This window comes from Streptomyces sp. H51, from assembly GCF_035656535.1.
GTDB lineage: Bacteria > Actinomycetota > Actinomycetes > Streptomycetales > Streptomycetaceae > Streptomyces.
The window spans coordinates 1-55,532 of sequence record NZ_JAYMHD010000065.1 but is presented as its reverse complement, the minus strand read 5'-3'; the positions used below and the strand labels follow the sequence as shown (position 1 = coordinate 55,532).

Below are 55,532 nucleotides of genomic sequence, written 5' to 3'. Positions count from 1 at the left end.
CGCCGAGGTCAACGGCATCGGCGGCGGCTACCAGGGACCCGGCAGCAAGACGGTCATCCCCTCCTCCGCGATGGTGAAGCTGTCCTTTCGCATCGTCGCGGGCCAGGAACCCGACCACATCGAGAAGGCCGTCCGCGTCTGGGCCGCCGAGCAGGTCCCCGACGGGATCCGGCACGAGATCACGTTCGGCGCCGCCACCCGCCCGTGCCTGACGCCGCTGGACCACCCCGTCCTGCAGTCCCTCGTCCGCGCGATGGCCCGCGCCTTCGAAACGCCCGTCCGCTTCACCCGCGAGGGCGGCTCCGGACCGGCCGCCGACCTCCAGGAGACGCTCGGCGCGCCGGTGCTTTTCCTGGGCATCTCCGTCCCCTCCGACGGCTGGCACGCGCCGAACGAGAAGGTCGAGCTCGACCTCCTCCTCAAGGGAGTCGAGACAGCCGCGTACCTGTGGGACGACCTCGCCGACAGCAGGCGCCGTGTGCCCTGAGCGTCCCGCGCCACCCGGAGCGGCACCCCCCGCGAGGCACACTGGAAGAGCCGCTCCGCACCGCCCGGTCCCCCGGGACCAGGGCGCCCCCTGCCCCACATCCCGCCGAACCGCCCGCCGAAACAATCCGTTCCATCGGGGGAGTTGCTAGCACCCGTGACCACCTGGACCGACCACACCGCCGACCGACCCATCTCGCTCACCGCCCCCAGCGGCATCGACCGGGCCGCCCACCACCGGCTCGACGAGGCCTGGCTGGCCGCGGCGTGGAGCCACCCCTCGACGCGCTGCTTCGTCGTCTCCGGCGGCCAGGTCCTGATCGACGAGACGCCGGACGGCCGGACCGAACTCGTCATGACCCCCTCTTTCGAGGCCCCCCTCACCGAGGCGCACCGCTACTTCCTGGGCACCGACACCGAAGGCGTCAGCTACTTCGCCCTCCAGAAGGACTCGCTGCCCGGACGCATCGACCAGTCAGCCCGGCCGGCGGGCCTGCGTGAGGCCGGGCTGCTGCTGTCGCCACGGGACGCCGGGCTGATGGTGCACGCGGTCGGCCTCGAGAACTGGCAGCGCACGCACCGCTTCTGCTCCCGCTGCGGCGAGCGCACGGTCATCGCCGCGGCCGGTCACATCCGCCGCTGCCCGGCCTGCGGCGGCGAGCACTACCCGCGCACCGACCCGGCGGTGATCATGGCCGTCACCGACGAAGAGGACCGCATCCTCCTCGGCCGTCAGGTCCACTGGCCCGAGGGACGCTTCTCGACACTCGCCGGCTTCGTCGAACCCGGGGAGTCCATCGAGCAGGCGGTGCGCCGCGAGGTGTTCGAGGAGGCCGGCATCGCCGTCGGCCCGGTCGAATACGTGGCCAGCCAGCCCTGGCCCTTCCCCTCCAGCCTGATGCTCGGCTTCATGGCCCGCGCGACCTCGACCGAGGTCGACGTCGACGGCGACGAGATCCACGAGGCCCGCTGGTTCTCCCGCGAGGAACTCCACGCGGCGTTCGAGTCCGGCGAGGTCCTCCCGCCGTACGGCATCTCCATCGCGGCCCGCCTGATCGAGCTCTGGTACGGCAAGCCGCTGCCGACACGGGGCTTCATCTGACGACGTCCGACACCGGCGTCGAGATCGGCTTCCGCTTCGGCGTCGATGGCGGCTTCGGTTTCGGTCTCGGCTTCGCCTTCGGCCGAGAGGACCCGCGTCCGCCGCAGCCCATGCCGACGAGAAGGCGGCTCCCGAGACACCTCGGGAGCCGCCTTCCACGCAGGGCACGAAACCCTTACGCGCCGATCTTCTGCTTCACCTGCGCCAGCGACGGGTTCGTCAGCGTCGAACCGTCCGGGAAGAGTACGGTCGGAACCGTCTGGTTCCCGCCGTTCGCCTTCTCCACGAACGCGGCGGACTCCGGGTCGTGCTCGATGTTGATCTCGTTGTACGTGATGCCCTCGCGGTCCATCTGGCTCTTCAGCCGGCGGCAGTAGCCGCACCACGTGGTGCTGTACATCGTCACAGTGCCCGGCATGTCTCTCGTGCTCCTCAGCTGCAGGGGATGAATGCTCGCAGGGGTGGAACGTAGGTGAAACGGCGACCATTCCCGCCCATGGCGCCTCACCGGACGTGATGCCTGCCGCATTCGTACGACTGTCGGACCGTGCCTGTGGACAACAGGCTCACCCGTCTCCGGCGACCTGGCAGCATGGCGGTGTGACAGCAGCAACGCACTCCACCCTCTTCCCGCAGGTACCGGACTCGGCCGACGCGGTGCTCGACGGGCTCGACCCCGAGCAGCGCGAGGTGGCCACCGCCCTGCACGGTCCGGTGTGCGTGCTGGCCGGCGCCGGCACGGGCAAGACACGGGCGATCACCCACCGCATCGCCTACGGAGTGCGCGCCGGCATCCTGCAGCCCTCCAGCGTGCTGGCCGTCACCTTCACCAACCGCGCCGCGGGCGAGATGCGAGGCCGGCTGCGCCAGCTCGGCGCGCACGGTGTCCAGGCCCGCACCTTCCACTCCGCCGCCCTGCGCCAGCTGCAGTACTTCTGGCCGAAAGCGATCGGCGGTTCCATGCCCCGGCTCGTCGACCGCAAGATCCAGCTCGTCGCCGACGCGGCCGCCGCCTGCCGTGTCCGCCTCGACCGCGGTGAGCTGCGGGACGTCACCGCGGAGATCGAGTGGTCCAAGGTCACCCAGACCGTCCCCGCCGACTACGCGCTCGCCGCCGCCAAGGCCGCCCGTGAGGTACCGCGCGACCCGGCGGAGGTCGCCCAGCTCTACTCCGCCTACGAGGACCTCAAACGGGAGCGGGCCGTCATCGACTTCGAGGACGTCCTGCTGCTGACCGTGGCCATCCTCCAGGACCGGCAAGACGTCGCCGAGCAGGTCCGCTCCCAGTACCAGCACTTCGTCGTCGACGAGTACCAGGACGTCAGCCCCCTCCAGCAGCGCCTGCTGGAACTGTGGCTCGGCGACCGGAACGACCTGTGCGTGGTGGGCGACGCCAGCCAGACCATCTACTCGTTCACCGGGGCGACCCCCGACCATCTCCTCGACTTCCGCACCCGCCACCCCGGCGCCACCGTCGTCAAGCTGATCCGCGACTACCGGTCCACGCCCCAGGTGGTCCACCTCGCCAACGGCCTGCTCGCCCAGGCCCGCGGCCGCGCGGCCGACCACCGCCTGGAGCTGGTCTCCCAGCGCGGGCCGGGCCCCGACCCGGTCTACGCCGAGTACACCGACGAACCCGCCGAGGCGGAGGGGGCCGCCCGCCGCATCCGCGACCTCCTCGACGCGGGCGTTCCCGCCAGCGAGATCGCTGTCCTGTTCCGCACGAACGCCCAGTCGGAGACCTACGAGCAGGCCCTCGCCGACGCCGGGATCCCCTACCAGCTGCGCGGTGCCGAGCGGTTCTTCGAGCGGCCCGAGGTCCGCAAGGCGAGCATCGCCCTGCGGGGCGCGGCCCGCTTCGGCGGCAACGACTCCCTCCTCGACGACACCGTGGACCTGCCCTCCCAGGTGCGTGCCGTGCTGTCCGGGGAGGGGTGGACGCCGCAGCCACCGGCCGGGTCCGGCGCCGTCAGGGAGCGCTGGGAATCCCTGGCCGCCCTCGTCAACCTCGCGCATGACTTCGCCGCCGCCCGACCTGGCGTCACCCTCGGCGACCTCGTCGCGGAGCTCGACGAGCGGATGAGCGCCCAGCACGCCCCGACCGTGCAGGGTGTCACCCTTGCCTCCCTGCACTCGGCCAAGGGCCTGGAGTGGGACGCCGTCTTCCTGGTCGGCGTCGCCGAGGGCATGATGCCGATCACCTACGCCAGGACCGACGAGCAGATCGAGGAGGAACGCCGCCTCCTCTACGTCGGCGTCACCCGCGCCCGGGAGCGCCTGTACGTCTCCTGGGCGCTCTCCCGCTCGCCCGGCGGCCGGCCGAACCGCCGCCCCAGCCGCTTCCTCGACGGACTGCGCCCCGGGTCCACGGCCGCCGTCGGCCGCTCGGCGGCAGGCGTCGCCGCGGGCGTCGAGCGTTCCACGACGCGCAGGGCCGACGCCGTGCCGCGGCGCACTCAGCGCACCCCGGCCCGCTGCCGGGTGTGCGGACGCACGCTCACCGACGCCGGTGAGATGAAGCTGATGCGCTGCGAGGACTGCCCCTCCGACATGGACGAGGGGCTCTACGAGCGGCTGCGCGGCTGGCGTGCCGTCCAGGCGCGGCGCAGCGGACAGCCCGCATTCTGCGTCTTCACCGACAAGACGCTGATGGCGATCGCCGAGACGGTGCCCGACGACGCGTACGAGCTGGCGCGGATTCCCGGGGTCGGCCGACGCAAGCTGGACCGTTACGGGGCCGAAGTTCTGGCCATCTGCGCCGGTCAAGACCTCGCGGAGGACGACGACGAGGACTGATTCGAACTCGTCGGAAAAATAGTTTGCGCATGCCCCAGCGATCCCCATAGGTTCTTAGCCACGGGGACGGAGGCCTTCTCGTAGGCCCTGATTCCGTGATGTACTTGCATATCCGTAGGACTGGATCACCCCCAGTCCCCCGAGACGCCGAGAGGAGGCGAGTCCAGTGATCAACATCAACGCCGGTTCCATCAGCACCGTCAAATTGACCGATCGCTCGGTCGTCGCCTCCCTGTGCATGCTCGGCGCCTCGGACCAGGGCACCGGTCTGTCCGGCATTCCTGCCGTGCGTCCGGCGTCCTCCGTGTCTCTCGCGGGTCTTCCCGTTCGTGAGCGCGATGAGCGACCGACCAAGGCACTGGAAGCAGTAGCGGCACAGGCACACGCCTATGCCTTTACGGCAGCCGGTGCCGGAAGCCGGAAGCAGACGCAGCACCACCTGATGTGGGCCTTCCGTGGGCCAGAACCCTGGAGTGATCCAGCCTGATCGCCGATCAGGCCGGCGCCTTCAGGGCCGCGGAACCCCACCCGGGATCCGCGGCCCTTCTGTTTTCCCTCAAGCGGGACGACGGAGCCGAAGGGGCCTCGGGACAAGAAAAGAACCCGGTACCAGCCGCCACCCGGCCCAACAGGGCCGGAACGACCAGACGAGGAAGACGAACCGTGCAACTCGAAGCGCACGCCCCGTCCGTACCGCCTTCCGAAACGATCCCCCCGCCCGGCCTCACGGAGGACTCCGCCTTGACCCCGCTCACCGCGCTCACCGCGCTCGACGACGCCATCGAGAACCTCGGCGTACCCGTCCCCTGCCGTTCCTACGACCCGGAGGTCTTCTTCGCCGAGTCGCCGGCGGACGTCGAGTACGCCAAGTCCCTCTGCCGCACCTGCCCGCTGATCGAGGCCTGCCTCGCCGGCGCCAAAGAGCGGCGTGAGCCCTGGGGCGTCTGGGGTGGCGAGCTGTTCGTGCAGGGTGTCGTCGTCGCCCGGAAGCGGCCGCGTGGCCGCCCGCGCAAGAACCCGGTCACGGCATGAACACCACAGGAACGATCGACCATCCCCTCACGCACGACCCCAAGAAGCAGGCCCCGATGAAGCCGTCCACCACCGAGCCCGCAGGCTCCGCGATCGAAGATTTCACCACCACCGGCGCGACCGACTCGCGTCAGAACAGGACCCGAGAGATGCAACTCATCCAAGAAGCCCTGGCTCGTGCGCATATGCACGACCGGCTGGACGAGGCGGAGCGGGAACGCCGGGCCGTGCGCCTGGCGGCCGCCCGCCGGATGCAGCGCCGGGCCGAGCGCGCCTCGCTGCGCGCCCGCCGGGCGCTCGCCATGGCGGTCATGCAGTGACCCGCCTCGTCTGAAGCTTGCCTCCGCGCCCGGAGATGCGGGAGTTCCCCGCGGGGGCCGGTCCGTTCGGACGGACCGGCCCCCGCGGTGCTGTGTCCGCGGTATCCGGTACGCCGACGGCGGCGTTATCGTCGCCGGGTGACGAGTCCTTCCGGAGGCAGTGACGACGACGGCTCCCCTGGCGCGGACTCCCCTGAGGAGCCGGGTGACCTGGTGTGCGCCCGCTGTGGCACTCGGGCCGACGCCCCGCAGCTCACCTGGACGTGCTCGCTGGAGAACGGCGTCCGCCAGTACATCTGCGACGCCTGCTCCCGGGAGAACCTCAGAGCCATCGAAGGCAGGCTGGACTCCGCCTGGTGGTGAGCCGGGAACACCAGAACCGGGGAGACCAGGACCGTGCAGGCCAGGACCGTGCAGGCCAGGACCGTGCAGGCCAGGGCCGGGGAGGCCGGAACCGGGCTGCCGGGATCAGGACTCCTGGCGTTCCGGGCCGTGGCTTCACGCCTCCGCAGCCGCCTCCTCCTCGTCCAGGTCGTCGTCGGGCAGGAATCCCGGCAGCCATTCCTCCAGCTCGTCCCGCAGCCGCACGGTCGACCCCAGCTGACACAGGACGCCGATCGTGCTGAGCGTCACCCGGTGGATCAGGAGATAGGCCGGGGGCAGGTTGAGCTGCTTGCCGAGCTGGTGGGCGGGGGAGCGGGGGTCCGCGATGCGGGCCGCCTGGCTGCGCATCCAGCCGCGGGTGAAGGTGAACTCGTCGACCCGGGCGGGTTCGATGATCGGCAGGAGGTAGTCGAGGACGGCCGCGGGGTCCAGCTCTATCGAGTCCTTGACGAAACCCTCCGCGCAGAGCAGTTCGTAGACGGCCTCCGCCTCGCCGTCGAGGGTCATACGCAGGGAGTCCCCGATCGGCGTCGGCAGGCCGCCCGGGAGACGGTCGACCGTGCCGAAGTCCAGGACGCCCAGTCGCCAGTCGCCCTCGCCGGAGGGATCGCCGGGCAGCAGGCGGAAGTTGCCCGGATGCGGGTCGGCGTGCAGAAGACCGGTGCGCGCCGGACCCGAGAACAGGAAGCGGGCCAGGAGCTGGCCGGCGCGGTCGCGTTGTTCCTGGGTGCCCTCCGAGATGATCTCCGACAGCGGGATGCCGTCGATCCATTCGGTGATCAGTACCTGTTCGGACTGGTGGACCACGCCGGGGACCACGACGTCCGGGTCGTCCGCGAACTCGACGGCGTGGACCTGCTGCGCCTGGGACTCCAGGCCGTAGTCCAGCTCCTCCGAGACACGGTCCCTGAGTTCCGTGATCAGCGGCTTGATGTCCATACCGGGGACGAGGGGGCCCAGGAGACGGGCGAAACGGCTCAGCTGGTTCAGGTCGGACAGCAGGGCCTCTCCCGCGCCCGGGTACTGCACCTTGACCGCCACCTCGCGGCCGTCGTGCCACACCGCCCGGTGCACCTGCCCGATCGAGGCGGCGGCGGAGGGCTTGTCCTCGAACTCCTGGAACAGGTCGCGCCAGTTCTCACCGAGACGTTCGTCGAGCACCGTGTGCACGGTGCGGGTCGGCATCGGGGGCGCGGCCTCCTGCAGCTTCGTCAGCGCCGCCCGGTAGGGGCCGGCGACCTCCTCGGGCAGCGCGGACTCGAACACGGACAGCGCCTGGCCGAACTTCATCGCGCCGCCCTTCAGCTCGCCGAGCACCTTGAACAGCTGCTCGGCGGTGCGCTGCTGCAGCTCGCGGCCGACCAGCTCGGCGGACTCGCCGACTATCCGCTTACCGAGTCCCCAGGTCGCCCGCCCGGCGAAGCCGAGCGGGAGCGCGGCGAGCTTGGCGGTCCGGGTGACCGCCTTGCGGGGAAGATCAGACATGCGCCCTCCAAGTCCCAGCCGGCCGCGCCGCGTCCGCCTCACGGCGTGACTCCTCCGACGACCGTTGCCCCGCCATTGTCTCGTGAGACTCCTCGTCCTTGGAGATGTGTTCTCCCTTACCTTTCTGCGCGGCCCCGCACCGGCATGCCGGGTGCGCCCGGATCCGCCGTCCGTGCCAGCTCAGGTCGGTCAGGGAGACCTCCCAGCGTACGTCGGCGCTGGACGGGACCCGGCCGGTGAGGAAGGCGAGGGCGTGCGCGGCCGCGAGGCCGGCGACCGATGACGCCAGTGTCAGGTCACAGGGCCGCACCTGCCGGGAGCGCCCCGGTCCCGAGCGCCACTGCGCGACCAGCCGGGGCCAGACCGGGTCCCGGTCCGCGCGCCGCTGGTCCAGGCAGCCGGCGCAGGCGGTCTCACCGGGAAGCACGAGGGGCCCCACGACACCGGTCCCTTCCACCACACCGGCGTACAGGTGCGGTGTGCCCGAGGAGACGAGAGGGTCGGCGGTGGCCGGGTCGGGCGCGTGGACGGCGACGTCGTCCCGCGGCGCCAGGATCACCAGGGAGAAGCCGGGCTCGCCGGAGCCGGTGGGGGAGGGGCGGCCGCGGCGCGGGCGGCCGGGCGCGCACCGGCGTACCGCCTGCCGCGCCGCCTCGTCCCTTCGGTCGCCGATGGAGTCGGCGGGCAGCCCGCCCGGAGCGACGTCCCACGGTTCGACCCGGCCGGTGTCCCGCACGTCGACCTCGCCGATGCCCGCGCCCGCCAGCAGGCAGGCGATGAGCGCACCGACCCGGCCGGCGCCCCGGACCTGCACCCGCAGTGAGCCGCGGGCGGCCACGCGTCCGATCGCGTCGCCGGGAGCGGAGGTGACCAGGGACATCGACGCCAGGTCCGGGCGCAGCCGGTCGAGGACCGGCTTACTGGCGCGCAGGACGTCGGCGGCGGGGCCGCCTCCCTTGGCGTCGTCCAGGAGGCCGGCTCGTGACAGCCGGTCCACCAGGGCGTCGACGTGGCCGTCGGGCAGGTCCATGCGGCGGCCCTCCTCGCGCAGGAGCGGCATGCCGCGGGTGCCGTCGAGGAGGTCGAGGAAGCTGCCCGTCGCCGTGTCCATCGGGCCCAGCGTCATCGCGTGTGCCGGGGTCATCCCGAACTGCACGGTGTTCAGATCGCGCCAGCCGCGCCTGAGCGCGGGTTTCACGAGAGGTACCAGGGAAGCCGGCTCAGGGGGAGAGCCGAGCGCCTCCGTCGCGTCCACCGCGTCCATCTCGTCCATCTCGTCCACCGCAGCCGTCGCCCCGACCGCCCCCACCGCCCCCACCGCCTCCACCGAGGTCATCGCGGTCATCGGCGTCCTCCGCCGCGTCGGATCCCTTCCGTCGGTCAGCTGCATGACAGGCCCCCGTAGCCCTCGAAGAACATCCAGAACATTCCCGTCCGCCGGTGGAGCCCGGTCGGTGGTGGCCGACCGGGCTCCACCGGCGAGAGCCAGCATGCCCGGCCTGGCCGGCGGGTGCCGAAAGTTGTCCACAGGCGGTGGGTATTCGTCGTACGAATCAGACGCTCGGTGGGTGTCGGCAGCGAACCGTCGCGGAGTCAGGACTTCCCCCGCGCGCAGCGGGTACCGTCAGGGCGTGCCCGCCGACCCACTGCACCGCGCCGGAACACCACAGCGCAGCACGACGAGCCAGCCGCCGAACGGCTCGGGGGCGAGCGCGATCGAGGTCCGCAGGAGCGACCGTCGCCGCAGAACGGTCTCCGCGTACCGCGAGGGCGATCGCACCGTCGTGCTCATCCCCGCCCGGATGTCCGAGGCGGAGGAGCAGCGCTGGGTGAGCGTCATGCTCGACAAACTGGCCGCGCAGGAGAGCAAGCGGGTCCTCGGCGACGACGCGCTGGCCGAGCGCGCCGCACGACTGTCGGAGCAGTACCTCGGCGGGCGGGCACGGCCCGCGTCGGTGCGCTGGGTGACCAACCAGAACACCCGCTGGGGCTCGTGCACCCCGGCCGAGGGCAGTATCCGCCTCTCCCACCGGCTGCAGGGCATGCCCGAGTACGTCCTCGACTACGTCCTCGTCCACGAGCTGGCTCATCTGCTGGTGCCGGGGCACGGGCCGCGCTTCTGGCGGCTGCTGGAGGCGTATCCGCGCACCGAGCGGGCCCGCGGCTACCTCGAAGGGGTGGCCGCCGCCGGCCGGCTGCCGCACCCGCCGGGCGATCACGGGGAGTGACGGCCGTCACGGGTACCTCGGCGGGGGTGCTGCGGTTGTGTACCGGGTGTGTACCGACCTCCTCCGATGTCCGAGTTTGCCGTTAGCCTGGCGCGACGCACTCGCATTCGGGATGGGGGACGGTCGTTACGCATGGCCAGGGAATTCCAACGCGGCCACAAGGCCAGGATCAGTGACCTCACCGCGGGCACCGATCTGTACGTAGGCGTGCAGATCGCCGCCCCGGGGCTGGTCTTCGACATCAGCTGCTTCGGTCTCGACGCCGGCGAACGGCTCTCCGACGACCGTTACTTCATCTTCTTCAACCAGCCCAAGTCCCCCGAGGAGTCCATCCAGCTCCTGGGCGCCCAAGCGGGCGACACGGAGTCCTTCCGGGTCACCCTCGACAGGATCCCGCAGCAGATCCAGAAGCTGTCCTTCACCGCGACGATCGACGGCGCCGGGCAGATGTCGCAGATCGGCCCCGGATACATCCGCATCGTCGCGGGCGGCGAGGAGGTGGCCCGGTACTCCTTCAACGGCTCCGAGTTCTCCACCGAACGCGCCGTGATGCTGGGCGACCTCTACCTGAAGGACGTGTGGCGGTTCGCCGCCGTCGGGCAGGGCTTCGACGGCGGCCTGGAGGCGCTGCTGAAGAACTTCGGCGGCGAGGTGCTGGAGGAGGAGGCCCCCGCGGCTCCCGCGGCTCCCGCCGCTCCCGCGGCCCCGCAGCAGCCGCAGGCCGCCGCCGCCCCGAGCTTCGCACCGCCCGCATTCGCCGCCCCGTCGGCCCCGGCGCCCGCCCCGGCCCCGGCGCCCGCGCCCGCCGCCCAGGGCTTCGCGCCGCCGCCCCCGGGTTCCACTCCGCCCCCGGCCCCGGCCCCGGCGCCGATGCCGTCGGTGCACGCGGCGCCCACCATCGTCGGGCCCCTCACCCCGCCGGGCGGCTCCCCGGTCCCGCCCCCGGCGCCCGCTCCCTACGGCCAGCCGCCGCACCAGCAGCCGTACGGCCAGCCCCCGGCTCCCGGACCGGCCGCACCACCGCCGCCGCCCGGCTACGGCCAGCCCCCGATGCCCCAGGCACCGCACGCTCCGCAGGCGCCCACCCCGCCGCCCGGCTACGGCCAGCCGCCGCAGCCTCCGGGCTACGGCCAGCAGCCCCCGTTCGGCCAGGCGCCGGGCCCGCAGGCGCCCTACGGTGCTCCGCAGGGCGTGCCGCAGGCCCCAGGTGTGACCGCCGCCCTGTCGCAGTACAAGGAGACGCCGACCGGGCAGCGCTGGACGCAGCAGAACCAGAAGCTCATCCGCGTCGACCTCGGCATCGGCGGGCAGCCGGTGCTGGCCCGGCAGGGCAGCATGGTGCTCTACCAGGGCAAGGTCGACTTCAGTTACAAGGGCGCGGGCTTCGCCGGCCGGCTCGTCGGCAACGCGACCGGCCAGGAGATGCAGCTGATGCGCTGCACCGGCCAGGGCCAGGTCTTCCTCGCCGAGGACTCCACCCACCTGCACCCGGTCGAGCTCCAGGGCGACGCCATCTGCGTCTCCGCCGAGAACGTCCTCGCCTTCGACGAGAGCCTCCAGTACGAGGTACGCCGCATCGAGGGCCACGGCATCCCCGGCGGCGCGCTGTTCACGATGCAGTTCCAGGGCACCGGCACGATCGTCGTCAAGACGCACGGCACGCCGGTCGTGCTCCCCGTCACGCCCACCACCTTCGCCGACGCCAACGCCGTCGTCGCGTGGTCGGCGGCCGCCCAGGTGATCGTCTCCAGCCAGGTCCGGATGCGCCGCAACGCCTACCCCGGGGCCACCGGAGAGAGCGTCAACCTCCAGTTCCGGGCCGCGCCCGGCAACTTCGTCGTCGTCCAGCCGTACGAGATCTGAGGGAGAGCCCGTCATGAACCAGCCGCTCGCGGGCTACGCTCCCGCACCCGTCACGGCCCGCATGGAGAACCACGGCAACCACATGCTGAAGGTCGCCATGCAGACCGGGAACGACCTCCTCGCGCGCGTGGGGTCGATGGTCGCCTACGAAGGCTTCATCCAGTACGAGCCCAACCCGCCGGCCGTGCGGCAGATCGCCCGCGACTGGGTCACCGGCGAGGGCGCGCCGCTGATGAAGTGCTCCGGCGACGGCCTGCTCTACCTCGCCGACTACGGCGCCGACGTCGTCGTCATCAACCTCAACGGCGACGGGATCTCCGTCAACGCCACGAACCTGCTCGCCTTCGACGCGCACCTGCAGTGGGGCGTGGAGCGGGTCAAGGGCCTGGCGAAGTTCGCCGGTCAGGGCCTGTGGAACACCAAGATCTCGGGGCAGGGCTGGGTGGCGCTGACCTCCCGGGGCAAGCCGATCGTCGTCGACTGCGGCGGTGGCGAGGACGAGACGTACGTCGACCCCGACGCGCTCGTCGCCTGGTCCCCGAACCTCAAGGTGAAGGGCAAGCGCAGCTTCAAGGCGCAGTCGCTGATCGGCCGCGGCAGCGGCGAGGCCTACCAGATGGCCTTCTCCGGTCAGGGCATCGTCGTCGTCCAGCCCAGCGAGGACAGCACCGACCGTCTCCGGTTCCGGGGCTGAGGGGGAGCCAGAACAACCATGCAGAGCTCGCTTTTCGCCTACAACGACTCGCAGACCCAGGACCGCTGGAGCCTGCAGAACAACCAGATGCTGCGCGTCACCCTGGAAGGCCAGGACGACGTCCTCGCCCGCAAGGGCACGATGGTCGCCTACCAGGGCCTCGTCGAGTTCGACGCGGAGTACCGGAGCAACCAGCAGGCACGCGCGCGTGCGCGCACCGGCGAGGGTCTGGACCTGATGCGCTGCCACGGTCAGGGCACGGTCTACCTCGCCAACCTCGCCCAGTACGTCCACCTGATGGAGGTGGAGCAGGACGGGCTGACCGTCGACAGCAGCTATGTGCTGGCGATGGACTCCTCGTTGCACCACGAGGTCATCGCCGTCGACAGCCAGTACGGCATCTCCGGTTCCGGCAAGTACCAGCTCAACATCACCGGCCGCGGCAAGGTCGCCCTGATGACTTCGGGCGCGCCCCTGCTGATGCAGGTCACGCCGGACAAGTACGTCAACTGCGACGCCGACGCCATCGTCGCCTGGTCGACGAGCCTGCGGGTGCAGATGCAGGCGCAGACGCACTCCTCCGGGGTGTTCCGCCGCCGGGGCAACACCGGTGAGGGCTGGGAGCTCAGCTTCATGGGCTCCGGCTTCGCGCTCGTCCAGCCCAGCGAACTGCTGCCGCCGCAGAACGCCCAGATCGGCCAGGGCATCGCCGCCCAGTACGGCATGGGACAGCACGGCGTGCGCAACCAGAACCAGGGCAACGCCTGGAGCTGACCGTGGTCAGGGCGGGTGAGGGGGTGACCGCCACCGGCGGCCACCCCCTCACCTCGTCAGCCCCCCGCACCCGTCACAGCCTCGCGAGCGTGGCCTCCAGCAGGCGCAGGACCGAGGCGTCGGCCACGCCCGCCACGTCGTCGTAGGCGAACCAGCGCACGTCCAGCGACTCTTCGCTGACGGTGTGCCGCGCGTCCGCGGGCGCCAGCACCGCGTACTGGACGTCGTAGTGGCAGTGGCACGGTGGCGGGATCGGGTGCCGGTCCAGGCGCACCGGGCCGCCCGGCAGCGGCGTCAGCCCCGCGATGCCCGACTCCTCCGTGGCCTCGCGCAGCGCCGCCGCCTCCAGCGAGGTGTCCGCCGGCTCGCAGTGACCGCCCGTCTGCAGCCACATCCGCAGCTTCCTGTGCAGCGTCAGCAGCACCCGGCCGCGTGACGGGTCGACCACCAGGGCGCTCGCCGTGACGTGCCCCGCCGTGCAGGCCTTCCACACGCCGTCGGAATGCGCCGCGAGGTGGTCGAGGTAGGCCTGGCGCAGCTCTCCCTGGCCCTCGTACCCCTTCAGGACGAGGACCGCGTCGTCGTACAGGCTCACTCGGTGCCGTCGTCCTCCGTGTCGCCCGCGTCGCCCTTCTTGTGCAGGTCGGGCTTGTGCAGGTCGGGCTTCTCCGCCGCCTCGCCGAGCATCTTGTCGAGCTCGGAGAAGTCGATCTGCTCCCGGTGCACGAAGCCGTCCGGGTCGTCCAGGTCGGAGGCCGTCGGCAGCATGTCGGGATGGGCCCACAGTCCGTCGCGGCCGTCCACGCCGCGCGCGTCCGTGAGCGAGGCCCACAGGCGGGAGGCGTCACGCAGACGGCGGGGGCGCAGTTCCAGACCGATCAGCGTGGCGAACGTCTGCTCGGCGGGACCGCCGGAGGCACGGCGGCGGCGCAGGGTCTCGCGCAGCGCGTCCGCGGACGCCAGACGCGGCTTCGCGGCCGCGTGGACCACCGCGTCGACCCAGCCCTCGACGAGGGCCAGCGCCGTCTCCAGACGGGCCAGGGCGGCCTTCTGCTCCGGCGTGTCCTCCGGCTGGAACATGCCCTGCTGCAGCGCGTCCTGCAACTGCTCGGGGTTCTGCGGGTCGAACTGACCGACCACGTCCTCCAGCTTCGCGGTGTCGACCTTGATCCCGCGCGCGTACCCGTCGACGGCGCCGAAGAGGTGCGAACGCAGCCACGGCACATGGGCGAAGAGACGCTGGTGGGCGGCCTCGCGCAGGGCCAGGTACAGGCGCACCTCCTCCTTCGGCACGCCCAGGTCCTTGCCGAACGCCTCGATGTTCACCGGCAGCAGCGCGGCCTTGCCGACCGGGCCGAGCGGGAGACCGATGTCGGTGGAGCCGACGACCTCGCCCGCGAGCACCCCGACGGCCTGCCCGATCTGGGTGCCGAACATCGCGCCGCCCATGGAGCGCATCATGCCGATCAGCGGGCCGGCCATGGCCTGCATCTCCTCCGGCAGGACGTCGCCCATCGCCGCGCCGACGCGCTCGGCGACCGGGTCGACGAGCTCCTGCCAGGCGGGCAGCGTGGCCTCCACCCACTCCGCGCGGGACCAGGCCACCGCGGAGCCGGCGCCCGAGGGCAGCGAGGTGACGTCGTCGAGCCACAGGTCGGCCAGCCGGACGGCCTCCTGGACCGCGGTGCGCTCGGCGGGACCGATGCTGGAGTCCTTCGAACCGTCCGCCGCGCCCTGGGAGACGGTCTGGCGGGCGATCTGCTTGGCCATGTCCCAGTTCACCGGGCCGCCCTCGTAGGAGAGCATCTGGCCCAGCTGCTGGAAGGCGGCGCCCAGGTCGGTGGGGTTCAGCGAACCGAACATGGCAGCGAGCGGATTGTCCGCACCGGGGCCACCGGGGCCACCGGGGCCGCCGAAGCCCCCGGCGCCGGGCAGCCCGAAACCGAACGGGTTGGCCGGGCCCTGACCACCGCCGCTCTCCTGGTCCTTCTTCTTGCCCTCGTCGCCGTCTTCCGGCTCCTCCGGCGGAAGGCCGAATCCGAATGGGGTGTCACTCACGGGATTCCTCGGCTGGTAAGGCCGCCGGTTGTCCCGACGGCGCGACTGCCCGATAACACCACCCAGCGTAGACACCCCGAGCCGTTCGGGCCTCGGTGCTTCGCCGACTGTCAGCCTGCGGCAGGATGGATGCCACCTGGTACGGACGCGTCACTCGCACCCGTACTGAAGACAACCGCTGGAGACGCCCGGTGAGTTCCCCAGATCCGCAGGTTCGCGCAGCGCGAAACCGGTCAACCAGTCCCGCGACACGCGGGCCCGTCGTCGCGGTCACCGGCGCCGCGTCGGGGGTGGGCGCGCTGCTCACCGAGAGGCTCGCCGCGTCCGGTGAGATCAGGCAGGTCATCGCCATCGACGAACGGCGCGGCGAGTGCGCGGCGGCGCAGTGGCACATCCTCGACGTGCGGGACCCGGCCATCGCCGAGAAGCTGCGCGGGGCCGACGTGGTGGTGCACCTGGCCCTGGACCTGAATCTGGAGACCGACTCGGCGGCCCGTTCGGCCTACAACGTCCGCGGGACGCAGACCGTCCTGACGGCCGCCGCGGCCGCCGGGGTCCACCGCGTCGTGCTGTGCACCTCGGCGATGGTCTACGGGGCGCTGCCGGACAACGAACTGCCGCTGTCGGAGGACGCGGAGCTGCGGGCGACGGCGGAGGCCACCGGGGTGGGGGACCTGCTGGAGATCGAGCGGCTGGCACGCCGCGCCCCCCGGGCCCACCCGGGGCTCAACGTCACCGTGGTACGCCCCGCCGTGCTGGTGGGCGGCACGGACACCGCGCTGACCAGGTACTTCGAGTCGCCCCGACTGCTCGTCGTCGCCGGGTCGCGGCCCGCGTGGCAGTTCTGCCACGTCGAGGACCTCTGCGGGGCGCTGGAGTACGCCGTTCTGGAGAAGGTGGAGGGGGAGCTCGCCGTCGGCTGCGAGGGCTGGCTGGAGCAGGAGGAGGTCGAGGAACTCAGTGGCATCCGGCGCATGGAACTGCCGTCCGCGGTCGCGCTGGGGGCGGCGGCCCGGCTGCACCGCATCGGCCTGACGCCGTCCCCGGCCGGAGACCTCGCGTACACGATGTACCCCTGGGTGGTGAGCGGCAGCAGGCTCCACGACGCGGGGTGGCGGCCGCGGTGGACCAACGAGGAGGTGCTCGCGCAGCTCCTGGAGGAGGTCTCCGGGAGGCACACCGTCGCCGGCCGGCGGCTGGGGCGCAAGGACGCCACGGCGGCCGGGGCCGCGGGCGCGACGGTGGCGCTGCTCGGCGCGGCGGCGGTGGTGCGGCGGGCGCGCAAGGCGCGACGGCGCATCTGAGCGACCGGTGCCGGCGTCCGCGTCGGCCGGTGCCGCGTCCGCCTCGGCCGGTGCCGGCGTCCGCCGTGGCGGGTGTCCGCCGGAGTCGTGAGGTCGTTCCGCGCTGTCCGGGCGGTGAGGCACGATGGGGCCATGGAACCCACGCACCAGCACCCCGGTGAGCAGGCCGCGGACGACCCCGTCAAGCTCATCGGCGTCCGCGAGACGCCCCTGTCCGTGGACGAGATCTTCCGCGCCGTAGGGGACGACGCGGCCGGCGGGACCGCGCTGTTCGTCGGGACCGTGCGCAACCACGACGGGGGAGCCGACGTCGACCGGTTGGGCTATTCGTGTCACCCCAGCGCCGAGGCCGAGATGCGACGGATCGCCGAGAAGGTGGCGGCGGAGTACCCGGTACGCGCCCTCGCCGCGGTGCACCGGGTCGGGGACCTCGCGGTCGGGGACCTGGCGGTCGTCGTGGCCGTGTCGTGTCCGCATCGGAGCGAGGCCTTCGACGCCTGCCGGAAGCTGATCGACGACCTCAAGCACGAGGTGCCGATCTGGAAACACCAGACGTTCTCCGACGGGACAGAGGAATGGGTCGGCGCGTAGCGCCGTCGTGACTCCGTTTGCATGCCCTCCGGTTGCGTGCCCCCACCCCCGCCATGAGCGTTGTCAGTGCGCATGGTTAATCTGCTGATCAGTCAGTTCTTGCGGTCGCTCAGCGGGGTCGGAGGTCGGCATGGGCGAGCTCGTCTGGTTGTTGATTCCTCTGGTGGCTGCGATCGCCGCCAGTCTGTGGGGCAGTTGGGCCAACCGCACCAGAAAGGTCCGCAGCGACGGTCCCGAGCTGGACGGGTACGCCCGGTTCCGGGAGGCCATGGAGAAGTCCCACTCGGGTACATGACTCTCCGGTACATGACAGGGGTGGGGCTGACGGTGCGCTGACACAGGCGTCCCGTACTGTCGTGACATGCCACGCCGCACCGCGACGATGCTCGCCTCCACCCTGATGCTGATCGCGCTCCTGTGCGCGGGAGTCTTCATCCCCGTGCCGTACTCGGAGATGTCGCCGGGACCGACGGTGAACACGCTCGGGGAGCACGGCGGCGAGCCGGTGCTGCAGATCTCCGGTCGCAAGACGTACGCGACCAGCGGTCACCTGAACATGACGACCGTGCGCGTCACCAGCGCCGACTACAAGATGAACCTGGTCGAGGCCGTGTACGGCTGGCTCGCGCACGACAACAAGGTCGTGCCGCACGACACGCTCTACCCGGACGGCAAGACCGAGGAGCAGTCCAACCAGGAGAACGCCGAGGAGTTCAGCCAGTCGCAGGAGAGCGCCAAGGTCGCGGCCCTGAAGGAACTCGGCGTTCCGGTGGAGTCCTGGGTGATCGTCTCGACCGTGGTCAAGGACTCCCCGGCCGAGGGCAGGCTGCACGCCGGTGACGTCATCAAGGCCGTCGACGGCACGGCCGTCAAGGCGCCCGCCGACGTGGCGAAGCTGGTGACCAAGCACAAGCCGGGCCAGAACGTCGTCTTCACGATCGTGCCCGCCAAGGAGCAGGCCGCCGCCGAGAAGCAGCACAGGACGGCGACCCGGACGAAGAACGTGACCATCACGACCGCGGCCTCCGACGACAGCGGGGAGAAGCGCGCCATCGTCGGGATCTCCGCGGGGACCGACCACACGTTCCCGTTCACCGTCGACATCAAGCTCGCCGACGTCGGCGGGCCGAGCGCGGGCCTGATGTTCGCGCTCGGCATCTACGACAAGCTCACTCCGGGCAGCCTCACCGGCGGCGCGTTCGTGGCCGGCACCGGCACCATCGACGACGCCGGCAAGGTGGGCCCCATCGGCGGCATCGAGATGAAGACGGTGGGGGCGCGCGACAAGGGCGCCCGGTACTTCCTCACCCCGGCCGACAACTGCTCGGCCGCCGCGAAGGACACCCCCGGCGGGCTCACGCTGGTCAAGGTGAACACCATCGGCGACGCCCTCGCCGCGCTGAAGGACATCCGCACCGGCAAGACCTCCGACCTGCCGAAGTGCACGGCCAAGGGCTGACGGCCGGCGGACGCCGACACTGACCTGCCGGAGCCGGCGCACACGTGCGGCAAGGGGCCGGGGCCGGGAGCGCCCCGCCCCGGCCCCTTGCCGCGTACCGCGTACCGCGAAGACCGTGCCGGAGGCGGGCGGTCAGTCCTCGAACGTGGCGGCCAGCGCCTGCGCGAGCCCCGGCACCAGGTCGGAGCCCGTGAGGACCTCCGTGGCGGAGTCCTTCTCGCGCAGCCGCAGTGCCGACTCGCGGGCGCCGTCGCGCAGCACCGCGACCGTCATGCGGACCTCCTGGCGCTCCGGGTGCTCGGCCACCCACCGGGCGAGCCGCTTCTCGTCCAGGTCCTGGGGGACGGACGCCTCCGCCGACGGCGGCAGCATCAGGCGCTCCACGGTGAGCGCGCAGCCGGCCACCGCGTCCGGCCAGGCGATCGTGCCGAGGAACTCGTCCAGCGGCCGGCCCGCGGGGATCTCGTCCTGCTCGATCGGGGTGAGACCGGTGGTCTCGGGCTCGTCCTCCAGGCCGAGCTGGGCCGCGAGGGCAGGTTCCTCAGCCCGCAGCCGAGCGGTGTCTACGAGGGCGAAGAGGCGGGCGGGCTGGTCCCAGCCGAGGCCGGAGGCGTACTCGTCGATCTCGAGCACGGCCCGGGTCAGCGGGCTCGCCGCCATGGGTGTGTTGGACATGGTCACAATCCTGCCTCGTTCCCGGCCGGAATCGGGAACCGAGTAAACGGTGAGTAAGTTGCATAGGTGTGGGCCCCCGGAGCACGGGGGCCCCGTACGGTCCACGAACACGCGGGCCTGAATTGACGACAGCGACTTCGAGGTGCGCACCTTGGCTTTCCAGATGCCGGACCGCGGCGGAGGCCCGACGGGGCCGCGGATGAGAGTGGGCCGCCCGTCCCGGCGCGTCCGGACCCTGCTCATGACACTGGGCGTGCTTGCCGTTCTCGGCATGACGTTCACCATGTTCGCGGGCTTCTGGACGGACTGGCTGTGGTACCGGTCGGTGAGATACTCGTCGGTCTTCACGACCACCCTGTCGACCAAGATCGGCCTGTTCTTCTTCTTCGGCCTGCTGATGGCGCTGGCGGTCGGCGTGAACATCTGGCTCGCCCACCGCCTGCGCCCCCCGCTGAGCGCCATGTCGATGGAGCAGCAGAACCTCGACCGCTACCGGATGGGCATCGCGCCCTACAAGAAGTGGCTGCTGCTCGGGATCACCGCCCTGGTCGGCCTGATCGCGGGCGCGTCCGCCTCCAGCCAGTGGCGGACCTGGCTGATGTGGGTCAACGGCGTGCCCTTCCACCAGAAGGACCCGCAGTTCCACCTCGACGTCTCCTTCTACGCCTTCGACCTGCCCTGGTACCGCTTCCTGCTCGGTTTCGGCTTCGCCGCCGCGATCCTGTCCGTCATCGCCGCCGCGCTCACCCACTACCTGTACGGCGGCCTGCGGATCACCTCCCCGGGCACGCGTGCCACCTCCGCGGCGACCGGCCACCTGTCGGTGCTGCTCGGCATCTTCGTCGCGCTGAAGGCGGTCGCCTACTGGCTCGACCGCTACGGCCTGGCGGTGAAGTCCAGCGACTTCAAGGCCACCGACAACTGGACGGGCCTGCGGTACGTCGACGCCAACGCCTACCTGCCGGCCAAAACGATCCTGTTCTGCATCGCCGTCATCTGCGCCGTGCTGTTCTTCGCGACGCTGTGGCGGCGCACCTGGCAGCTGCCGGTGATCGGCTTCGGCCTGATGGTCCTGTCGGCGATCCTGATCGGCGGGCTGTACCCGGCGATCGTGCAGAAGTTCCAGGTCCAGCCCAACGAGCAGGCCAAGGAAGCCCCGTACGTCCAGAAGAACCTCAAGGCGACCCGCGACGCGTACGACATCGACGACGCGAAGGTCACCGAGTACTCGGGGACCAGCACCACCACGAGCAAGACCAAGCTGCGCGACGACGTGGACTCCACGGCGAGCATCCGGATCATGGACCCGAACATCGTCTCGCCGACCTTCCAGCAGCTCCAGCAGATCAGGAACTACTACGCGTTCCCGACCAATCTGGATGTCGACCGCTACAGCAAGGACGGCAAGGACCAGGACACCGTCCTCGGTCTGCGCGAGCTGAACCTGAACGGCATCCCGAAGAACAACTGGATCAACGACCACTTCCGGTACACCCACGGCTACGGCGTGGTCGCCGCCAAGGGCACCGAGGCCGACGGTGAGGGCCGGCCCGTCTTCACCGAGTCCGACCTGCCGTCCAAGGGCGACCTCGGCACGTACCAGCAGCGCGTCTACTACGGCGAGAAGACCACCACGTACTCGATCGTCGGCGGTCCCCAGAAGGAGATCGACTACTCCGACGACAGCGGCGAGAAGACGACCAGCTACACCGGCAAGAGCGGCGTCAACCTCGCCAACCCGATCAACCGGGCCGCGTACGCGGTGGCGTTCAGCGAGCCGCAGATCCTCTACTCGGGGGCGATCGGCGAGGGTTCGCGGATCCTGTACAACCGCACGCCCAAGGAGCGCGTCGAGGCGGTCGCCCCGTGGCTGACCATCGACGGCGACGCCTACCCGGCGGTGGTGGACGGCCGCATCCAGTGGATCGTCGACGCCTACACGACGACGAACGGCTACCCCTACGCCTCGCGCACGACCCTGGGCGACACCACGGCCGACTCGCTGACCGCGACGAACAACTCCCGCGCGGTGGTGGCCCAGCAGAACCAGGTCAACTACATCCGCAACTCGGTGAAGGCGACCGTCGACGCCTACAGCGGCGAGGTCAAGCTCTACCAGTGGGACACCCAGGACCCCGTCCTGAAGACGTGGATGAAGGCCTTCCCGGGCACCGTGAAGTCCAAGCAGGACATCTCGGGCGACCTGCTGGCCCATCTGCGCTACCCGCAGGACCTGTTCAAGGTCCAGCGTGAGCTGCTGACCCGCTACCACGTCAGGGACGCGCAGACCTTCCTCAGCGGCTCCGAGGTGTGGCAGGTGCCGGACGACCCGACCAACAAGTCGGGCGACGCGGTGCCGCCGTACTACCTCAGCATGAAGATGCCCGACCAGTCCTCCCAGGCGTTCTCGCTGACGACGACGTTCACGCCCAACGGGCGGGACAACCTCAGCGGGTTCATGGCGGTGGACGCCGAGGCGGGCACGCCCGACTACGGCAAGATCAGGATCCTGAAGCTGCCGACCAACACGACGGTCAACGGGCCCAAACAGGTGCAGAGCCAGTTCAACTCCGAGCAGAACATCGCCGAGACCATCAGCCTGCTCAGCCGCGGCGACTCCGAGGTCGAGTACGGCAACCTGCTGACGGTGCCGCTCGACGGAGGACTGCTGTACGTGGAGCCGGTCTACGTGCGCGGCGGTGGGCTCAAGTACCCGCTGCTGCGGAAGGTGCTGGTCACCTACGGAGGCAACACCGCCTTCGAGGACACCCTCGACCAGGCCCTCGACAAGGTCTTCGGAGCGGAAGGCGCGACCACCAGGCCACCGGACGAGTCCACGACCAAGCCGCCGACGTCCGGCAACCCGACGGTCCAGAAGGCGCTGGCCGACGCCCAGAAGGCATTCGACGCCGGCCAGGCGGCCCTGAAGAAGGGCGACTGGAAGGCGTACGGCCAGGCGCAGAAGGACCTCGAGGACGCCCTGCGGCAGGCCGAGGCGGCACAGGCCAAGGCCGACAAGACCGGCGGCGGCTCCAAGAGCAGCGCCACACCCAGCCCCGGCGGCAGTCCGAGCAGCAGCCCCAGCGGCAGTCCGGGCAGCGGCTGATCGAATGCCCCTCCCGCGCCGTGGTACGGTTGCAACACAACGGCGCGGGGTGGAGCAGCTCGGTAGCTCGCTGGGCTCATAACCCAGAGGTCGCAGGTTCAAATCCTGTCCCCGCTACTGAAGACGAAGGCCCGGATCCTGAAAAGGATCCGGGCCTTCGTCGTGTGCGAACACGTGTGCCGGGGGCAGACGAAGGTCGCGCCGCCGTGGGGAGTTGGGTGATCTGTGTTTGACTTGTCTCTCTGTGGGCATGTCGACAAAACGCTGAAGTGACCTCACTGGCTGCGGTATACCGGGTGTACTCAGCGGCAGGTGGTGCAACGATGGACGTTATGGGGGAGAAGGCAACTCTGTTCGAGTCAGGGCGATTTGTGCAGCCTTCCGACGGTGGGGGGGCCGGTGAGGCAGCCGAGGAGGCCGCCGAGGAAGTGCGTCAGAGGCTCGCGGCCGAGGCCGGCGACGTCGAGGCGATGAGCGTCCTCGGGGCCATGCTGCTGCGCCGCGGCGACCTCGACGGCGCCGAGCCGCACCTGCGTGCCGCCACCGCCGCCGGTGACCGCGCCGCCGCCAACAACCTGGGAGTCCTCCTCCACCAGCGCGGATACCCCGAGGAGGCGGCCGGGTGGTGGCGCATCGCCGCCGTCGCCGGGTCGGCCGCGGCCGCGCACGCGCTGGGGCGCCACCACCGCGAGCGCGGCGACGAGCCGGCCGCCGAGTACTGGCTGCGGCAGTCCGCCGAGCAGGGACACGTGCTCGGCGCCTACGCGCTCGCCGACCTGCTGGAACACCGTCAGGACTCCGCCGCCGAACGGTGGATGCGGGCCGCGGCCGAGCGCGGTCACCGCGAGGCGGCGTACCGGCTGGCCCGCGCGCTCGACCGGAAGGCCGCACTCGCGGAGGAGACCCGCAGCGGCGCCGGAGCCGCGCTGATGGCGCAGGCCGAGCAGTTCTACCGGCAGTCCGCCGCGCGCGGGCACCGGCGGGCCGCACTGCACCTGGGGGCGATCCTGGAGAAGCGGGGCGAGCTGAAGGAGGCCGGGCGCTGGTACCTGACCTCGGCCAAGGACGGCGAGGTGCGGGCCGCCTGCGCCTTGGGATTCCTGCTGCGTGACGCCGGGGACACCGAGAGCGCGGCCGTGTGGTGGCTGCGCGCCGCCCAGGAGGGGGACGGCAACGCGGCCAACGCGCTGGGGGCGCTGCACGCGGAGCGCGGCGAGACCCAGACCGCCGAGCGGTGGTACCGGGCGGCGATGGACGCCGGGGACGACAACGGCGCCTACAACCTCGGGCTGCTGTGCGCCGAGCAGGGGCGGACCGCGCAGGCCGAGCAGTGGTACCGGCGTGCGGCCTACGCGGGGCACCGGGAGGCGGCGAACGCTCTGGCGATCCTGCTGCTGCAGGGCGGTGACGCGACCGGCGCCGAGCCGTGGTTCTCCAAGGCCGCGGAAGCCGGGAGCGTCGACGCCGCGTTCAACCTGGGCATCCTGCACGCGGGCCGGGGCGAGGACGAGGCGGCGCTGCGCTGGTACGAGCGCGCCGCGGCCGCCGGGCACACGGAGGCGGCGCTGCAGGTCGGGATCGCGCGTCTGCGGCAGAGGGACGACCTCGCCGCGGAGCGGTACCTCAGATGCGCGGCCGGCGGCGGCAGCGCGGAGGGCGCCTACCGGCTGGCGACCGTGCTGGACGCGCGCCGGCCGCCGGCGCACGCGCCCGAACTCGGGGAACCGGTGCACATCAAGACCGAGTGCGAGGAGTGGTACGAGCGCGCCGCCACCCAGGGGCACCGGCGGGCGCAGGTGCGGGTGGGGATGCTGGCCGCGGCCCGCGGGGACGTCGTGGAGGCGGCCCGGTGGTACCGGGAGGCGGCCGAGGCCGGGTCCCGCAACGGCGCCTTCAATCTGGGGCTGCTGCTGGCCCGGGAGGGCAGCGAGCCGGAGGCGGCGGTCTGGTGGACGCGGGCCGCCGACGCCGGGCACGGCCGGGCCGCGCTGCGGCTGGCCCTCGTGTACGCGCGTCGGGGCGAGCTGGCGGAGGGGCAGCGGTGGGCCGATCGCGCGGTGTCCCTGGGGCCCGGTGAGGTCGCCGAGCGGGCGGCCCGGTTGCGGGACGCGCTGCGTGAGGAGCTGTCGGCGTAGCGGCCGCGCGGGCCGTCACGGAGCGCGCCCCGCCCGCCGGAGGCGCGGCCCTTGGCCCGCGCCGAAAGCGATTTGCCTCTGTGTACATCCTTGACGTAGTGTTTCATCCATCGCCGCGGGGTGGAGCAGCTCGGTAGCTCGCTGGGCTCATAACCCAGAGGTCGCAGGTTCAAATCCTGTCCCCGCTACTGAAGGCCGAGGGCCGGAATCCAGATCTTGGATTCCGGCCCTCGGTGTGTCCGGAGGATGCACGGGGCCCGGACGCCGCTCGTGGGCAGTCAAAAGCCCCGGCGGCCCTGGGCGGACCCAGGGGCCGGGGCTTCGGAAAGGACTCAGGCCGCCGCGCAGCTCGGGCACAGGCCGCGGTAGGTCACCTCGACGTCCGAGACCGTGAAGCCGAAGCGCTCCGAGTCGGGCAGGTCGGCGAGCGGGTTGCCGCTCGGGTGGACGTCCCGGATCGCGCCGCAGCCGGCGCAGACCAGGTGCTGGTGCGGCCGGTGCGCGTTGGGGTCGTAGCGCTTGGCGCGCTTGTCGGTGGCGACCTCGAGCACCTCGCCGAGGGAGACCAGCTCGCCCAGCGTGTTGTAGACGGTCGCCCGGGAGATCTCGGGCAGCTTGGCGACGGCCCGGGCGTGGACCTCGTCCGCTGTCAGGTGGACGTGCTCGCCGTCGAGAACCTCGGCCACGACCCGCCGCTGTGCGGTCATGCGCCATCCGCGTCCGCGCAGCCGTTCCAAAAGGTCACTCATGCGGGCCAGTTTAACAGCAAGATGCCCAGATCCTGAACAGATGTGACTTTAGAATCTTACTTGACTTGGATTTAGTCCAATGTAGGATCGAGCCTGGCTTTGGCCGAGGGACAGAAACAGCAGCAAGTCATGCAGGAGGCGCACGTGACGCAGGGACCGCTCACTACGGAAGCCGGTGCACCGGTGGCCGACAACCAGAACAGCGAGACCGCGGGTGCCGGCGGCCCGGTTCTCGTCCAGGACCAACTGCTCCTGGAGAAGCTGGCCCGCTTCAACCGCGAGCGCATCCCGGAGCGCGTGGTGCACGCCCGTGGCGCGGGGGCCTACGGCACCTTCACGGTGACCGCCGACGTCACGCCGTACACGCGTGCCGCCTTCCTCTCCGAGGTCGGCAAGCGGACCGAGGTCTTCCTGCGCTTCTCGACCGTGGCCGGCAACCTCGGCGCCGCCGACGCCGTCCGCGACCCGCGCGGCTTCGCGGTGAAGTTCTACACCGAGGAGGGCAACTACGACCTCGTCGGCAACAACACCCCGGTGTTCTTCATCAAGGACGCCGTCAAGTTCCCCGACTTCATCCACACCCAGAAGCGCGACCCGTACACCGGCAGCCAGGAGGCCGACAGCGTCTGGGACTTCTGGGGACTCTCCCCGGAGTCGACCCACCAGGTGACCTGGCTGTTCGGCGACCGGGGCATCCCGGCGTCCTACCGTCACATGGACGGCTTCGGCTCGCACACCTTCCAGTGGAACAACGAGGCCGGCGAGGTCTTCTGGGTCAAATACCACTTCAAGACCGACCAGGGCATCAAGAACCTCACCGCAGAGGAGGCCGAGGTCCTCGCGGGCAGGGACCCCGACTCCCACCAGCGCGACCTGCGCGAGGCCATCGAGCGGGGCGAGTACCCGACGTGGACCGTGGGCGTGCAGATCATGCCGGCGGCCGACGCGGCGGCCTACCGCTTCAATCCGTTCGACCTGACCAAGGTCTGGCCGCACGCCGACCATCCGGTCGTCGAGATCGGCAAGCTGGAACTCGACCGCAACCCGGAGAACATCTTCGCCGAGGTCGAGCAGAGCATCTTCAGCCCCGCGCATTTCGTGCCGGGCATCGGCCCGTCGCCCGACAAGATGCTCCAGGGCCGCCTCTTCGCGTACGGCGACGCCCACCGCTACCGCGTCGGCGTCAACGCCGACCACCTGCCGGTGAACCGCCCGCACGCCACCGAGGCGCGCACCCACTCCCGTGACGGCCACCTGTACGACGGCCGCCACAAGGGCGCGAAGAACTACGAGCCGAACAGCTTCGGCGGCCCGTTCCAGACGGACCGGCCGCTGTGGCAGCCGATCCCGGTCGGCGGCGTGACCGGCGACCACCGGGCCCCGGTGCACGCCGAGGACGACGACTTCGTGCAGGCGGGCAACCTTTACCGCCTGATGTCCGAGGACGAGAAGGAACGGCTGATCGGCAACCTGGCCGGCTCCCTCGCCAAGGTCTCGCGCGCCGACATCGCCGAGCGCGCGATCGGCAACTTCCGCCGGGCGGACGAGGACTTCGGCAAGCGGCTGGAGGCCGCGGTCCAGGCCCTGCGCGGCTGACGGCGCCGGACCGCTCGCCGAGGCGGACGGGCCGGCCTCCCTGTGGGGGAGGCCGGCCCGTTCGTCATGGAATGTCATGAAGTGTTGGAGCGCAGTGGAACCTCAGGGAGCGCCGTGGAGCCTCCGATGAGTGTCCTGGCGCTCGGAACCGTTTCAGGCCGGCACCTCCTGCCGCACCGGAGCCCAGCAGCGGATGATGTCGCGGACCGAGACGATACCGACGGGCTCGCCCCGGTCGCAGACGATGAGGTGCCGGAAACCGCCGTGGGACATGGCGCGGGCCGCCTCCTCCAGGGTCCAGGACGGGGCGGCGAACACCACGTCGGTGGTGGTGTGGTCGTGGGCGCGCTCCGTGTCGGGGTCCTCGCCGAGGCCGACGGAGTTGAGGATGTCGCGTTCGGTGAGGATGCCGATACCGCCGGCGTCGGGGTCGAGTACCACGGCCGCGCCGACGCGGCGGGCGGACATGAGGGCCGCGGCCTGACGCAGGGTGTGCGCGGGGCCGATGGTGAGGACGACTGTGCTCATGGCGTCACGGACGAGCATGGAATGAGCCACCTCCTGAGGGTGCCCCGCAGTTTGTTCATGGATTCACAAATGCACAAGCGGGGGGACTTTCAGAGTGACAGGCAAAGGGCGGGTCAACAAGAGGGCGCGGGGCAGTCATCCCCGAACGGGTGATGGGCGGCCGACGGGCGGTCAGTGCACGGAGAAGCCGCCGTCGACGAAGATCGACTGGCCGGTGACGTACGCGGAGGCACGGCTCGCCAGGAAGACCGCCGCGCCCGCGAAGTCCTCGGCCAGGCCGTTGCGCCCCACCATGGTCCGCGCGGCCAGCGCCGCCACCTTCTCCGGGTCCGACGACAGCCGTGCGTTCAGCGGCGTCATGACGAACCCCGGCACCAGCGTGTTGCAGGTGACCCCGTACGGCGACCACGCCTCCGCCTGGGAGCGGGCCAGCGACTCAAGGGCCCCCTTGGACACCCCGTAGGCGCCGCTCTGCACGAACGCCCGGTGCGCCTGCTGGGAGGAGATGTGGATGATCCGGCCGAAGCCCCGCTCGGCCATGCCCGGCCCGAACCGCCGGCCCAGCAGGTGCGGCGCCTCCAGGTTCACGGCCATCGTGGTGTCCCACACGTCGTCGCCCAACTCGCCCAGCGGAGGCCGCAGGTTGACCCCGGCGGAGTTGACCAGGATGTCCGGCTCCCCGAACACCCCGGCCGCCTGCTCGGCCGCCGCGCGCACGCCCTCACGGCTGCTCAGGTCGGCGCTCACCCAGGCCGCCCGGCATCCTTCGGCCGTCAACTCCTCGACCGTCGCAGCGAGTTCCGCCTCCCTGCGGGCCACCACCACCACGCTCGCCCCCGCCCGCGCCAGGGCCCCGGTGATGGCCCGGCCGATGCCGGAACTGCCGCCGGTCACCACGGCGACCCGGTCGTCCAGCGAGAACAGTTCGGAGAGGTACGTCCGCGAGCTCATGCCCGCACCCTAGGACGAACGCCCGCGCCGACCGCGTCCGGGGTCCCGGCCGCGCCGACGGGAGCCCCGGCCGTACCCGGCGGTGTCCGGTCCCGGCCGTACCCGGCGGCATCCGGGTCCCGGCCGTGCCCGGCGTCAGTAGCGCTGGTTGAGGTAGCCCAGCAGTTCGTCGTGGAGCAGGCCGTTCGAGGCGGCCGCGTTGCCGCTGTGCGGGCCCGGGCGGCCGTCCAGGCCGGTGAAGGTGCCGCCGGCCTCGGTGACGACGATCGCGTTGGCGGCCATGTCCCACAGGGACAACTCGGGTTCCGCACAGATGTCCACCGAGCCCTCGGCGACCATCATGTACGGCCAGAAGTCGCCGTACGCGCGCGTGCGCCACACCTCGCGGGTGAGGTCGAGGAAGCCGTCCAGGCGGCCCTGGTCCTCCCAGCCGGACAGCGAGGAGTACGCGAACGAGGCGTCCGCCAGCCGGGACACGCGCGAGACGTGCAGCCGGGTCGCCGAGGACAGGCTGCGCCCGCTGAACGCGCCGTGCCCCTTCGCCGCCCACCAGCGGCGGCCCAGGGCGGGGGCGGAGACCACACCGACGACGGGTTCGAAGCCGGTCTCGCCGGCCTCCATCAGGGAGATGAGCGTGGCCCACACCGGCACCCCGCGCACGTAGTTCTTGGTGCCGTCGATCGGGTCGATCACCCAGCGACGGGGCCCCGTGCCCTCGACGCCGTACTCCTCGCCGAGGATCGCGTCCCGGGGCCGGGCGCGCTGGAGCTGGCCGCGGATCAGCTCCTCCGCGGCCTTGTCGGCCTCGCTCACCGGGGTCATGTCCGGCTTCGTCTCGACCTTGAGGTCGAGTGCCTTGAAGCGGTTCATGGTGGCCGCGTCGGCGGCGTCCGCGAGGACGTGGGCGAAGCGCAGGTCGTCAAGGTAGTCCGGCATGGAACGAACGCTATCCGGCCAGGCCGGGAAGGGGCCACCGGGCCCTGCCGCGGGCGGGGCTGCACCTGGTGTCCGAAGAGTGCCTCCAGGGGCCTCCGCGCACCCTTGACAGTGTCTCCGAGCGCGTCAAACCTGGGCGCAGAGCCGCTCGCCCCAGGGAGGCGATGATGCCTGCAGCGCGGGAATCCCTACTGGACGCCGCGTATTCGGCGCTGGCGCGCCGACCGTGGTCCACCGTGCGGATGGTGGACGTGGCCGCGGCGGCCGGAGTGTCCCGGCAGACGCTGTACAACGAGTTCGGCAGCAAGGAGGGGCTGGCCCGCGCGCTCGTCAGACGCGAGGCGGACGGCTTTCTCGCCGGGGCCGAGCGGGCGCTGACCGCGCACTCCGACGCACGCGACAGGCTGGTCGCGGTCGCCGAGTGGACGGCGTCGGCGGCCCGCGGGAACGCGCTGGTGCGGGCCGTGCTCACCGGCTGCTGGAGCCCGTGGCTGCCCTCTCCGACGCTGTCGGCGGTGCCCTCGACCTCGGCCGTGCCGGCGCAGCGCCGGGCGGACGGCCCGCTGCCCTCGCCCGGCGACCTCGTGGCGGCGGTCCGCGACCGGGCCGTCGACGTCCTGTCCGGTCCCGCAGCGCCCGCGCCGGACACCGCCGGCCTCGCCCGCTCCTGCGAGCTGGTGATACGCGTCGCCCTGTCCTGCGTGACGGCCCCGCCGGGCGAGGGCGGCGTCGCGGACCTCGTACGGATCACGATGCGCAGCCAGTTGACGGCGTGACGGCTTGACGGCCCGTTGCCTCAGTGCGCCGAGCCCGACAGCTGCAGGCCGATGACGCCGATGATGACCAGGCTGATCGAGACAATCTTCAGGGTGGACACCAGGTCGCCGAGGAAGATCATTCCGTAGATCGCGGTGCCCGCCGCGCCGATGCCGGTCCACACGGCGTAGGCGGGTCCGACGTCCAGCTTCCGCAGCGAGAGGGTGAGCAGGCCGAAGCTGCCGAGCGCGAAGACGCAGAAGGCGATCGTGGGCCACAGCCGGGTGAAGCCGTGGGACAGCTTGAGGCACACCGCGAAACCGGTCTCGAGCATCCCGGCCACGATGACCAGCAGCCACGCCATGTGCTGTCCTCCCGTTGGTCCGGCTCGGTGCGATTATGCACTTGCCGGACTCGTGTCCACCCAAACAACGCGGTGGTCAGTCGCCTTCGGTGCGCTCCCGGGTGGCCAGCAGCCGGCGCAGGGAGTACAGGCGGGCCGGATCCGCGTGGCCCTCGGCGACCCACTGGTCCAGCGCGCAGTCCGGCTCGTCGTGACTGCAGGCGCGCGGGCAGTTCTCCGTGCCGGATTCGAGGTCGGGGAAGGCGTGGATGACCCGGGACGGGTCGATGTGGGCCAGCCCGAAGGACCGCACGCCCGGGGTGTCGACCACCCAGCCGTCCGCCCCGGCGAGCGGCAGGGCGAGCGCCGAGGTCGTGGTGTGCCGGCCGCGGCCCGTGACCGCGTTGACGTGTCCCGTCAGCCGCCGCCGGTCCTCCGGGACCAGCGCGTTGACCAGCGTCGTCTTGCCGACGCCGGAATGGCCGACGAACGCGGTGATCTTGCCGGCGAGGTGCTCGCGCACCCGGTCCGCCGCGGTGCCGCTCTCCAGCTCCTCGCGGCTGGTGACGACGTAGGGGATGTCCAGGTCGCCGTACAGCTCCAGCAGCTTGTCCGGCGGGGCGAGGTCCGACTTGGTCAGCACCAGCAGCGGGTCGAGCCCGCCGTCGTACGCCGCCACCAGGCACCGGTCGACCAAGCGCGGGCGGGGCTCGGGGTCGGCCAGGGCGGTGACGATCGCCAGCTGGTCGGCGTTGGCCACGACCACGCGCTCGTAGGGATCGTCGTCGTCGGCCGTGCGGCGCAGCAGCGACGTGCGCCCCTCGATGCGGACGATGCGCGCGAGGGTGTCCTTCTGGCCCGACAGGTCACCGACGATGGCCACCCGGTCGCCGACCACCGCCGCCTTGCGGCCCAGCTCGCGCGCCTTCATCGCCAGTACGGTCCGGCCGTCCACCAGGCAGGTCAGCCGGCCGCGGTCGACGGTGAGGACCATGCCCTCGGCCGCGTCCTCGTGCTTGGGGCGGATGTTCGTGCGCGGCCGGTTGCCCTTGCGGTTCGGGCGGCTGCGGATGTCGTCCTCGTCGGTGTGCTTGCCGTAGCGGCGCATGCGGTTATCCCCGGCTCTCCACGCCGCCCAGCATCCCGGTCCACAGCTCGGGGAACTCCGGCAGCGTCTTGGCCGTCGTCGCCACGTCCTCGACCTGCACGCCCTCGACCGCCAGGCCGATGACCGCGCCGGCCGTCGCCATGCGGTGGTCCTCGTAGGTGTGGAAGATCCCGCCGTGCAGGCGGCGCGGGCGGATGTGCAGGCCGTCGGCGGTCTCGGTCACGTCGCCGCCGAGTTCGTTGATCTCCTTGGTCAGCGCGGCCAGCCGGTCCGTCTCGTGCAGGCGCAGGTGGGCCACCCCGCGCAGGGTCGACGGGGAGTCGGCGAGCGCGGCGACCGCCGCGATGCCCGGGGTCAGCTCGCCGACCTCGCTCAGGTCCACGTCGATACCGTGAACAGCACCCGAACCGGTGAACACGAGCCCGTAATCGGTGAGTTCGCAGGAACCACCCATTTCGGTGAAGATCTCGCGCAGCTTGTCGCCGGGCTGGGTGGTGCGCTCCGGCCAGTCGGGCACGACGACCTTGCCGCCGGTGACCAGCGCCGCCGCCAGGAACGGCTGCGCGTTGGACAGGTCCGGCTCGATCGTCAGGTCCCGCCCGAGCAGGGCGCCCGGCGTCACCCGCCAGACGTTCGGCTCGCCGCCCGACTCCGGGGTGTCCACCTGGGCGCCGACCGCGCGCAGCATGTCGACGGTCATCCGGATGTGCGGCAGGGAGGGCAGCGAGGCGCCGACGTGCCGGACCTCCACGCCCTGGTTGAAGCGCGGACCGGACAGCAGCAGGGCGCTGACGAACTGGGACGAGGAGGAGGCGTCGACCTCCACCGTGCCGCCGTCCAGGGCACCGCCGCCGTGCACCGTCAGCGGCAGCGCGCCGCGGCCGTCGTCGTCGATCCGGGCGCCGAGGAGGCGCAGCGCGTCGATGACGCCGTTCAGGGGACGCTCGTACGCCCTCGGGTCGCCGTCGAAGCGGACGGCGCCGTCGGCCAGCGCGGCGACCGGCGGCAGGAAGCGCATCACCGTGCCGGCGTTGCCGACGTCCACCGTGGCCGGGCCGCGCAGGCCCGTCGGGAGCACGCGCCAGGCCTCTCCGGAGCCGTCGGGGCCGACCCCTTCCTCGATCTCCACGCCCATGGCGCGCAGTCCGCCCGCCATCAGCAGCGTGTCACGGGAGCGCAGCGGGCGGCGCAGCCAGCCGGGCTCGGAGGCGAGCGCCGCGAGCACCAGGGCGCGGTTGGTGACCGACTTGGACCCGGGCACGTGGACCGTCGCGTCGACGGCCCCGCTCGCGTGCGGGGCGGGCCAGAGGGCGGTATGTGCGGGGTTCTGGGCCATGGGCCCACTCTATAAGGCACCCGTGGTTCTGGTGCGGCGCCGTTGTGGCTGGTCGGACCCGCGCGGTGGAGCCGCGCAGCGGCCCGGCCCCGCACCCGGACGCCCGCCGCGGGGTGCGGTCGCCCGGGCCCACGGGGCACCGTCGCGCAGCCCCGGGAAGCACCCCGGCGCCCGGGGCCGCGGTCAGACCCCCAGCAGCCAGCGCCCGCCCCCGATCAGGGAGCACAGGGACACCGCGTGGAACAGGAACAGCCACAGTCCGGCCGGCACGTTCGTCAGCCGGGACAGCTGGTCCGCGTCCGAGTCCCCGGCGCCCGACCGCCTGCGCTTGGCCTGCAGCTCGAACGCCGGGCGCACGCCGCCCGCCAGCAGGAACCACACCACCGCGTACGCGAACGCCGCCTGCACCTGTGCCCCCGCCAGCCACGAGACCAGCAGGAACGCGCCCCCGGTCAGCACCACCGTCAGCACGCCGTAGGCGTTGCGGATCATCACCAGCATCGCCAGCAGCAGCGCCGTCGCCAGCCACAGCAGCAGCGTGATGCGGCCGGCGGCCAGCAGCGCGGCGCCGCCCAGGCCCAGCAGCGGGGGAGCGGTGTAGCCGGCCGCCGCCGTCAGGATCATGCCGAGGCCGTCCGGCTTGCCGCGGCTGACGGTCAGGCCGCTGGTGTCCGAGTGCAGACGTATGGCGGTCAGGGTGCGGCCGGTGAGCAGCGCGACCAGCCCGTGCCCGCCCTCGTGGGCGATGGTGATCGCGTTGCGCGACACCCGCCACAGGCCCGGCGGGACGGTCACCGCGAGCGCGGCGACGAGGGTCGCGATCACCACCCACAGGTCGGGGTCCGGCTGGGTGCCGAAGACCTCGTCCCACAGGGACGCGAGCGAGGCGGGTGCGGTGCTGGCGGCGCTGTCCATGGTGGCTCGGTGGCTCCCTCTCCCGGTGTGGAATCTGGCAGTGTGGCACGCATGTGCGGACGGTATGCAGCGAGTCGTGGGGCCGAGGATCTCGCAGGAGTCTTCGGGATCGAGATGGGGGTCCCCCCTGCTCGAGCGGAGCCGAGAGCTTGGGGGAGGGAGCCCGCGGAGGCTCTCGCGCCGGACTACAACGTGGCCCCGACCAAGGAGGTCCACGTCGTCCTCGACCGCCCGCTGAAGGACACCGGCGACCCGCGCCCCGTCCGCCAGCTGCGCAGGCTGAAGTGGGGCCTGGTGCCGTCCTGGTCGAAGACCCCCGAGGGCGCCGCGCGCATGATCAACGCCCGTGCCGAGACCGTCCACGAGAAGCCGTCGTACCGGCGGGCCTTCACCGCGCGCCGGTGCGTCGTCCCGGCCGACGGCTACTACGAGTGGGTCACCGGCCGGCAGGAGCGGGAGCTGGAGGTCGAGGGGAAGCGGAAGCGGCCGCGCAAGCAGCCGTACTTCGTGCTGCCCGCCGACGGGTCGGTGTTCGCTATGGCCGGGCTGTACGAGTTCTGGCGGGACAGGACACTGCCGGACGACCACCCGCAGGCGTGGTGGGCGACCTGCACGGTGATCACGACCGAGGCGGAGACCACCCCCCTCGCCGTGGCCCCCGCCGAGGGACCGCGCACGCTCGCCGAGATCCACCCCCGGATGCCGCTCATGCTCACCCCGGACCGCTGGGACGCCTGGCTGGACCCGTCCCGCACCGACCCCGACGAGCTGCGCGCGCTGCTCCAGCCGCCCCCGCCCGGACTGATGCGCGCCTACCCCGTCTCCACCGCCGTCAGCAACGTCCGCAACAACGGACCGGAGCTGTTGAAGGAGCTCGACGGACCCGAGGCGGGCACACTCTTCTGATGTGACGACCGAGATCATTGGCACGGAGGCGGGGGACGCCCGCATCACCTGGCACCAGGCCGGCACCGCGCGGCTGGTGCTGGCCCTGGGGCACGGCGCCGGCGGCGGTGTCGAGGCGCGGGACCTGCGGGCCCTCGCCGAGGTGCTGCCGGGGCACGGGGTGAGCGTCGCCCTCGTGGAGCAGCCCTGGCGGGTGGCCGGAAAGAAGGTGGCGCCGGCGCCGAAGACGCTCGACGCCGGCTGGCGGGGCGTGTGGCCCGCGCTCGCCGGCCGCGGGCTGCCGGTGGTCGCGGGCGGCCGCAGCGCCGGTGCCCGCGTCGCCTGCCGCACCGCCGCCGAGCTGGGAGCGCGCGCCGTCCTCGCCCTGAGCTTCCCGCTGCACCCGCCGGGCAGGCCGGAGAAGTCCCGGGCCGGCGAACTGCTCGGCGCGGGGGTGCCCGCGCTCGTCGTGCAGGGCGGCAACGACCCGTTCGGCAGGCCGGAGGAGTTTCCCGAGGGCGACTACGAGCTGATCGAGGTGCCGTACGGGGACCACGGCTTCGCCGTGCCGAAGCGGGCGGCCACCGGACAGGAGCAGGCCCTGGGGATCATCACCGACGGCGTGGCACGGTGGACGGCCGCCTTGGCGTGAGGGCGGGGAATGCGGGGCGCGCGGCCGCTGTTGTGCGGACAGACGTGCTGGACCACCAGCACCGACGTCGTACGGAGAGGGAGTCCGCCGCATGGGTTCGACCTACTGCCCGAGCCGCAGCAGCCGTGCTGACCTGGACTGGACGGTGCTGCACGCGGCGAAGGCCGCTCCGATTCGAGGGGCGGCGGAGTCGGGTAGTCGTCTATCCTCCGATTCTGGTGGCATCGGTTTCGGTGCTACCCGGAATCTTGAGGAGGTGGGTCCGGTCACTGGGATCGACGCAGGGACCGACAACGGCCAGGCGGAGCTGCCCGAGGGCCAGGGCATCAGCGCGGAATCGACCTCGCAGCGCAGCGCGCGCTTCGAGCGGGACGCGCTCGAATTCCTCGACCAGATGTACTCGGCCGCCCTGCGCATGACGCGCAACCCGGCCGACGCCGAGGACCTGGTGCAGGAGACGTACGCCAAGGCGTACGCGTCCTTCCACCAGTTCCGCGAAGGCACCAATCTGAAGGCGTGGCTGTACCGGATCCTCACCAACACGTTCATCAACTCCTACCGCAAGAAGCAGCGGGAACCGCAGCGCTCCGCGGCCGAGGAGATCGAGGACTGGCAGCTCGCGCGCGCCGAGTCGCACATGTCGACGGGTCTGCGCTCGGCGGAGTCACAGGCGCTGGACCACCTTCCGGACTCGGACGTCAAGGAAGCCCTCCAGGCGATCCCCGAGGAGTTCCGCATCGCCGTCTATCTCGCGGACGTCGAGGGCTTTGCGTACAAGGAGATCGCCGACATCATGGGGACACCCATCGGTACGGTGATGTCCCGCCTGCACCGGGGCCGCCGTCAGCTGCGCGGCATGCTCGAGGACTACGCCCGCGAGCGAGGCCTGGTCCCGGCCGGCGCCGGAGAGTCGAACGAAGCGAAAGGCTCGGGCTCATGAGCTGCGGAGAGCCGCACGAGACGGACTGCGGTGAGGTCCTCGACCACCTCTACGAGTTCCTCGACCGCGAGATGCCCGACGTGGACCGCGACAAGTTCGAGCAGCACTTCAAGGAGTGCTCCCCGTGCCTGGAGAAGTACGGTCTGGAGCAGGCCGTGAAGAAGCTGGTCAAGCGGTGCTGCGGACATGACGACGTGCCGACGGACCTGCGCTCCAAGGTGATGGGGCGGATCGACCTGATCCGCTCCGGCCAGGCCGTGCCCGAGCACGACGTGACCGCTTCCCCGGTCACCCCCCAGGAGTCCTGACCCCGCGCGAAGGCGGGCCGTCGTCACCCGAACGTGCTAATCCGCGGACCAACAGCCCGCGGGCTCACCCCTCTCCGTCCTAGGCTCCTCAGCCTCAGCAGGCTCGGCCGTGGGGAGAGGCGTGATGGAGGCGGTGCCGGCACGCGCACGCGTGTACGTCGCCTGCGTGGTCCTCGGCGCGGCGTGCTGTCTGTTCCCGCTGTGCGGCCCGCGCACCCCCTGGTGGGCGGTCGCGCTGCCGGCCGCGCTGTACGCCGCCGGTGAGCAGGCCGCCGCCCGATGGCGGTTCGCCGGGACGTTCTACCCCGTGCTCCTCGCCGGGGCCTTCCTGCTCCCGCCGGCCGCCGCCGCCCTGGTGCCGCTGCCCGGCGCGCTGCTCTCGCCGGTCGGCCGGCGCTCGCCGTGGCTGCGCCGGACCTGGCGGGCCGCCCAGCTGGCCCTCGCGGTGTGCGCCGCGGCCCGCGTGCACCGGGCGCTGGGCGGACCGCACGCCGTCGCGGCCTCCGACTTCCCCTACGCCCTGCTCCCGGCCGGGACCGCGGTCCTCACCTTCTGCCTGGCGCTGACCGCGCTGGACGGGGGGATCCTCGCGCTGGCCGAGCGGGTGCCGGTCCGGCGGGCCTGGCGGGGACTGTTCGTACGCTCCCTCGCGCCGGTCGCCGTGCACGGCCTCGCCGGGCTGATGATGGCCGTGCTGTGGCACAGCCCGTACGGGCCGGTGGCCGCGCTGCTGGTGCTGCTGCCGATGTGCGTGTCGGGCTGGGCGTTCGCGCAGTACCACCGGGAGCGGGCCGCCCACCAGGCGACGATCCGGGCGCTGGTGCAGGCCGTCGACATCAAGGACGGCTACACGCGCGGGCACAGCGAGCGGGTCGGGCAGGCGTCCATGATGATCGCGCGCGAACTCGGCATGGAGGAGGCGCGCGTCGAGGTGCTGCGGTTCGCCGGGATCCTGCACGACGTGGGCAAGCTCGGCGTCCCCACCCGGCTGCTGCGCAAGGACGGCCCGCTCACCCCGCAGGAGCGGCGGGTGATCGAACTGCATCCGGAGTACGGGCACGAGATGGTGCGCGGAATCGGTTTCCTCGGTGAGGCGCGGGCGGCGGTGCTGCACCACCACGAACGGCTGGACGGCAGCGGGTACCCGTACGGGCTGGCCGGCGGGCAGATCCCGGAGTCGGCGCGGGTGGTCGCGGTCGCCGACGCGTTCGACGCGATGACGTCCACGCGCTCCTACAGCAGGGCGCGGCCCGTCTCCGCGGCCCTGGAGGAACTCCAGCGGTGCGCCGGGGCCCAGTTCGACCCCCGCATGGTCGGCGCCCTGGTCCGGGCCCTCGCCCGGCACGGCTGGCGCCCGGCGGTCACCGCCGAGGAGGACCGCGCGGCCCCGCCCGCGCCGCGCGTCGGCGGCAGGCCCCGGGCGCGCCGGTGAGTCCCCGCCCGCCGCTGACGCTCCTCATCCACACGGCGGCCGCGCTGGTGGCCGTCGGCTCCCTCCTCGCCACCTGCTGGACCGGCCTGGTCGAACGCCCCACCGCCCTCGCCTTCGGCCTGCTCGTCGCCGTCGGCGAGCTCGCCCGGTGGACCGGCGCCCGGGTGCGGGAGGCCGCGCCGCTCGGGGCCGCCGCGGCGCTGTCGTACGCGCTGCTCGGGGACGACGCGGGCCGGCCCACGACCCACGGCGCGGTGCAGGTCGTCACCGTCGTCCTCGCCGCCGCCCTGGCCGGGAACGTGCCGCACATCGCGCGCGGACAGCGGGCGGTGACCGACCACCTCGCCCGGCGGGTGCTGGCCGTCGCCTTCGCCGCCGTGTGCTTCCAGCCCCTGTACGACCGCGGGCTGTTCGACACCTGGGTCGGCCCCGCGTACGCGCTGCTGCTGCCGGCGCTGCTCGCCCTGACCGCGCTGTGCGACGCCGTCCTGGCCGCCGCCCTCGCGCACTCCCGCACCGGCTGGCCCTTCGGCCCGCTGCTGCGGGACGAACTGCGCGCCCTGCTCGGCATCGGCTCGGCGGTGTGCGCCACGGGCGCGGTGACGTCGCTCGCGGTCGCCGTCGCGGGGCTGTGGGCGCTGCCGGTGTTCTCGCTGCCGCTGCTGCTCACCCAGATGTCCTTCCGCCGGTACGCGGCCGTGCGGACCACCAACCGGCAGACCATCGCCTCCCTCGCCCGCGCCACCGAGATCGCCGGGTACACCCCGGCCGGGCACGCCCGGCGGGTGGCCGCGCTCAGCCGGGCCGTCGGCCGGGACCTGGGCCTGACCAGGCCGGAACTCGCCGTGCTGGAGTGCGCCGCCCTCATGCACGACATCGGCCAGCTCAGCCTGGTGGACCCGGTCCCGGCGGGTGCCACGGCCGGCCTGCCGGTGGCCGAGCAGCGCCGGATCGCGCTGCTCGGCGGGGCCGTGGTCCGCCAGACCGGCGTCGACCGGGCGGTCGCCGTGGTCGTCGAGCGGCAGGCCGACCCCTACCGGGAACAGCCGGTCGCCGCCCGGATCGTGCGGGCCGTCAACGCCTACGAGGAGAAGGCGCGGGACGCCGGGCCCGGCGGGCCCCTGACGGCGCTGGAGGACCTGCGGCTGGCGACCGCGGCGGACTACGCGCCCGAGGTGGTGGAATCCCTGGCCCGCGTCCTGGCCCGGGACTGTCTGACCGCGTTCCCGGCTGGGTAACCCATGGGTAATGAGCGTGCTTCCAGCCACACGTGGTTGGATGCGAAGAGAGAGAGTGTCCAGGGGCACTGGCCAGCCCCCTGAACGGAACCGGCGGGCGGGAATCGTGAGGATCTTCGGCAAGGGACGGCACCGGCCCTCCGCCTCCTGGCGGCAGGCCACCGACCGTGCGTTCACGCTGATCGGCGACGGCCGCTACGAGGACGCGGGCGCGCTGCTCACGCGGGCCGCCGATCTGGAGCCCTGGTTGTCGGAGTCCTGGTTCAACCTCGCCCTGCTGCACAAGTTCCGGCACGACTGGGAGCAGGCCCGGGCGGCCGGTCTGCGGGCCGTGGCGCTGCTGGACCGGGAGACCGGGGCACCCGATTGGTGGAACGTCGGCATCGCGGCCACCGCCCTGCAGGACTGGCCGCTGGCCCGGCGGGCCTGGCAGGCGTACGGGCTGCGGGTGCCGGGCACGGCCACCGCGTCCGGGGAGCCGGTCGGCATGGACCTCGGCAGCGCGGCCGTGCGGCTGTCCCCGGAGGGGGAGGCCGAGGTGGTGTGGGGCCGCCGGCTGGACCCGGCCCGCATGGAGGTGCTGTCGATCCCGCTGCCGTCCTCGGGGCGGCGCTGGGGCGAGGTCGTGCTGCACGACGGGGTGCCGCACGGCGAGCGGACCACCGCGGCCGGGCACGCCTACCCGGTGTTCGACGAGATCGAGCTGTGGGCGCCGTCCCCCGTGCCGACCTGGGTGGTCCTGCTGGAGGCCGCCACCGAGGACGACCGGGACGCCCTGGAGCAGCTCGCCGCCGACGCGGGCTTCGCGGCCGAGGACTGGTCGTCGTCCGTGCGGCTGCTGTGCCGGATGTGCTCGGAGTCCCGGATGCCCTCGGACGAGGGCGACGGCGAGCACCTCGACCCGCACGACCACAGCGAACCGGGTCACCCCGGCCCGCTCGGGCACCGCACCGACGGCCAGCTGTGGGTGCCGGAGCGGGAGTGCGGGGTCGCGGCGCCCGCGTCGCTGGTGCGGGGGCTGCTGGACGGGTGGGTCGCGGACAGCCCGGACTCCAGGGACTGGCGGGATCTCGAAGAGGTCTGCTGAACCGGGGTCCTTCGCACCCGGGTCGCACCCGGGTGCGCTGTGCCCGGGCCCCTCGCGTCCAGGTCCTTCGTCTCCAGGTCCTTCACACCCAGGGCCTTGGAACGGCCCCCTGCCGGTGCACCGCTCCCTTTAGGCTGTACCCGCAGAATTTCCCATGCTTGCAGGAAGGCGTACGTCGGTCATGGCGCAGCAGGACACCGATCAGCAGCACGCGGGCGTGCTCCCCGTGGACGACGAGGGCTTCGTCATCGACACCGAGGACTGCGAGGAGCGCGAGAACGCCTGGCGCGAGCGCGGCACCTCGCGGCCGATCACGGTGGTGGGCAACCCGGTGCTGCACAAGGAGTGCAAGGACGTCACGGAGTTCGGCGAGGGACTCCAGCAGTTGGTGGCGGACATGTTCGCCTCGCAGCGCACCGCCGAGGGCGTCGGCCTGGCCGCCAACCAGATCGGCGTCGACCTGAAGGTCTTCGTCTACGACTGCCAGGACGACCAGGGCGTCCGGCACGTCGGCGTGGTCTGCAACCCGAAGCCGGCCGAACTGCCCGCCGAACGGCGCCGCCTCGACGACAGCAACGAGGGCTGCCTGTCCGTGCCGACCGCCTACGCCCCGCTCGCGCGTCCGGACTACGCGGAGGTCACCGGGCAGGACGAGCAGGGCAACCCGGTCAAGGTGCGCGGCACCGGCTACTTCGCCCGCTGCCTGCAGCACGAGACCGACCACCTCTACGGATACCTCTACATCGACCGCCTCTCCAAGCGCGAACGCAAGGACGCGCTGCGGCAGATGGCCGAGAACGAGCCCCGCTACCCGGTCGTCGCCAACGACTGAGGGGGTGCCTGCCGGGGCGACCGGTCAGGCCGCCTCGGACCCGCGGAACGTGCGCCGGTAGGCGTTCGGGGTGGTCCCCAGCACCTGTGTGAACTGGTGGCGCAGCGCGGCCGCGGTCCCGAACCCCGTCCGGCCCGCGATGGCGTCCACCGTCTCGTCCGTCGCCTCCAGCAGCCGCTGCGCCAGCAGCACCCGCTGGCGCAGGATCCAGCGGTAGGGCGTGGTGCCGGTCTCCTGCTGGAAGCGGCGCGCGAAGGTCCGCGGCGACATGTGGGCCCGGGCGGCGAGCTGCTCGACGGTGACGTCCTCGTCGAGGTGGCGCTCCATCCACACCAGCACCTCGGCCACCGTGTCGCCCTGGGAGCGGGGCAGCGGGCGCTCGATGTACTGGGCCTGCCCGCCGTCCCGGTGCGGGGGCACCACCATGCGCCGGGCGATCTTGTTGGCGACCTCCGGGCCCTGTTCCTTGCGCACGATGTGCAGGCAGGCGTCGATGCCGGCCGCCGTGCCGGCGGAGGTGATCACCGGGTCCTCGTCGACGTACAGCACGTCGGGCTCGACGGTCAGCCGCGGGTACGCCCGGGCCAGCGCCTCCGCGTGGTGCCAGTGCACCGCGCAGCGCCGGCCGTCGAGCAGCCCGGCCGCGGCGAGCACGAACACGCCGGAGCACACGCTCAGCACCCGTGCCCCGCGGTCCACCCCGCGCCGCAGGGCGTCCAGCAGGTCGGGCGGGAACTCACGCGTCTCGTAGCCGGCGCAGGCCGGCACGGCGATCAGGTCCGCCGACTCCAGGCGTTCGAGGCCGTGGCCGACGTGCAGGGCGAAGCCGCCCCGTGCGGAGAGCTCCGGGCCCTCGGCGGAGGCGACGGCGAAGTCGTACACCGGCAGTCCGTCGTCGCTGCGGTCGATGCCGAAGACCTCGCAGACGACGCCGAGTTCGAAGGGGTTCACGCCGTTCAGGACGACGGCGGCCACGTTCTGCAGCATGTCGCCAGTCTGCCTCACCGTTGGCAGCTTTTCGAGGGTGTGCGGCAGTCCTGCCACTGTTTGTCAGGAGTCACCGGCGTGACAGTGGTGTCCATGGATACGACACGCATCGAAGCACTGACCGGAATGCTGGCCGTTCTCGGGATCCTCGTCCTGCTGATCCTGCCGTCCGTGGCCGGCATCCTGCACGACCGGCGCGTCGACCGGCAGATCCGGGAGGCCGAGCGGGCGCGCGCGGAGGCGGGTGCCCGACGCCCCGCCCGGCGGCCGGACTACCTCACCACCACGGTGACCCACCACTCCTGAATCCCCTTGCACGAGATCCGGCCGGTCTGGGCGCACAGCGGCCGCTGCGAGGACAGCCGGGAGCGGCCGGCGGAGACGGCCTCGAAGGCGGCGCTCGCGTCGCCCGGCCGCAGCACGAAGCCGCTGTTGGTGGCCCGCAGCCCGGTACCGCTCACGGCGACCGGCTTCCAGGGCCGTCCGGCGGTCCCGTCCAGGCTGACGCGGACCGTGCCGCCCACGGCCAGGCAGACGGTACGGCCGCTGTCGGCGGCGTCCAGTTGCGTGGTGTCCGCGCAGCCGGCCGCGGCGGTGCTGGCGGCGGAGGACGGCGAGACGGTGCCGCCGCCACCCCCTTTCCCGCTCCCCGCCCCGCTTGCGTTTCCGCCGCCGCAGCCGCCGCAGCCGGCGGCGGCCAGGGCCAGCGCCGCGAGGGCGAGAGCCGTGCGGTGGGTCGTCCGGCGCATGGGTGGCCTCCTTCCCGGTCCTCCGGTCCTCCCGGTCCTGTCCTCCGGTCTTCCCGGTCCTGTCCTCCCGGTCTTCCCGGTCGGACCCCGGTTGGACGTACCACCCACGTTCCCGGATCCCGGTCAGAAGTCCTCGTCGAGGTCGACCGTGCCCTCCACCGCGACCTGGTAGGCCGACGGGCGCCGCTCGAAGAAGTTGGTCAGCTCCTGGACGCCCTGCAGCTCCATGAAGGGGAAGGGGTTCTCCGCGCCGTACACGGGCGCGAAGCCGAGGCGGACGAGGCGCTGGTCGGCGACGCACTCCAGGTACTGGCGCATCGAGTCGGTGTTCATGCCCGGCAGCCCGTCGCCGCACAGGTCCCGCGCGAACTGCAGCTCCGCCTCGACGGCCTCCCGCAGCATGTCCGCCACCTGCTGCCCGAGTGCGTCGTCGAAGAGGTCCGGCTCCTCCTTGCGCACGGTGTCCACCACGTCGAAGGCGAACGACATGTGCATCGTCTCGTCGCGGAACACCCAGTTGGTGCCGGTCGCCAGGCCGTGCAGCAGGCCCCGGCTGCGGAACCAGTAGACGTACGCGAAGGCGCCGTAGAAGAACAGGCCCTCGATGCACGCGGCGAAGCAGATCAGGTTCAGCAGGAAGCGGCGGCGGTCGGCCCGGGTCTCCAGGCGGTCGATCTTCTCCACCTGGTCGATCCACCGGAAGCAGAACTCCGCCTTCTCGCGGATCGACGGGATGTTCTCCACCGCCGCGAAGGCGGCCGCCCGGTCGTCCGGATCGGGCAGGTAGGTGTCCAGCAGGGTCAGGTAGAACTGGACGTGCACGGCCTCCTCGAACAGCTGGCGGCTGAGGTACAGCCGCGCCTCGGGGGAGTTGATGTGCTTGTACAGCGTCAGCACGAGGTTGTTGGCGACGATCGAGTCGCCCGTCGCGAAGAACGCCACCAGGCGGCCGATCAGGTGCTGTTCGGCGGGGGTCAGCTTCGCGAGGTCGGCCACGTCCGAGTGCAGGTCGACCTCCTCCACGGTCCAGGTGTTCTTGATCGCGTCCCGGTAGCGCTCGTAGAAGTCCGGGTAGCGCATGGGGCGCAGCGTCAGCTCGAAGCCGGGGTCGAGCAGGTGGTGGGCGCGTGTCACTGGCAGGCCTCGCAGGACTCGGGGTTCTCGAGGGAGCAGGCGACGGCTTCCGGGTCGGCCGCCTGCTGTACGGGGACGGTGGCCGCCTGGGCCCGGGCGGCGCGCGCGATGCGGGTCGCCGGGCGCGAGCGCAGGTAGTACGTCGTCTTCAGGCCCTGCTTCCAGGCGTACGCGTACATCGAGGAGAGCTTGCCGATCGTCGGCGTCTCCAGGAACAGGTTCAGGGACTGGGACTGGTCCAGGAACGGGGTGCGCGCGGCGGCCATGTCGATCAGGCCGCGCTGCGGGATCTCCCACGCCGTGCGGTACAGCCGCCGGACGTCCTCCGGGATCCACGTGAAGTCCTGGACCGAGCCGTTCGCCTCGCGCAGCGCCTCGCGGGTGCGGGCGTCCCACACGCCCAGTTCCTTGAGGTCCCTGACCAGGTACGAGTTGACCTGAAGGAACTCACCGGACAGCGTCTCGCGCTTGAACAGGTTGGACACCTGCGGCTCGATGCACTCGTACACGCCGGCGATCGAGGCGATGGTGGCGGTCGGGGCGACGGCCAGCAGCAGGGAGTTGCGCAGGCCGACCGCGGCGATCCGTTCGCGCAGCGCCGCCCAGCGCTCCGGCCAGGCGAACTCCACGCCGTAGTGGTCGGGGTGCAGCACGCCCCGGGCGGTTCGGGTCTGCTCCCAGGCCGGCAGCGGGCCGCTGCGTTCGGCGAGGTCGGCGGAGGCTTCGTAGGCGGCGAGCATGAGGCGCTCGGCGATCCGGGTCGACAGGTCCCGGGCCCGCTGCGAGTCGAAGGGCAGGCGCAGCTTGAAGAAGACGTCCTGCAGGCCCATCACGCCCAGGCCGACCGGGCGCCACCGGGCGTTGGAGCGGCCCGCCTGCCCGGTCGGGTAGTAGTTCACGTCGACGACGCGGTCGAGGAAGGTGACGGCCGTGCGGACGGTGGCGTCCAGCCGCTCCCAGTCGATCTCGCCGTCGTCGACGAAGGCGCCGAGGTTGACCGAACCGAGGTTGCAGACGGCCGTCTCCCCGTCGTCGGTGACCTCCAGGATCTCGGTGCACAGATTCGAGGAGTGCACGACGCGGCCGGGCTCGGCCGTCTGGTTGGCGGTGCGGTTGGCGGTGTCCTTGAAGGTCATCCAGCCGTTGCCGGTCTGCGCGAGAGTGCGCATCATGCGGCCGTACAGTTCGCGCGCCGGAAGGGTCCTGCGCGCGAGCCCCTCGGCCTCGGCCTTGCGGTAGGCGGCGTCGAAGTCCTCCCCCCACAGGTCGACCAGCTCGGGCACGTCCGAGGGGGAGAACAGCGACCACTGCCCGTCGGCGTTCACCCGGCGCATGAACTCGTCCGGGACCCAGTGCGCGAGGTTGAGGTTGTGCGTGCGGCGGGCGTCCTCGCCGGTGTTGTCGCGCAGCTCCAGGAACTCCTCGATGTCGGCGTGCCAGGTCTCCAGGTAGACGGCGGCCGCACCCTTGCGCCGGCCGCCCTGGTTCACGGCGGCGACCGAGGCGTCGAGGGTCTTCAGGAACGGGACGATGCCGCCCGAGTGCCCGTTGGTGCCACGGATGAGCGAACCGCGGGATCGGATGCGGGAGAAGGCGATGCCGATGCCGCCCGCGTGCTTGGAGAGCCGGGCGACCTGGTGGTAGCGGTCGTAGAGGGAGTCCAGCTCGTCCAGCGGGGAGTCGAGCAGGTAGCAGGACGACATCTGGGGGTGCCGGGTGCCGGAGTTGAACAGCGTGGGGGAGGAGGGGAGGTAGTCGAGGCGGCTCATGAGCCGGTAGAGCGCGGCGACCTCGTCCACGGAGCGGACCGTGTCGTCCTCGGCCAGACCGCTCGCCACCCGCAGCAGGAAGTGCTGGGGCGTCTCGATCACCCGGCGGGTGGTCGGATGCCGCAGCAGGTAGCGGCTGTGCAGGGTGCGCAGGCCGAAGTAGCCGAAGCGGTCGTCCGCCTCCGCGTCCACCAGCGCGTCGAGGCGTGGAGCGTGGACGCGCACGAACGCGGCGGTCCGGTCCGCGACGATGCCCTCGCGGTGCCCGACGGCGACCGACTCGGTGAACGACGTGACCCCCTGCGAGGCGGCCTCGGCGGCGATGCCGATCGTCAGCAGCCGGGCGGCCAGCCGTGAGTAGGCGGGGTCCTCGGAGATGAGGCCGGCGGCCGCCTCCGTGGCCAGCTCGCGCAGTTCCGTCCCGTCCGCCCGCGCGGACCGGCCGCGCAGCGCGGCGGCGGCGACCCGGCCGGGGTCGGCGTCGGGCAGGTCGGCGGTCAGCTCGGTCAGCGTCCGCACAAGCTCGGCGCCGGGGCCGTCGCCGTCCGGCTGGATCGCTGAGGCCGGATCCTGGGTCGCCGATGCCGGATCGGCTGGCGCGATGGTCACGTGGGGGCTCTCCCTCGCTCGGCACGGGGCCTTGCGCAGGACAGGGGGCAGCCACGAGCGCACACGGCGCCGCGTCCACCGGCCCATTCCGCGAGGCCCGGACGTCGGGCGCCCGGACCGGACGGGCCGGGCGCGCTGTCGGCAGGTCCTCGGACTGACTCCTGCGCACGGACGCGCACAGGTACACCGTTGCGGGACAGTTCCGGATTCGCACCGGATTCCCCTGCGGCGACAGCGAGCATGAGCATACATCTTGTGTCGTGCTGCGGTATCACCCCCAGATGTTGTGTCGCGGTGGCTTCACAGCGTCAACTGATAGGCCAGCAGCGTGATGTCGTCCAGGTGCGGGATCGGGTTCCAGTCCCGCTCGGGAGCGCGGGCGAAGCCCAGGCGTTCGTAGATGCGGTGGGCGGTGTGCATGGACCGCTGGGTCGACAGGACGACGCGGGCACAGCCCTGCACGGCTCGGGCGCGGTCCAGACAGAAGCGCACCAGCGCCTCGCCGACGCCCCGGCCCCGGGCGTCGTGCGCGACCGCGAGCATGCGGATCTCGGCCTCGCCGGGCCCGGCGATGTCGGCCATCGGGCCGCCGGACGGCACGAAGGTCACGCCGCCGAGCAGGCGGTCCTGGCGCACGGCGACCAGCACCTCGGCGGCGGCGGCGCGCTTGCCGACGTCCTTCAGCTCCGCGAGGTAGGTGTCGCTCTCCCCGAAGTCGAGGAGGCCGTCTCGCAGATATGCCTGGGCGGTGATCTCGCCGAGTGCCTCGTACTCCCCGGGGGTGGCCTGCCGTATCACGATGTCCATGCGGCGAGTGTGCCCGACGGGTACGACAACGGGCCGCCGGTTTTCCCACCGGCGGCCCGCCCGTCCGTACCGCCTCCTACTGGGGCGCCCCCGCGGTCGCGGGCGGCAACTCCACCCGCACTCCCGCGTCCCCGGCGTCGGCCGTGTAGTCCTCGGGCCGGGTCTGGTCGACGCCCTCCGGGGCCTTGACCGCCTTCAGCACGACGGTGAGGACCACGGTCACGACCACGTTCAGCACGAACGCCGTCAGGCCGATGTAGCCGATCTCGCCGATGCCGGGGATCTCCTTGGCGCTGCCGCCGAAGTGCGCCTGCGTCGGCGAGGCCACCCCGTACGCGGCGACCGTGCCGTACACCATGCCGACCGCCCAGCCGGTGAGCAGCGCCCAGCGGTGGAACCACCGTGTGAAGAGGCCGCCGACCAGGGCCGGGAAGGTCTGCAGGATCCAGATGCCGCCCAGCAGCTGGAAGTTGATGGCGACGGTCTTGTCCATGGTCAGGACGAAGACCAGCGCGCCCACCTTCACCAGCAGGGACACGATCTTGGAGACCCGGGTCTCCTCCTTCGGTGTCGCGTCGGGCCTGATGAAGTCCTTGTAGATGTTGCGGGTGAACAGGTTCGCCGCCGCGATGGACATGATCGCCGCCGGGACGAGGGCGCCGATGCCGATCGCGGCGAAGGCCACCCCCGCGAACCAGTCGGGGAACATGTTCTCGAACAGCTGCGGGATCGCCAGCTGCCCGTTGGTGACCTTCACCCCGGCCGCGATCGCCATGAAGCCCAGCAGGGCCAGCAGGCCGAGCATCAGCGAGTACAGCGGCAGGATCGTGGTGTTGCGGCGGATCACCTCGCGGCTCCCGGAGGACAGCGTCGCGGTGATCGAGTGCGGGTACATGAACAGCGCGAGCGCGGAGCCGAGCGCCAGCGTGGCATACGTCCACTGGCCCGCCGGGGCCGGCACCAGACCGCCCGCCCCCGCGGCGGCGAACTTCTCGCCCGCCTTGGCGAAGACGTCGTCGAACCCGCCCAGTTTGATCGGGATGTAGATGATCGCCACCGCGATGACGATGTAGATCAGCGTGTCCTTCACGAACGCGATCAGCGCGGGCGCCCGCAGGCCCGACGAGTAGGTGTAGGCCGCCAGCACGCCGAAGGCGATCAGCAGCGGCAGGTCCTTCACGAACCAGTTCGTGTTCTCGCCGCCGCCGATGCCCATCACGTCCAGCACCGCCTGGATGCCGACGAGCTGGAGCGCGATGTACGGCATCGTCGCCAGGATGCCGGTCACCGCGACCGCCAGCGACAGGCCCTTCGAGCCGAAGCGGCCGCGCACGAAGTCCGACGTCGTCACGTAGCCGTGCCGGTGGGACACCGACCACAGCCGCGGCAGGAAGGTGAAGATCAGCGGATAGACGAGGATGGTGTACGGCACCGCGAAGAACCCGGCCGCCCCCGCCGCGTAGACCGCCGCCGGCACGGCGACGAAGGTGTACGCCGTGTACAGGTCGCCGCCCAGCAGGAACCACGTGACCCAGGTGCCGAACGACCGTCCGCCCAGGCCCCATTCGTCGAGGCTGTGCTCGTTCTCGGCCCGACGCCAGCGCGCGGCCAGGAAGCCCATCGCCGTGACGGCGAGGAAGAAGAAGACGAAGACACCGAGCGCGATGCCGTTGACGCCGTCCTTCACTCCGACGCACCGCCCCTCTGCGCGGCGCGTCCGCGCCGGTCGCGCTGCCACAGCTTGTACGCGGCCATCGTCAGCGCGGTGGACACCAGCACCCAGAGCATCTGGTACCAGTAGAAGAACGGGATCCCGGCGAGCGTGGGATCCGTCTCGGCGTAGGAGCCGACCCACAGCATCGCCACGAAGGGCGCCGTCAGGCAGACGGCGATGAGGATGCGGGCCGGTGTCACCACCGGGGGTCTGGTTTCGGGCACATTCGGCATACCGCGACTCCGTCCCGTCACTGATCACGTGTGCAACGCGCAGGCAATCTAGGTCACGGTGTCACGTCAGCGGAAGACCGCGTCGCGAGGTGCTTGTGATGATTGTGTGCAGCCGCCGTCGACCCGGCAGGGGGGCAAGTCCCTTCGTGCGCCGGTGTCCTGACGGTCCGTCCGTATTCGCTCGGTACCCGCTCGAACGGGCGCCCGCACGGCACCCCGGCGTTCGGATCCGGCTACGCCCCCGCGTTCCGCTCTCGCGTCCGGCCCCCGCGTCCGGCCCCCGCGTTCTAGTCCTGCGGGCGCTTCAGTCTGGCCACGAACTTGTAGCGGTCTCCCCGGTACACCGACCGGACCCACTCCACCGGCTGCCCTTCCCGGTCCAGCGAGTGCCGGGAGAGCATCAGCATCGGCAGGCCCACGTCCGTGCCGAGCAGGCCGGCCTCGCGCGGAGTGGCCAGGGAGGTCTCGATGGTCTCCTCGGCCTCGGCGAGGCGCACGTCGTAGACCTCGGCGAGGGCGGTGTAGAGGGACGTGTACTTGGCCAGGGAGCGGCGCAGGGCCGGGAACCGCTTGGCGCTGAGGTGCGTGGTCTCGATGGCCATCGGCTCGCCGTTGGCCATGCGCAGCCGCTCGATGCGCAGCACCCGGCCGCCGGCGGTGATGTCGAGCAGCCCGGCGAGGCGGTCGTCGGCGGTGATGTAGCCGATGTCCAGCAGCTGCGAGGTGGGCTCCAGGCCCTGGGCCCGCATGTCCTCGGTGTACGAGGTGAGCTGCAGCGCCTGCGAGACCTTCGGCTTGGCGACGAAGGTGCCCTTGCCCTGGATGCGCTCCAGGCGGCCCTCGACGACGAGTTCCTGCAGGGCCTGGCGGACGGTCGTGCGCGAGGTGTCGAACTCCGCGGCCAGGGTGCGCTCGGGGGGGACCGGAGTGCCCGGCGCCTGCGTCTCCGTCATGTCGAGCAGGTGCTTCTTCAGACGGTAGTACTTCGGCACGCGCGCGGTGCGGACGGTCGCCCCACCCTCGTGTTCCGCACTGCTGACGTCGGTGCTCATGGTCTGCCTTCCCGGCTTCGGACGCGGCTCACATCGTGGCGGCAGCGTACCGGGATCTCCTCCGCACGCTGCGTGATCCCCTCTGTATACCGTCGCCCCCTCTTCTGGTCTAGTCCACCACTGTAAGTGGTCTACCGGGATGGTCGCGTCGAGGGGGCGTCTTTTTGCGGGCTTCTTACTTAAAGGTTCCTGCATATGTAGGTCGCATAACGGCTGGTCGGAGCGGTTCTGACGGCCTTGACAGGCTTCATGGTCTGGTCCAAGCTCCCGGTACTGGTCTACACCATTGGTCCAGGTCCCGGCCCAACGCTCACGCGGGGAGGCAGGGGGGTTGTGTGGCATCCCTGAGGAGGGTGGCGTGAAGCGCAAGCTGGCAGCCGCGATCGGTATCGCGGGCATGGTGGTCTCCGTCGCGGCGTGCGGGAGCGGTGACGACAAGGATTCGGGCAAGCAGGGCGCGGACGTCAAGGAGTTGACCGTCTGGCTCACCGTCGACGCCCAGAACAACTGGCCGGAACTGGTGAAGGCCGCCGACGCGGCGGTCAAGAAGAAGCACCCCGGCATCAAGATCGAGCACGAGTACTACGGCTGGCCGGACAAGAACACCAAGCTGGACGCCGTCCTCGCCACGGACAAGGTTCCGGACGTGGTCGAGATGGGCAACACCGAGATGCTCGGCTACATGGTCAAGGGCGCCTTCGCCCCCCTCGACGCCGGGAAGTTCGACAACTCGGCCACCTGGCTGGACGGCCTGAAGGCCTCGGTCACCTACGAGGGCAAGACCTACGGCGTCCCCTACTACGCGGGTGGCCGCGTCGGCAACTGGCGCAAGGACCTCTTCGCCTCGGCGGGCGTGAAGTCCACGCCGAAGACGTACAAGGAGCTCACCGCCGCCCTCGACAAGGTCCAGAAGAAGGAGGGCGACAAGTTCTCCGCCTGGTACCAGCCCACCCGCGACTGGTACGCGGCCATGTCCTTCGTCTACGACGCCGGCGGCTCCATCGCCAAGGAGGAGGGCGGCCAGTGGAAGGCGAACCTCTCCTCGCCCGAGTCCCTCAAGGGCCTGACCGAGTTCAAGAACGTCGTCGACACGTACATGCACGGCGACAAGACCAAGGACGAGTCCGACCGCTACATCGTCTACGGCCAGGGCAAGTCCGGCATGATCTTCGGCGCGGCCTGGGAGGGCGCCACCGCCGCGGACCCGAAGAACGACAAGACCGGCAAGCTCAAGGACAACCTCGAGAACTTCGTGATGCCGGGTCCGTCCGGCAAGAACATGCCCGTCTTCCTGGGCGGTAGCGACCTCGCCGTCCCGGTGAAGTCGGACGCGCAGGGTGTCGCCGCCGAATGGATCAACGCGTTCGCGGGCTCCTCCGGCCAGAAGGGTCTGATGGCCAAGGGCAACCTGCCCAACAACAAGACCGACCTCGCGACCCTGAAGAACGACCCGGCGACGGCGGTCCCGGCCACCGCGGCCGAGTCCAACTGGTTCGTCCCGATGGCCCCCGGCTGGGGCCAGGTCGAGAAGGCCCAGGTGCTGCAGACCATGCTGCAGAACATCGGCACCGGCAAGAAGTCGGTGGAGGCCGCCGCGAAGGAGGCGGACGCCGCGATCGACAAGGTCATCAACACCAAGTGACCCACAGCGGGACCCTGCCGTCGGCGGGGTCCCGCTGTCCGCCGACCTGAGGGACCGCTGAGGAGCGCGATGAGTGCCGCAGACACGACCACCCCCGCCAAGGTGCCGCCGCCGCGGCCGGCGCCGCCCCCGCCCGCGCCCTCCCGAAGGCCGCGCAGACGGCGGAAGTCGGGCCCCGCGGCCACCCCCTGGCTGCTGCTCGCGCCCTGCCTGCTGATCCTCGCCCTGGTGATGGGCTATCCGCTCGTCCGCCTGGTCACCCTGTCCTTCCAGAAGTTCGGGCAGTCCCAGCTGTGGGGCTTCCAGCCGGCCGAGTCGGTCGGCTTCGACAACTTCGGCGAGGTGCTGGGGGACGGCGAGTTCTGGGCCGTCGTGGTGCGCACGATCATCTTCGCGGGCGGCGCCGTCGTCCTGACCATGGTCGCCGGCATGGCGATCGCCCTGCTGCTGCAGCGGATCTCCGGGTGGCTGAAGACGCTGATCAACATCGTGCTGGTGGCGAGCTGGGGCATGCCGGTCATCGTGGCCACGACCGTCTTCAAGTGGCTGTTCGACTCCGACTACGGCGTGTTCAACGCGCTGCTCGACAAACTGCCCGGCGTCGAGATGATCGGCCACAACTGGTTCGCGAGCGGGCCCGAGGGGCTGGCCGTGATCATGCTGCTGGTGGTGTGGGGCGCCGTGCCCTTCGTCGTCATCACCCTGAGCGCCGGCCTGACCCAGGTGCCCCGGGAACTGGAGGAGGCGGCCCGGCTGGACGGCGCCAACTCCTGGGGCGTCTTCCGCTGGGTCACCCTGCCCGTCCTCAAGCCGATCATCGTGATGCTCACGACGCTGTCGGTGATCTGGGACATGGGCGTCTTCCCGCAGGTCTTCGTCATGCGCGGCGGCCACCCGGAGTCCGAGTTCCAGGTCCTCAACACCTACTCCTACGACCGTGCGTTCGTCGTCAACGACTACGCCCAGGGCTCGGCGATCGCCCTGCTCACCGTGGCCCTGCTGCTCGGTGTCGTCGCCGTCTACATGCGCCAGATGCTGAAGATCGGAGAGGTCGAATGAGCGCCCTCGTCACCGCCGGGCGCCGCAGGTCGCGGCTCGGGTACAACCTGCTCGGCCTCCTCGTCTTCGTCACCGCCGGCTTCCCCCTGTACTGGATGGTCGACACGGCGTTCAAACCGGCGAAGGACGCCATCGACCCGGACCCGAGCCTGCTGCCGACCGGGATCACGCTCGACAACTTCCGCCGGGCGCTGGACATCGCCGACTTCTGGGGACCGGTCGGCCGCAGCCTGACCGTCTCCCTCGCCGTGGTCGTGATCGGCATGGTGGTCGGCTTGCTGGCCGCCCTCGCCATCTCGCGGTTCGCCTTCCGCGGCCGCAAGATCGTGATCGTCGGCATCCTCGCGGTCCAGATGGTCCCGCTGGTCGCCATGATCATCCCGGTCTTCCTGCTGCTGAACGACCTGGGGCAGTACGACAAGCTCACCGGCCTGATCATCACGTACCTGACCTTCATCCTGCCCTTCACGGTGTGGACGTTGCGCGGATTCATCGTCAACATCCCGAGGGAACTGGAGGAGGCGGCGATGGTCGACGGGTGCTCACCCACCGGCGCGTTCCTCCGGGTCGTGTTCCCCCTGCTGGCCCCCGGCATGGTCGCCACCTCGGTCTACGGCTTCATCCAGGCCTGGAACGAGTACCTGTACGCGCTGATGCTGCTCAGCCAGAAGAACCAGACCGCGACCGTCTGGCTCGGCAATTTCACCACCAAGCACGGCACCGAGTACGCCCCGATGATGGCCGGCGCCACCATGATGGCCGTACCGATCGTCGTCCTGTTCCTGCTCGTCCAGCGCAAGATGGCCGCGGGTCTGACCGCCGGCGCCGTGAAGGGATGAAGCCTCCTATGACGACGATCACCGATGGTACCGACACCCTCACCCGGGACGCCCTGACCGTCCTGCAACCCGGCTTCACCGGGACCTCCGCCCCCGACTGGCTGCTACGGCGCCTGGGCGAGGGCCTCGCCTCGGTCGGCCTGTTCGGCCGCAACATCGCCTCCGCCGCGCAACTGTCCGCCCTGACCGCGCGGTTGCGCGCGGAACGGGACGACGTGCTGGTCGCCGTCGACGAGGAGGGCGGGGACGTCACGCGCCTGGAAGTGCGTACCGGCTCCAGCTTCCCCGGCAACCACGCCCTCGGCGCGGTCGACGACGTGGAGTTGACGAGGGGGGTGGCCCGCGAGCTCGGCCGCCGCCTCGCGGCCTGCGGAATCAACCTCAACTGGGCCCCGTCCGCGGACGTGAACTCCAACCCGGCCAACCCGGTCATCGGCGTCCGCTCCTTCGGCGCCGACACCGGCCTGGTCGCCCGGCACACGGCGGCCTACGTGGACGGCCTGCAGTCCGCCGGGGTCGCCGCCTGCACCAAGCACTTCCCCGGCCACGGCGACACGGCCGTCGACTCCCACCACGCGCTGCCCCGCATCGACGTGGAGCGGGCCGTCCTGCGGTCGCGTGAACTGGCCCCGTTCCGCGCGGCGATCGCCGCCGGCACTCGCGCCGTGATGAGCGCACACATCCTGGTGCCGGCCCTGGACCCGGACCGCCCGGCGACGCTCTCCCACCGGGTGCTGACCGACCTGCTGCGCGGCGAACTCCGCTACGACGGCCTCATCGTCACCGACGGCATGGAGATGCAGGCCATCGCGGGCACCTACGGCATCGAACGGGGCAGCGTCCTCGCCATCGCGGCCGGCGCGGACGCGATCTGCGTGGGCGGCGGTCTCGCCGACGACGAGACGGTACGCCGCCTGCGCGACGCCCTGGTCACCGCCGTACGCGCCGGTGAACTGCCCGAGGAACGCCTGGCCGACGCCGCGGAACGCGTGCGCCGCCTGGCCCGCTGGACGGCGGCGGCCCGCGCCGCGGGCACGCTGGGCGAGGCCGACGGCGAGGTGGGCCTGCGGGCGGCCCGGCGGGCGGTGCGGCTGACCGGCGCCGACGGCTTCACGCCGCTCACCGAGCCGCCCTACGTCGCCGCCTTCACCCCCGTCGCCAACATCGCGGTCGGCGCCGAGACGCCCTGGGGCGTCGCCGCTGAACTCGTCCGGCTCCTCCCCGGCACGGAGACGGGCAGCTTCACCGGGGCGGACGCGGGCTGGGAGGCCCTCGCCGCAGCCGGGCCCCGCCGCATCGTCGCCGTGGTCCGCGACGAGCACCGGCACCCCTGGATGGCGGCCGCCCTGGATCTCCTGCTGAGGGCCCGCCCCGACACGGTGGTCGTCGAGATGGGCATTCCGCAGGCCCCGCCCCGCGGCGCCCTCCACATCGCCACCCACGGCGCGGCCCGGGTCTGCGGTCGCGCGGCGGCGGAGGTCATCGCGGGCGTGTAGTCCGCACGGCACGGAAGGCGCCGGCGCTCCGCAGCGGCCGGCGCCTTCGTGTGTCCGCGGGCGGCCAGGGCCTGTTCGGCGGATCGACTCGGCGGAAACCGGCGGCGCCTTGCAGCCCTGGTGAGCGGGGTCTGGTGCGTCCGGGTGCAAGGCGGAGGAAGGAGCCGACGCGATCGGCTCCCCCCGCGAGCGCAGCCGCGCGCGGGGGAGTCGGGGGCCGGCGACAACGCCGCAGACGGGAGTGCCGGACCCCGCGTCTCCGGCGTGATCCGCCGGAGAGGTCCTAGGGTCTGTCGTCAAATGATCTTTGGTCGGGGATCATGGTCGGGTGATACGTCGCCATGAACTGTCGGATGCC

Annotated in this window: 54 protein-coding genes, 2 tRNA genes and 1 riboswitch (1 of these 57 running past the window's edge); of the genes, 34 read left to right on the top strand and 22 right to left on the bottom strand. The window is 71.7% G+C overall.

The window, feature by feature from the left end; genetic code table 11:
- Together VKA29_RS22010 and nudC are read left to right on the top strand one after the other, a co-directional pair.
- On the top strand, positions 1-487 hold the end of the coding sequence (locus VKA29_RS22010; protein ID WP_324787619.1) for a dipeptidase. The gene continues 926 nt to the left of window position 1, outside the view; the window shows 487 of its 1,413 coding nt (coding positions 927-1,413); its start codon lies off the left edge, out of view; the stop codon is at positions 485-487.
- A 156-nt stretch (positions 488-643) separates the two neighbouring features.
- Positions 644-1,588, top strand: coding sequence for an NAD(+) diphosphatase (gene nudC / locus VKA29_RS22005; RefSeq protein WP_324787618.1), 945 nt, complete (start codon positions 644-646; stop codon positions 1,586-1,588).
- 175 nt (positions 1,589-1,763) lie between these two features.
- Here the strand turns inward: nudC and VKA29_RS22000 are convergent, their stop codons facing one another.
- Positions 1,764-2,006, bottom strand: a complete 243-nt coding sequence (locus VKA29_RS22000) for a mycoredoxin (protein ID WP_086758502.1) — start codon at positions 2,004-2,006, stop codon at positions 1,764-1,766.
- Positions 2,007-2,188: 182 nt separating this feature from the next.
- On the opposite strand from VKA29_RS22000, the gene VKA29_RS21995 reads away from it, so the two are divergent.
- The 5 genes from VKA29_RS21995 to VKA29_RS21975 all read left to right on the top strand — a co-directional run bounded on the left by VKA29_RS21995 (position 2,189) and on the right by VKA29_RS21975 (position 6,099).
- A complete protein-coding gene (locus VKA29_RS21995) occupies positions 2,189-4,384 on the top strand; it encodes an ATP-dependent DNA helicase UvrD2 (protein WP_324787617.1) in 2,196 nt (731 codons plus the stop codon).
- Positions 4,385-4,550: 166 nt separating this feature from the next.
- Positions 4,551-4,871, top strand: a complete 321-nt coding sequence (locus tag VKA29_RS21990; protein WP_324787616.1) for a hypothetical protein — start codon at positions 4,551-4,553, stop codon at positions 4,869-4,871.
- A 176-nt stretch (positions 4,872-5,047) separates the two neighbouring features.
- The gene (locus VKA29_RS21985; protein ID WP_324787615.1) at positions 5,048-5,416 is read left to right on the top strand and encodes a WhiB family transcriptional regulator; all 369 of its coding nucleotides are present in this window, start codon (positions 5,048-5,050) and stop codon (positions 5,414-5,416) included.
- Positions 5,413-5,736 carry a hypothetical protein gene (locus tag VKA29_RS21980; RefSeq protein WP_324787614.1) on the top strand — a complete coding sequence of 108 codons (324 nt, stop codon included), beginning with the start codon at positions 5,413-5,415 and terminating at the stop codon, positions 5,734-5,736. The genes VKA29_RS21985 and VKA29_RS21980 overlap by 4 nt, the downstream gene beginning before the upstream one ends.
- Positions 5,737-5,874: 138 nt before the next feature.
- On the top strand, positions 5,875-6,099 hold the full coding sequence (locus VKA29_RS21975) for a hypothetical protein (protein ID WP_324787613.1): 225 nt from the start codon (positions 5,875-5,877) through the stop codon (positions 6,097-6,099).
- 135 nt (positions 6,100-6,234) lie between these two features.
- Here the strand turns inward: VKA29_RS21975 and VKA29_RS21970 are convergent, their stop codons facing one another.
- Together VKA29_RS21970 and VKA29_RS21965 are read right to left on the bottom strand one after the other, a co-directional pair.
- Complete coding sequence (locus VKA29_RS21970) at positions 6,235-7,605, bottom strand: AarF/ABC1/UbiB kinase family protein (protein WP_324787612.1); 1,371 nt, start codon at positions 7,603-7,605, stop codon at positions 6,235-6,237.
- A complete protein-coding gene (locus tag VKA29_RS21965) occupies positions 7,598-8,815 on the bottom strand; it encodes a TOMM precursor leader peptide-binding protein (protein WP_324787634.1) in 1,218 nt (405 codons plus the stop codon). The genes VKA29_RS21970 and VKA29_RS21965 overlap by 8 nt, the downstream gene beginning before the upstream one ends.
- A gap of 421 nt (positions 8,816-9,236) precedes the next feature.
- On the opposite strand from VKA29_RS21965, the gene VKA29_RS21960 reads away from it, so the two are divergent.
- The 4 genes from VKA29_RS21960 to VKA29_RS21945 all read left to right on the top strand — a co-directional run bounded on the left by VKA29_RS21960 (position 9,237) and on the right by VKA29_RS21945 (position 13,164).
- Positions 9,237-9,833, top strand: a complete 597-nt coding sequence (locus VKA29_RS21960; RefSeq protein WP_324787611.1) for a M48 family metallopeptidase — start codon at positions 9,237-9,239, stop codon at positions 9,831-9,833.
- A gap of 132 nt (positions 9,834-9,965) precedes the next feature.
- Positions 9,966-11,696 carry a TerD family protein gene (locus tag VKA29_RS21955; RefSeq protein ID WP_324787610.1) on the top strand — a complete coding sequence of 577 codons (1,731 nt, stop codon included), beginning with the start codon at positions 9,966-9,968 and terminating at the stop codon, positions 11,694-11,696.
- A 13-nt stretch (positions 11,697-11,709) separates the two neighbouring features.
- Positions 11,710-12,390, top strand: coding sequence for an AIM24 family protein (locus VKA29_RS21950; protein ID WP_324787609.1), 681 nt, complete (start codon positions 11,710-11,712; stop codon positions 12,388-12,390).
- An 18-nt stretch (positions 12,391-12,408) separates the two neighbouring features.
- Positions 12,409-13,164, top strand: a complete 756-nt coding sequence (locus tag VKA29_RS21945; RefSeq protein WP_324787608.1) for an AIM24 family protein — start codon at positions 12,409-12,411, stop codon at positions 13,162-13,164.
- A gap of 73 nt (positions 13,165-13,237) precedes the next feature.
- Here VKA29_RS21945 and VKA29_RS21940 read toward each other — a convergent pair whose 3' ends face one another.
- Both VKA29_RS21940 and VKA29_RS21935 read right to left on the bottom strand, forming a co-directional pair.
- On the bottom strand, positions 13,238-13,759 hold the full coding sequence (locus VKA29_RS21940; RefSeq protein WP_324787607.1) for an NUDIX hydrolase: 522 nt from the start codon (positions 13,757-13,759) through the stop codon (positions 13,238-13,240).
- Positions 13,756-15,222 (bottom strand): zinc-dependent metalloprotease, encoded by a 1,467-nt coding sequence (locus VKA29_RS21935; protein WP_324787606.1) that lies wholly within the window; start codon positions 15,220-15,222, stop codon positions 13,756-13,758. Before VKA29_RS21935 ends, VKA29_RS21940 begins: the two co-directional genes overlap by 4 nt.
- Positions 15,223-15,413: 191 nt before the next feature.
- Between VKA29_RS21935 and VKA29_RS21930 the strand changes: the two genes are divergently transcribed.
- The 4 genes from VKA29_RS21930 (at position 15,414) to VKA29_RS21915 (ending at position 18,576) form a co-directional block, all read left to right on the top strand.
- Positions 15,414-16,526 carry an SDR family oxidoreductase gene (locus VKA29_RS21930; protein WP_324787605.1) on the top strand — a complete coding sequence of 371 codons (1,113 nt, stop codon included), beginning with the start codon at positions 15,414-15,416 and terminating at the stop codon, positions 16,524-16,526.
- Between the two features lie 132 nt (positions 16,527-16,658).
- The gene (locus tag VKA29_RS21925; RefSeq protein WP_324787604.1) at positions 16,659-17,117 is read left to right on the top strand and encodes a molybdenum cofactor biosynthesis protein MoaE; all 459 of its coding nucleotides are present in this window, start codon (positions 16,659-16,661) and stop codon (positions 17,115-17,117) included.
- 163 nt (positions 17,118-17,280) lie between these two features.
- Positions 17,281-17,412: a hypothetical protein gene (locus VKA29_RS21920; protein ID WP_324787635.1), complete on the top strand. Its 132-nt coding sequence runs from the start codon at positions 17,281-17,283 to the stop codon at positions 17,410-17,412.
- Positions 17,413-17,478: 66 nt separating this feature from the next.
- Positions 17,479-18,576 carry a PDZ domain-containing protein gene (locus VKA29_RS21915; protein ID WP_324787603.1) on the top strand — a complete coding sequence of 366 codons (1,098 nt, stop codon included), beginning with the start codon at positions 17,479-17,481 and terminating at the stop codon, positions 18,574-18,576.
- Positions 18,577-18,708: 132 nt separating this feature from the next.
- Here the strand turns inward: VKA29_RS21915 and VKA29_RS21910 are convergent, their stop codons facing one another.
- Positions 18,709-19,251: a PPA1309 family protein gene (locus VKA29_RS21910; RefSeq protein WP_324787602.1), complete on the bottom strand. Its 543-nt coding sequence runs from the start codon at positions 19,249-19,251 to the stop codon at positions 18,709-18,711.
- A gap of 163 nt (positions 19,252-19,414) precedes the next feature.
- Between VKA29_RS21910 and VKA29_RS21905 the strand changes: the two genes are divergently transcribed.
- The 4 genes from VKA29_RS21905 to VKA29_RS21890 all read left to right on the top strand — a co-directional run bounded on the left by VKA29_RS21905 (position 19,415) and on the right by VKA29_RS21890 (position 24,680).
- Positions 19,415-22,357: a UPF0182 family protein gene (locus VKA29_RS21905; RefSeq protein WP_324787633.1), complete on the top strand. Its 2,943-nt coding sequence runs from the start codon at positions 19,415-19,417 to the stop codon at positions 22,355-22,357.
- Between the two features lie 43 nt (positions 22,358-22,400).
- A tRNA-Met gene (locus VKA29_RS21900) sits at positions 22,401-22,474 on the top strand.
- A 206-nt stretch (positions 22,475-22,680) separates the two neighbouring features.
- A complete protein-coding gene (locus tag VKA29_RS21895; protein WP_324787601.1) occupies positions 22,681-24,492 on the top strand; it encodes a tetratricopeptide repeat protein in 1,812 nt (603 codons plus the stop codon).
- A 114-nt stretch (positions 24,493-24,606) separates the two neighbouring features.
- Positions 24,607-24,680: transfer RNA gene (locus VKA29_RS21890), tRNA-Met, on the top strand.
- A 144-nt stretch (positions 24,681-24,824) separates the two neighbouring features.
- On the opposite strand, the gene VKA29_RS21885 is transcribed toward VKA29_RS21890, so the two are convergent.
- The gene (locus VKA29_RS21885; protein ID WP_324787600.1) at positions 24,825-25,241 is read right to left on the bottom strand and encodes a Fur family transcriptional regulator; all 417 of its coding nucleotides are present in this window, start codon (positions 25,239-25,241) and stop codon (positions 24,825-24,827) included.
- Between the two features lie 144 nt (positions 25,242-25,385).
- On the opposite strand from VKA29_RS21885, the gene VKA29_RS21880 reads away from it, so the two are divergent.
- Positions 25,386-26,837, top strand: a complete 1,452-nt coding sequence (locus tag VKA29_RS21880) for a catalase (RefSeq protein ID WP_324787599.1) — start codon at positions 25,386-25,388, stop codon at positions 26,835-26,837.
- Positions 26,838-26,990: 153 nt separating this feature from the next.
- Here VKA29_RS21880 and VKA29_RS21875 read toward each other — a convergent pair whose 3' ends face one another.
- The 3 genes from VKA29_RS21875 to hisN all read right to left on the bottom strand — a co-directional run bounded on the left by VKA29_RS21875 (position 26,991) and on the right by hisN (position 29,252).
- On the bottom strand, positions 26,991-27,383 hold the full coding sequence (locus tag VKA29_RS21875; protein WP_324787598.1) for a cyclic nucleotide-binding/CBS domain-containing protein: 393 nt from the start codon (positions 27,381-27,383) through the stop codon (positions 26,991-26,993).
- 153 nt (positions 27,384-27,536) lie between these two features.
- Positions 27,537-28,316, bottom strand: a complete 780-nt coding sequence (locus VKA29_RS21870) for an SDR family NAD(P)-dependent oxidoreductase (protein ID WP_324787597.1) — start codon at positions 28,314-28,316, stop codon at positions 27,537-27,539.
- A gap of 135 nt (positions 28,317-28,451) precedes the next feature.
- The gene (hisN, locus tag VKA29_RS21865; RefSeq protein ID WP_324787596.1) at positions 28,452-29,252 is read right to left on the bottom strand and encodes a histidinol-phosphatase; all 801 of its coding nucleotides are present in this window, start codon (positions 29,250-29,252) and stop codon (positions 28,452-28,454) included.
- A 167-nt stretch (positions 29,253-29,419) separates the two neighbouring features.
- Between hisN and VKA29_RS21860 the strand changes: the two genes are divergently transcribed.
- A complete protein-coding gene (locus tag VKA29_RS21860) occupies positions 29,420-30,028 on the top strand; it encodes a TetR/AcrR family transcriptional regulator (protein WP_324787595.1) in 609 nt (202 codons plus the stop codon).
- Between the two features lie 20 nt (positions 30,029-30,048).
- Here VKA29_RS21860 and VKA29_RS21855 read toward each other — a convergent pair whose 3' ends face one another.
- The 4 genes from VKA29_RS21855 to VKA29_RS21840 all read right to left on the bottom strand — a co-directional run bounded on the left by VKA29_RS21855 (position 30,049) and on the right by VKA29_RS21840 (position 33,710).
- A complete protein-coding gene (locus tag VKA29_RS21855) occupies positions 30,049-30,372 on the bottom strand; it encodes a DMT family transporter (protein WP_324787594.1) in 324 nt (107 codons plus the stop codon).
- 76 nt (positions 30,373-30,448) lie between these two features.
- Entirely contained in the window at positions 30,449-31,459 is a 1,011-nt protein-coding gene (gene rsgA, locus VKA29_RS21850; RefSeq protein ID WP_324787593.1) for a ribosome small subunit-dependent GTPase A, read from the bottom strand.
- A 4-nt stretch (positions 31,460-31,463) separates the two neighbouring features.
- Positions 31,464-32,795 (bottom strand): 3-phosphoshikimate 1-carboxyvinyltransferase, encoded by a 1,332-nt coding sequence (aroA, locus tag VKA29_RS21845; protein ID WP_324787592.1) that lies wholly within the window; start codon positions 32,793-32,795, stop codon positions 31,464-31,466.
- Positions 32,796-32,978: 183 nt separating this feature from the next.
- Positions 32,979-33,710 (bottom strand): M50 family metallopeptidase, encoded by a 732-nt coding sequence (locus VKA29_RS21840; RefSeq protein WP_324787591.1) that lies wholly within the window; start codon positions 33,708-33,710, stop codon positions 32,979-32,981.
- A 51-nt stretch (positions 33,711-33,761) separates the two neighbouring features.
- On the opposite strand from VKA29_RS21840, the gene VKA29_RS21835 reads away from it, so the two are divergent.
- The 8 genes from VKA29_RS21835 to def all read left to right on the top strand — a co-directional run bounded on the left by VKA29_RS21835 (position 33,762) and on the right by def (position 41,084).
- Complete coding sequence (locus VKA29_RS21835; RefSeq protein WP_324787632.1) at positions 33,762-34,616, top strand: SOS response-associated peptidase; 855 nt, start codon at positions 33,762-33,764, stop codon at positions 34,614-34,616.
- A gap of 1 nt (position 34,617) precedes the next feature.
- Positions 34,618-35,247: an alpha/beta family hydrolase gene (locus tag VKA29_RS21830; protein ID WP_324787590.1), complete on the top strand. Its 630-nt coding sequence runs from the start codon at positions 34,618-34,620 to the stop codon at positions 35,245-35,247.
- Between the two features lie 256 nt (positions 35,248-35,503).
- On the top strand, positions 35,504-36,187 hold the full coding sequence (gene sigR / locus VKA29_RS21825; protein WP_324787589.1) for an RNA polymerase sigma factor SigR: 684 nt from the start codon (positions 35,504-35,506) through the stop codon (positions 36,185-36,187).
- Positions 36,184-36,495, top strand: a complete 312-nt coding sequence (gene rsrA / locus VKA29_RS21820; protein ID WP_324787588.1) for a mycothiol system anti-sigma-R factor — start codon at positions 36,184-36,186, stop codon at positions 36,493-36,495. Before sigR ends, rsrA begins: the two co-directional genes overlap by 4 nt.
- 124 nt (positions 36,496-36,619) lie before the next feature.
- Complete coding sequence (locus VKA29_RS21815) at positions 36,620-37,927, top strand: HD-GYP domain-containing protein (protein WP_324787587.1); 1,308 nt, start codon at positions 36,620-36,622, stop codon at positions 37,925-37,927.
- Positions 37,924-39,165, top strand: coding sequence for an HD-GYP domain-containing protein (locus VKA29_RS21810; RefSeq protein WP_324787586.1), 1,242 nt, complete (start codon positions 37,924-37,926; stop codon positions 39,163-39,165). The genes VKA29_RS21815 and VKA29_RS21810 overlap by 4 nt, the downstream gene beginning before the upstream one ends.
- 106 nt (positions 39,166-39,271) lie before the next feature.
- Positions 39,272-40,252 carry a hypothetical protein gene (locus VKA29_RS21805; protein WP_324787585.1) on the top strand — a complete coding sequence of 327 codons (981 nt, stop codon included), beginning with the start codon at positions 39,272-39,274 and terminating at the stop codon, positions 40,250-40,252.
- A gap of 181 nt (positions 40,253-40,433) precedes the next feature.
- Positions 40,434-41,084, top strand: coding sequence for a peptide deformylase (gene def, locus VKA29_RS21800; protein ID WP_324787584.1), 651 nt, complete (start codon positions 40,434-40,436; stop codon positions 41,082-41,084).
- 24 nt (positions 41,085-41,108) lie between these two features.
- On the opposite strand, the gene VKA29_RS21795 is transcribed toward def, so the two are convergent.
- Positions 41,109-42,071, bottom strand: a complete 963-nt coding sequence (locus VKA29_RS21795; RefSeq protein ID WP_324787583.1) for a GlxA family transcriptional regulator — start codon at positions 42,069-42,071, stop codon at positions 41,109-41,111.
- 93 nt (positions 42,072-42,164) lie between these two features.
- On the opposite strand from VKA29_RS21795, the gene VKA29_RS21790 reads away from it, so the two are divergent.
- Positions 42,165-42,377 (top strand): hypothetical protein, encoded by a 213-nt coding sequence (locus VKA29_RS21790; protein WP_324787582.1) that lies wholly within the window; start codon positions 42,165-42,167, stop codon positions 42,375-42,377.
- Here VKA29_RS21790 and VKA29_RS21785 read toward each other — a convergent pair.
- From VKA29_RS21785 to VKA29_RS21755, 7 genes are all read right to left on the bottom strand, one after another.
- Positions 42,344-42,820 (bottom strand): hypothetical protein, encoded by a 477-nt coding sequence (locus VKA29_RS21785; RefSeq protein ID WP_324787581.1) that lies wholly within the window; start codon positions 42,818-42,820, stop codon positions 42,344-42,346. The genes VKA29_RS21790 and VKA29_RS21785 overlap by 34 nt on opposite strands.
- A 123-nt stretch (positions 42,821-42,943) precedes the next feature.
- On the bottom strand, positions 42,944-43,900 hold the full coding sequence (locus VKA29_RS21780) for a ribonucleotide-diphosphate reductase subunit beta (RefSeq protein ID WP_324787631.1): 957 nt from the start codon (positions 43,898-43,900) through the stop codon (positions 42,944-42,946).
- Between the two features lie 50 nt (positions 43,901-43,950).
- Complete coding sequence (locus VKA29_RS21775) at positions 43,951-46,332, bottom strand: ribonucleoside-diphosphate reductase subunit alpha (protein WP_324787580.1); 2,382 nt, start codon at positions 46,330-46,332, stop codon at positions 43,951-43,953.
- 144 nt (positions 46,333-46,476) lie between these two features.
- Positions 46,477-46,555: riboswitch (cobalamin riboswitch) on the bottom strand.
- 77 nt (positions 46,556-46,632) lie between these two features.
- Positions 46,633-47,139 (bottom strand): GNAT family N-acetyltransferase, encoded by a 507-nt coding sequence (locus VKA29_RS21770; protein ID WP_324787579.1) that lies wholly within the window; start codon positions 47,137-47,139, stop codon positions 46,633-46,635.
- A gap of 76 nt (positions 47,140-47,215) precedes the next feature.
- Complete coding sequence (gene mctP / locus VKA29_RS21765) at positions 47,216-48,826, bottom strand: monocarboxylate uptake permease MctP (RefSeq protein WP_324787578.1); 1,611 nt, start codon at positions 48,824-48,826, stop codon at positions 47,216-47,218.
- A complete protein-coding gene (locus VKA29_RS21760; RefSeq protein WP_324787577.1) occupies positions 48,823-49,086 on the bottom strand; it encodes a DUF3311 domain-containing protein in 264 nt (87 codons plus the stop codon). Before VKA29_RS21760 ends, mctP begins: the two co-directional genes overlap by 4 nt.
- A gap of 287 nt (positions 49,087-49,373) precedes the next feature.
- Positions 49,374-50,138: a GntR family transcriptional regulator gene (locus tag VKA29_RS21755; protein WP_324787576.1), complete on the bottom strand. Its 765-nt coding sequence runs from the start codon at positions 50,136-50,138 to the stop codon at positions 49,374-49,376.
- A gap of 358 nt (positions 50,139-50,496) precedes the next feature.
- On the opposite strand from VKA29_RS21755, the gene VKA29_RS21750 reads away from it, so the two are divergent.
- The 4 genes from VKA29_RS21750 (at position 50,497) to VKA29_RS21735 (ending at position 55,174) form a co-directional block, all read left to right on the top strand.
- Entirely contained in the window at positions 50,497-51,780 is a 1,284-nt protein-coding gene (locus VKA29_RS21750; protein ID WP_324787575.1) for an extracellular solute-binding protein, read from the top strand.
- Positions 51,781-51,849: 69 nt separating this feature from the next.
- Complete coding sequence (locus VKA29_RS21745) at positions 51,850-52,839, top strand: sugar ABC transporter permease (protein WP_324787574.1); 990 nt, start codon at positions 51,850-51,852, stop codon at positions 52,837-52,839.
- Positions 52,836-53,678: a carbohydrate ABC transporter permease gene (locus tag VKA29_RS21740; protein WP_324787573.1), complete on the top strand. Its 843-nt coding sequence runs from the start codon at positions 52,836-52,838 to the stop codon at positions 53,676-53,678. Before VKA29_RS21745 ends, VKA29_RS21740 begins: the two co-directional genes overlap by 4 nt.
- An 8-nt stretch (positions 53,679-53,686) precedes the next feature.
- Positions 53,687-55,174, top strand: a complete 1,488-nt coding sequence (locus VKA29_RS21735) for a glycoside hydrolase family 3 protein (RefSeq protein ID WP_324787572.1) — start codon at positions 53,687-53,689, stop codon at positions 55,172-55,174.
- Positions 55,175-55,532: the final 358 nt, after the last annotated feature.

Excerpts from the sequence above, each read along its gene's own strand:
- rsrA (WP_324787588.1), top strand. The coding sequence starts at position 36,184 with ATGAGCTGCGGAGAGCCGCACGAGACGGACTGCGGTGAGGTCCTCGAC.
- VKA29_RS21840 (WP_324787591.1), bottom strand. The coding sequence starts at position 33,710 with ATGGACAGCGCCGCCAGCACCGCACCCGCCTCGCTCGCGTCCCTGTGG.
- VKA29_RS21955 (WP_324787610.1), top strand. The coding sequence starts at position 9,966 with ATGGCCAGGGAATTCCAACGCGGCCACAAGGCCAGGATCAGTGACCTC.
- VKA29_RS21980 (WP_324787614.1), top strand. The coding sequence starts at position 5,413 with ATGAACACCACAGGAACGATCGACCATCCCCTCACGCACGACCCCAAG.
- VKA29_RS21870 (WP_324787597.1), bottom strand. The coding sequence starts at position 28,316 with ATGAGCTCGCGGACGTACCTCTCCGAACTGTTCTCGCTGGACGACCGG.
- VKA29_RS21860 (WP_324787595.1), top strand. The coding sequence starts at position 29,420 with ATGCCTGCAGCGCGGGAATCCCTACTGGACGCCGCGTATTCGGCGCTG.
- VKA29_RS21945 (WP_324787608.1), top strand. The coding sequence starts at position 12,409 with ATGCAGAGCTCGCTTTTCGCCTACAACGACTCGCAGACCCAGGACCGC.
- VKA29_RS22000 (WP_086758502.1), bottom strand. The coding sequence starts at position 2,006 with ATGCCGGGCACTGTGACGATGTACAGCACCACGTGGTGCGGCTACTGC.
- VKA29_RS21795 (WP_324787583.1), bottom strand. The coding sequence starts at position 42,071 with ATGCTGCAGAACGTGGCCGCCGTCGTCCTGAACGGCGTGAACCCCTTC.
- VKA29_RS21970 (WP_324787612.1), bottom strand. The coding sequence starts at position 7,605 with ATGTCTGATCTTCCCCGCAAGGCGGTCACCCGGACCGCCAAGCTCGCC.
- VKA29_RS21915 (WP_324787603.1), top strand. The coding sequence starts at position 17,479 with ATGCCACGCCGCACCGCGACGATGCTCGCCTCCACCCTGATGCTGATC.
- def (WP_324787584.1), top strand. The coding sequence starts at position 40,434 with ATGGCGCAGCAGGACACCGATCAGCAGCACGCGGGCGTGCTCCCCGTG.
- VKA29_RS21910 (WP_324787602.1), bottom strand. The coding sequence starts at position 19,251 with ATGTCCAACACACCCATGGCGGCGAGCCCGCTGACCCGGGCCGTGCTC.
- aroA (WP_324787592.1), bottom strand. The coding sequence starts at position 32,795 with ATGGCCCAGAACCCCGCACATACCGCCCTCTGGCCCGCCCCGCACGCG.
- VKA29_RS21785 (WP_324787581.1), bottom strand. The coding sequence starts at position 42,820 with ATGCGCCGGACGACCCACCGCACGGCTCTCGCCCTCGCGGCGCTGGCC.
- VKA29_RS21740 (WP_324787573.1), top strand. The coding sequence starts at position 52,836 with ATGAGCGCCCTCGTCACCGCCGGGCGCCGCAGGTCGCGGCTCGGGTAC.
- VKA29_RS21790 (WP_324787582.1), top strand. The coding sequence starts at position 42,165 with ATGGATACGACACGCATCGAAGCACTGACCGGAATGCTGGCCGTTCTC.
- VKA29_RS21835 (WP_324787632.1), top strand. The coding sequence starts at position 33,762 with ATGTGCGGACGGTATGCAGCGAGTCGTGGGGCCGAGGATCTCGCAGGA.
- VKA29_RS21895 (WP_324787601.1), top strand. The coding sequence starts at position 22,681 with ATGGACGTTATGGGGGAGAAGGCAACTCTGTTCGAGTCAGGGCGATTT.
- VKA29_RS21745 (WP_324787574.1), top strand. The coding sequence starts at position 51,850 with ATGAGTGCCGCAGACACGACCACCCCCGCCAAGGTGCCGCCGCCGCGG.
- VKA29_RS21760 (WP_324787577.1), bottom strand. The coding sequence starts at position 49,086 with ATGCCGAATGTGCCCGAAACCAGACCCCCGGTGGTGACACCGGCCCGC.
- VKA29_RS21780 (WP_324787631.1), bottom strand. The coding sequence starts at position 43,900 with ATGCGCTACCCGGACTTCTACGAGCGCTACCGGGACGCGATCAAGAAC.
- VKA29_RS21815 (WP_324787587.1), top strand. The coding sequence starts at position 36,620 with ATGGAGGCGGTGCCGGCACGCGCACGCGTGTACGTCGCCTGCGTGGTC.
- VKA29_RS21905 (WP_324787633.1), top strand. The coding sequence starts at position 19,415 with ATGCCGGACCGCGGCGGAGGCCCGACGGGGCCGCGGATGAGAGTGGGC.
- rsgA (WP_324787593.1), bottom strand. The coding sequence starts at position 31,459 with ATGCGCCGCTACGGCAAGCACACCGACGAGGACGACATCCGCAGCCGC.
- VKA29_RS21950 (WP_324787609.1), top strand. The coding sequence starts at position 11,710 with ATGAACCAGCCGCTCGCGGGCTACGCTCCCGCACCCGTCACGGCCCGC.
- hisN (WP_324787596.1), bottom strand. The coding sequence starts at position 29,252 with ATGCCGGACTACCTTGACGACCTGCGCTTCGCCCACGTCCTCGCGGAC.
- VKA29_RS21885 (WP_324787600.1), bottom strand. The coding sequence starts at position 25,241 with ATGAGTGACCTTTTGGAACGGCTGCGCGGACGCGGATGGCGCATGACC.
- VKA29_RS21755 (WP_324787576.1), bottom strand. The coding sequence starts at position 50,138 with ATGAGCACCGACGTCAGCAGTGCGGAACACGAGGGTGGGGCGACCGTC.
- VKA29_RS21855 (WP_324787594.1), bottom strand. The coding sequence starts at position 30,372 with ATGGCGTGGCTGCTGGTCATCGTGGCCGGGATGCTCGAGACCGGTTTC.
- VKA29_RS21735 (WP_324787572.1), top strand. The coding sequence starts at position 53,687 with ATGACGACGATCACCGATGGTACCGACACCCTCACCCGGGACGCCCTG.
- VKA29_RS21925 (WP_324787604.1), top strand. The coding sequence starts at position 16,659 with ATGGAACCCACGCACCAGCACCCCGGTGAGCAGGCCGCGGACGACCCC.
- VKA29_RS21875 (WP_324787598.1), bottom strand. The coding sequence starts at position 27,383 with ATGCTCGTCCGTGACGCCATGAGCACAGTCGTCCTCACCATCGGCCCC.
- VKA29_RS21770 (WP_324787579.1), bottom strand. The coding sequence starts at position 47,139 with ATGGACATCGTGATACGGCAGGCCACCCCCGGGGAGTACGAGGCACTC.